This window comes from Paraburkholderia sp. Cy-641, from assembly GCF_011752945.1.
Lineage (GTDB): Bacteria > Pseudomonadota > Gammaproteobacteria > Burkholderiales > Burkholderiaceae > Paraburkholderia.
Genome location: NZ_VWWM01000056.1, coordinates 1 through 52815, shown reverse-complemented (window position 1 = coordinate 52815; position 52815 = coordinate 1). Strand labels below are relative to the sequence as shown.

General features: G+C 64.4%; 42 protein-coding genes, 1 other RNA gene and 1 pseudogene. 21 read left to right on the top strand and 23 right to left on the bottom strand.

The annotated features are described in order from the left end of the window. Positions 1-517: 517 nt before the first annotated feature. Positions 518-2299 (bottom strand): DEAD/DEAH box helicase family protein, encoded by a 1782-nt coding sequence (locus F3J20_RS25230; protein WP_167284888.1) that lies wholly within the window; start codon positions 2297-2299, stop codon positions 518-520. 941 nt (positions 2300-3240) lie between these two features. On the opposite strand from F3J20_RS25230, the gene F3J20_RS25225 reads away from it, so the two are divergent. From F3J20_RS25225 to F3J20_RS25210, 4 genes and pseudogenes are all read left to right on the top strand, one after another. After that, a complete protein-coding gene (locus F3J20_RS25225) occupies positions 3241-3567 on the top strand; it encodes a hypothetical protein (RefSeq protein ID WP_167284886.1) in 327 nt (108 codons plus the stop codon). 1054 nt (positions 3568-4621) lie between these two features. Beyond that, a pseudogene (locus F3J20_RS25220) lies at positions 4622-4825 on the top strand (Tn3 family transposase); the annotation flags it as partial. 316 nt (positions 4826-5141) lie between these two features. Beyond that, positions 5142-5774 carry a DUF47 domain-containing protein gene (locus tag F3J20_RS25215; RefSeq protein WP_167284885.1) on the top strand — a complete coding sequence of 211 codons (633 nt, stop codon included), beginning with the start codon at positions 5142-5144 and terminating at the stop codon, positions 5772-5774. Beyond that, positions 5774-6784, top strand: a complete 1011-nt coding sequence (locus F3J20_RS25210) for an inorganic phosphate transporter (protein ID WP_167038535.1) — start codon at positions 5774-5776, stop codon at positions 6782-6784. The genes F3J20_RS25215 and F3J20_RS25210 overlap by 1 nt, the downstream gene beginning before the upstream one ends. Before the next feature lie 220 nt (positions 6785-7004). On the opposite strand, the gene F3J20_RS25205 is transcribed toward F3J20_RS25210, so the two are convergent. The 12 genes from F3J20_RS25205 to F3J20_RS25150 form a co-directional block, all read right to left on the bottom strand. Continuing rightward, positions 7005-7811, bottom strand: coding sequence for an SDR family oxidoreductase (locus tag F3J20_RS25205; protein ID WP_167038533.1), 807 nt, complete (start codon positions 7809-7811; stop codon positions 7005-7007). Between the two features lie 209 nt (positions 7812-8020). After that, positions 8021-9268, bottom strand: a complete 1248-nt coding sequence (locus tag F3J20_RS25200) for a C40 family peptidase (protein ID WP_167284883.1) — start codon at positions 9266-9268, stop codon at positions 8021-8023. A gap of 218 nt (positions 9269-9486) precedes the next feature. Continuing rightward, positions 9487-11322, bottom strand: a complete 1836-nt coding sequence (locus F3J20_RS25195; RefSeq protein ID WP_167284881.1) for a PhoH family protein — start codon at positions 11320-11322, stop codon at positions 9487-9489. A gap of 355 nt (positions 11323-11677) precedes the next feature. After that, positions 11678-12139, bottom strand: coding sequence for a peroxiredoxin (locus F3J20_RS25190; RefSeq protein WP_167284880.1), 462 nt, complete (start codon positions 12137-12139; stop codon positions 11678-11680). Positions 12140-12277: 138 nt separating this feature from the next. Further along, the gene (locus F3J20_RS25185) at positions 12278-13171 is read right to left on the bottom strand and encodes a polysaccharide deacetylase family protein (RefSeq protein ID WP_167284878.1); all 894 of its coding nucleotides are present in this window, start codon (positions 13169-13171) and stop codon (positions 12278-12280) included. Between the two features lie 10 nt (positions 13172-13181). Next, the gene (locus F3J20_RS25180; protein ID WP_167284877.1) at positions 13182-14228 is read right to left on the bottom strand and encodes a bifunctional UDP-4-keto-pentose/UDP-xylose synthase; all 1047 of its coding nucleotides are present in this window, start codon (positions 14226-14228) and stop codon (positions 13182-13184) included. Further along, the gene (locus F3J20_RS25175) at positions 14225-15154 is read right to left on the bottom strand and encodes a formyltransferase (RefSeq protein WP_167038521.1); all 930 of its coding nucleotides are present in this window, start codon (positions 15152-15154) and stop codon (positions 14225-14227) included. Before F3J20_RS25175 ends, F3J20_RS25180 begins: the two co-directional genes overlap by 4 nt. Continuing rightward, complete coding sequence (locus F3J20_RS25170; RefSeq protein ID WP_167284875.1) at positions 15151-16194, bottom strand: glycosyltransferase; 1044 nt, start codon at positions 16192-16194, stop codon at positions 15151-15153. The genes F3J20_RS25175 and F3J20_RS25170 overlap by 4 nt, the downstream gene beginning before the upstream one ends. A 6-nt stretch (positions 16195-16200) precedes the next feature. Next, positions 16201-17352 carry a DegT/DnrJ/EryC1/StrS aminotransferase family protein gene (locus F3J20_RS25165; protein WP_167038517.1) on the bottom strand — a complete coding sequence of 384 codons (1152 nt, stop codon included), beginning with the start codon at positions 17350-17352 and terminating at the stop codon, positions 16201-16203. A gap of 265 nt (positions 17353-17617) precedes the next feature. Next, positions 17618-17989: an SMR family transporter gene (locus tag F3J20_RS25160; protein ID WP_167038515.1), complete on the bottom strand. Its 372-nt coding sequence runs from the start codon at positions 17987-17989 to the stop codon at positions 17618-17620. A gap of 25 nt (positions 17990-18014) precedes the next feature. Then, complete coding sequence (locus tag F3J20_RS25155) at positions 18015-19730, bottom strand: glycosyltransferase family 39 protein (RefSeq protein WP_167284873.1); 1716 nt, start codon at positions 19728-19730, stop codon at positions 18015-18017. A gap of 148 nt (positions 19731-19878) precedes the next feature. After that, the gene (locus tag F3J20_RS25150; protein ID WP_167038511.1) at positions 19879-20253 is read right to left on the bottom strand and encodes an Mth938-like domain-containing protein; all 375 of its coding nucleotides are present in this window, start codon (positions 20251-20253) and stop codon (positions 19879-19881) included. A 485-nt stretch (positions 20254-20738) separates the two neighbouring features. Here F3J20_RS25150 and F3J20_RS25145 point away from each other — a divergent pair, with 485 nt between their 5' ends. The 6 genes from F3J20_RS25145 (at position 20739) to F3J20_RS25120 (ending at position 27317) form a co-directional block, all read left to right on the top strand. Then, a complete protein-coding gene (locus F3J20_RS25145) occupies positions 20739-21986 on the top strand; it encodes a pyridoxal phosphate-dependent aminotransferase (protein ID WP_167038509.1) in 1248 nt (415 codons plus the stop codon). Positions 21987-22086: 100 nt separating this feature from the next. After that, complete coding sequence (locus F3J20_RS25140) at positions 22087-23418, top strand: homoserine dehydrogenase (RefSeq protein WP_167284872.1); 1332 nt, start codon at positions 22087-22089, stop codon at positions 23416-23418. An 8-nt stretch (positions 23419-23426) separates the two neighbouring features. Beyond that, on the top strand, positions 23427-24878 hold the full coding sequence (gene thrC / locus F3J20_RS25135) for a threonine synthase (RefSeq protein WP_167038505.1): 1452 nt from the start codon (positions 23427-23429) through the stop codon (positions 24876-24878). 253 nt (positions 24879-25131) lie between these two features. Further along, positions 25132-26421, top strand: a complete 1290-nt coding sequence (gene glp / locus F3J20_RS25130) for a gephyrin-like molybdotransferase Glp (RefSeq protein ID WP_167038503.1) — start codon at positions 25132-25134, stop codon at positions 26419-26421. Between the two features lie 44 nt (positions 26422-26465). Continuing rightward, a complete protein-coding gene (gene moaD / locus F3J20_RS25125) occupies positions 26466-26723 on the top strand; it encodes a molybdopterin converting factor subunit 1 (protein WP_167038501.1) in 258 nt (85 codons plus the stop codon). A 117-nt stretch (positions 26724-26840) separates the two neighbouring features. Beyond that, positions 26841-27317: a molybdenum cofactor biosynthesis protein MoaE gene (locus F3J20_RS25120; protein ID WP_167284870.1), complete on the top strand. Its 477-nt coding sequence runs from the start codon at positions 26841-26843 to the stop codon at positions 27315-27317. A gap of 83 nt (positions 27318-27400) precedes the next feature. Here F3J20_RS25120 and F3J20_RS25115 read toward each other — a convergent pair whose 3' ends face one another. Continuing rightward, positions 27401-27943, bottom strand: coding sequence for a group III truncated hemoglobin (locus tag F3J20_RS25115; protein ID WP_167038497.1), 543 nt, complete (start codon positions 27941-27943; stop codon positions 27401-27403). Between the two features lie 711 nt (positions 27944-28654). Here F3J20_RS25115 and clpB point away from each other — a divergent pair. Then, positions 28655-31252: an ATP-dependent chaperone ClpB gene (gene clpB, locus F3J20_RS25110; RefSeq protein WP_167284868.1), complete on the top strand. Its 2598-nt coding sequence runs from the start codon at positions 28655-28657 to the stop codon at positions 31250-31252. A gap of 169 nt (positions 31253-31421) precedes the next feature. Here the strand turns inward: clpB and F3J20_RS25105 are convergent, their stop codons facing one another. The 8 genes from F3J20_RS25105 to trxA form a co-directional block, all read right to left on the bottom strand. Next, a complete protein-coding gene (locus F3J20_RS25105) occupies positions 31422-31853 on the bottom strand; it encodes a YidB family protein (protein ID WP_167038493.1) in 432 nt (143 codons plus the stop codon). A gap of 272 nt (positions 31854-32125) precedes the next feature. Then, entirely contained in the window at positions 32126-32749 is a 624-nt protein-coding gene (locus F3J20_RS25100) for a helix-hairpin-helix domain-containing protein (protein WP_167284867.1), read from the bottom strand. A gap of 313 nt (positions 32750-33062) precedes the next feature. After that, positions 33063-34445, bottom strand: a complete 1383-nt coding sequence (locus F3J20_RS25095) for an MATE family efflux transporter (protein ID WP_167284865.1) — start codon at positions 34443-34445, stop codon at positions 33063-33065. Between the two features lie 2 nt (positions 34446-34447). Continuing rightward, positions 34448-36205 carry a glycosyltransferase family 39 protein gene (locus F3J20_RS25090; RefSeq protein ID WP_167038487.1) on the bottom strand — a complete coding sequence of 586 codons (1758 nt, stop codon included), beginning with the start codon at positions 36203-36205 and terminating at the stop codon, positions 34448-34450. Between the two features lie 383 nt (positions 36206-36588). Next, the gene (locus tag F3J20_RS25085; RefSeq protein ID WP_012400355.1) at positions 36589-36852 is read right to left on the bottom strand and encodes a type B 50S ribosomal protein L31; all 264 of its coding nucleotides are present in this window, start codon (positions 36850-36852) and stop codon (positions 36589-36591) included. Positions 36853-37052: 200 nt separating this feature from the next. Then, positions 37053-37886: a M90 family metallopeptidase gene (locus F3J20_RS25080; RefSeq protein ID WP_167284863.1), complete on the bottom strand. Its 834-nt coding sequence runs from the start codon at positions 37884-37886 to the stop codon at positions 37053-37055. 434 nt (positions 37887-38320) lie between these two features. Continuing rightward, on the bottom strand, positions 38321-39589 hold the full coding sequence (gene rho, locus F3J20_RS25075) for a transcription termination factor Rho (protein ID WP_167038483.1): 1269 nt from the start codon (positions 39587-39589) through the stop codon (positions 38321-38323). Positions 39590-39849: 260 nt separating this feature from the next. Then, positions 39850-40176: a thioredoxin TrxA gene (gene trxA, locus F3J20_RS25070; protein ID WP_006048864.1), complete on the bottom strand. Its 327-nt coding sequence runs from the start codon at positions 40174-40176 to the stop codon at positions 39850-39852. A gap of 533 nt (positions 40177-40709) precedes the next feature. Here trxA and ffs point away from each other — a divergent pair. The 8 genes from ffs (at position 40710) to F3J20_RS25030 (ending at position 49463) form a co-directional block, all read left to right on the top strand. Then, positions 40710-40808, top strand: an RNA gene (gene ffs / locus F3J20_RS25065) — signal recognition particle sRNA small type. A gap of 293 nt (positions 40809-41101) precedes the next feature. After that, positions 41102-43714 (top strand): DNA polymerase III subunit gamma/tau, encoded by a 2613-nt coding sequence (locus tag F3J20_RS25060; RefSeq protein ID WP_167284862.1) that lies wholly within the window; start codon positions 41102-41104, stop codon positions 43712-43714. Positions 43715-43797: 83 nt separating this feature from the next. Then, positions 43798-44124 (top strand): YbaB/EbfC family nucleoid-associated protein, encoded by a 327-nt coding sequence (locus tag F3J20_RS25055; protein WP_008923976.1) that lies wholly within the window; start codon positions 43798-43800, stop codon positions 44122-44124. Positions 44125-44383: 259 nt separating this feature from the next. Further along, positions 44384-44980 (top strand): recombination mediator RecR, encoded by a 597-nt coding sequence (gene recR, locus F3J20_RS25050; RefSeq protein ID WP_013089345.1) that lies wholly within the window; start codon positions 44384-44386, stop codon positions 44978-44980. Positions 44981-45182: 202 nt separating this feature from the next. Next, positions 45183-46439, top strand: coding sequence for a CaiB/BaiF CoA-transferase family protein (locus F3J20_RS25045; RefSeq protein ID WP_167284860.1), 1257 nt, complete (start codon positions 45183-45185; stop codon positions 46437-46439). A 134-nt stretch (positions 46440-46573) separates the two neighbouring features. Next, the gene (locus F3J20_RS25040) at positions 46574-47611 is read left to right on the top strand and encodes an ABC transporter substrate-binding protein (protein WP_167038477.1); all 1038 of its coding nucleotides are present in this window, start codon (positions 46574-46576) and stop codon (positions 47609-47611) included. A gap of 142 nt (positions 47612-47753) precedes the next feature. Beyond that, on the top strand, positions 47754-48566 hold the full coding sequence (locus F3J20_RS25035) for an ABC transporter ATP-binding protein (protein WP_167284859.1): 813 nt from the start codon (positions 47754-47756) through the stop codon (positions 48564-48566). A 72-nt stretch (positions 48567-48638) separates the two neighbouring features. Continuing rightward, positions 48639-49463: an ABC transporter permease gene (locus F3J20_RS25030; protein WP_167284857.1), complete on the top strand. Its 825-nt coding sequence runs from the start codon at positions 48639-48641 to the stop codon at positions 49461-49463. Positions 49464-49629: 166 nt separating this feature from the next. On the opposite strand, the gene F3J20_RS25025 is transcribed toward F3J20_RS25030, so the two are convergent. Further along, positions 49630-50604 carry an NADPH:quinone oxidoreductase family protein gene (locus F3J20_RS25025; protein WP_167284855.1) on the bottom strand — a complete coding sequence of 325 codons (975 nt, stop codon included), beginning with the start codon at positions 50602-50604 and terminating at the stop codon, positions 49630-49632. 167 nt (positions 50605-50771) lie between these two features. Between F3J20_RS25025 and surE the strand changes: the two genes are divergently transcribed. Both surE and F3J20_RS25015 read left to right on the top strand, forming a co-directional pair. Beyond that, complete coding sequence (surE, locus tag F3J20_RS25020; protein WP_167038468.1) at positions 50772-51530, top strand: 5'/3'-nucleotidase SurE; 759 nt, start codon at positions 50772-50774, stop codon at positions 51528-51530. After that, the coding region (locus F3J20_RS25015) for a protein-L-isoaspartate(D-aspartate) O-methyltransferase (protein ID WP_167284854.1) at positions 51527-52815 on the top strand (1289 nt) is incomplete at its 3' end. The genes surE and F3J20_RS25015, both read left to right, overlap by 4 nt.

The window sequence follows — 52815 nt, the reverse complement described above, 5'->3', positions numbered from 1 at the left end:
TTCGAGCATTACAACGAGAAGCATCCCCATAGCGCGCTGAAATACCGCTCGCCTCGCGAGTTTCGGCGCTCGATGGATTCAGCAACCTTAGTGTGAGGCTGTGTCCGGGATTGCAGGGTCAACTCCAAGGACAAAGGCTCTGAGCGCTACTGGCGCAAGCGTGAGCGCGACACAATCCGAAGAATTAAAGGGGCCATGATAGGCGAAGGAATTTTTCGCAATGACGGCAACGGTTCCGAAATTCTTGATGCATACATAGCGCCACATGTGGGATTCCTTGATCCCGTGTCCTGTGGCACACCAAATAGAGAATCGGGTATCCAGGCTCGATTCTGGGATAGCGAAGAAATGATTGCGATACCGGCTTATACGCGGTCAATGGAAGCTGCGTTGAGTCTCTGGCTTCCTGATCCTGGCCGGATAACACAAGCATTCGAGCGGCCCATTGAATGCTGTTTCTTCGGTCTGTGCGACTGTCTTGGCTTCGATCCTGAGAGGCTATCGGTCTACTGAACCCCTACGCGGCTTCGTCCAACACGTTGTCACGTCGCGCGATCAATTCATCTAGGGTTGCCTGCCATTTGTCGATATCGGCCTGAGCCTTCGCGCGGGCTTCGTCTGTAATGGCCTTCTTGAGAGAGGATCGCGCCTGACTTCTGCGAACCTGGGCGATATGGATTTCCTTGTTGATCGGCTTCGCAAGGTAGCGATGCTTCGCGTCAAGCCCGTCTTCAGCCTTTTCGATAGACACGGCGCGTGAGTGAGCCCAATAGGTGAAGGAACCAAGCTCTTTCATCGGCTTCGTATCGATGACCGGGTAATCTTGCATCCGCGCTTTGATCCGTTCGGCCAGACCGACAGTCGGGACGATGGCAATCATCGGGGTATCGACAGCGCGATTTCGAATGATGCCGCGTCCGATAGATTGAATCGCCTTGTCGGTGCAGTAGTCTTCATGACTGTCATAGCCGGACGATTCCAGAAGGATATTCAGCATCCGGGAAACGATAGGGTCGGGATTGACTGCGGCGTGAAACGCTACGGCGGTGCATTCCTGGAAGTCGTTTCGGCCTTCGACCATACCCAGACCCAGCGTATCGAACCCTGCAAGCTTTTCTTCTCGCTTCGCGTCTTCGTTCAGGATCAGCAATCCGCTTTCCGGCAGGCCGAGCGAGTTCCACCAGGTTTGCGCAACGTCTTCTGTTGCTTTGAGCAGCCATCCGATCAGATCGAGGTTGCAGCCCATTTCGTCCATCTGTTCCAGGAACTTCTGTTCCAACGGCTTCATAAGCGTATTGAAGGCGATAGGATCGCGCTTGAATGCCACAAGGTCACGAAGGCGCGCCGTGCCGATATGCGCCGCTTCCATGCGGTCCTTGAACTGCGTCAGGCAATCAACCGGGACAGCTACGCCAGATTGCGCCTGGTACTTCGAAGGCATCGATTTCGTATCGAGCAGGGGAACAAGCGTCAATGCGCTGTAACGGCGCTCGATGGCGACATTCGCGGCGGACGAACCACCAGGCAACCACGCATCCATAAAGGAAGCCGTCCGGTTCAGCGGGTCATATCCTTCATGTTTGAACAGGTGATACATTTGCGACGTGGTGAAGTCGGCGGACATAACGAAGACTTCCCGGAACCCGGTGAAGGGCTTCGACGGCAACGAAACGGTCACAAGCTGGGGCCGCGCACTGGTTCCGACCTGGACGCAATAGCATTTGACGCGTCCCTTAGTCGCCTTCTTGTGCAGCGCTTCAAGCTCTTTCACACGCACGCGGGCAGGTTTCGTAAGGTCCCGCGGAATCATTTGGCGGATCGAGTCGCTCACGGCCACGGTTTCAAACAAGTCTTCGAACGCTTCCTTACCGCCGTGCGCGAGGTCAACGCGCGTGGGCGGTTCAACCCATTTACGCGATTCGTCAAAGAAGACTGTCGTATCAGCAAACTTCGGGCTGTCGCGCAATTCCAGGAAGGCCGCGTGCGTGAGGAAGAGCACGCTTCCATGCAGGAACGGGCGCGCGAATTGATCGCTACCCGCAAGCATCCCATCAATCTTGTCCGCTACCGAGCGGGAAGACACGCCCCCGCTAACCGCCATGAAAAGCCGGTCTGGGCCGGGAAGCAGCTTCAGAAGGTTGGCGTAACTCTGACGCAGCAGGTCAACGGTTGGCGCGCAGTAGAAGATATATCCAACGTCTTCGTCATTCATGCCGCGCTTCACATGGTCCGCGATGTAGTTCAGTGCGGCGGTGGTCTTGCCAGTGCCAGGCGGCACAGATATATAGTTCAGGTTCATTTTTGAGTTTCCAGATTTCCGGTACGATCTATTTACGGGGCGTTTAGGAATTTTTGGAATCGCCCGCAAAATAAAATTGACGGAATCTTGGTAACTTAAAGAAAGAACCGACGCTTCTATAAGAGCACGATTTTTCAATTCCTAAACGCCGTGGCGGAAGGTCTGGAAAAACGCCGTGGCAATCTGGATTCGGCGTCTGGTGGTCGGACGGATTCCCGGATTTAAAAATTCCGTAGATTGCTCTATATAGAACGCTATTCCTAAAAGTCTGGAAAGTTGTACTTCTCTGTTTCGGTGACTGGAAATCTGAGAAACCATCTGGGAACCAGACGGGAAACTATCCCTACGGACAACCCCTGCTTTGGTTCGCGAAGCGCCGCAGGCGCGAGGGAACCAAGGGGTTACACGAAGTGAAACCCTAATAAGCCAGCAATCCGATACCCAGACGGATTCCTGGAAGGGTGTCATTGCCCGTAATTGAAAGCAGCACGCGCCTTGGTGCTTCGCACACTGCGGCGCGTAATGCTTTCGGCTTAAGCTCGCTTCGCTCGCTCTGAGCACTAAGGATAAGGAAAGAGAGCCGTCTGGGGCTGTGGTAGTCGTGTCGCTGCGCTCCACGCCTACGACTGCCCAGCCTTGCCTAGACTGTTCCGTGTACCTGCTACGCAGGAAACGGGAACGAAGCGCCCAGACGGTCTTAGGCTCGGTGCCCTGGGGGTTTGGGGGCGAAGCACCCACATATGAGAATGCATCGGGACGGCCACGGCGTTTTTGTTACCGGCGCACCAAAAAGAAAAAAGCCCCACTCAGGATTCGATTCCTGGCGGGGCTTTTTGTCGTTTGCACGTCCGGCAATGGCGGGCATCCGCGCTGCTTTTTTTGGTACTCGCTTGCGTTTGCTTCCTGCTATTATTTAGAATCGATCAATTAGATAATCTGAAATGGACATTAAAGACTTCCGATGGGTGTTTATGCCATACTGCCTGCAAAGGCTTTCGAACGGGCGATACATCATTCTGAATCGTGACTACAAACCCTTGGGCACTACCAGCCCTGATTGGGTGGAGTACGAAACGCACCCAAGCGCCGTACGCATGAGCATAACCGCCAAAACGGCGGCAAGTTTGTCCACGCACGGCAAGCCTGATACGGATCGAATCTTTCTGTATGACGATGGTAGTTCACCCGCCAACGGTGCGGAACAGATGCGCGCGTACATGGAAAAACTGTCCCGGTTGGCAATGTACACGGTCAAATACGAAGACTAACCGGGCGCGACACAATAGACAAAGCCCCGTCAGGAATCAAATCCTGAGCGGGGCTTTTTGAGGGTCGGCCGGGATTCGCAAAAAATCCGCCACATCTTGATCTAAACTGCTGATTGATATGAGAAATCAGCGGCCTGACTGAGCGGAGAAACGGAGGGGTGAATATCCGGGACCAATTCAGTATGGCTTACGCCTTGTCCCTTCTGGGTAAACGCGTTCAAATGCAACGCCTTGACTTGCCCATTGTGATTTGCTTAGTCCTACGCGATCTATCTGGACCTTCGAAAGATCGACGCCTCTGTGCTGCAACAATTGGAGGAGCTGGTTTGTGTGATCAGTGGTTGGTGAATAGTGACCGCTTTGATCCGTAATATATCTAAGTCGACCTGACGCAACTTCCATCACCCCGGCTGCTGCGACTGGGGCTCCCGCTAAAAAAGACGAGTGATGTTGTAGCACAGACTCATCGCCAGCATAGAGCTTTCCCTTGCCGTCCATTACAAACATGTAGCCCATGCCCTCGGTGTTCATGGGTTGCCAAGCGCCTGATTCACCTTTTTGGGAAAGAATGCCGTTTGCTATCGATACCTGGTACCGAGCGCGTTCAACTGCGCTCAAATAGGGTACGGGAACGGGACCGCTGGCCGCTAGGCGATCGGCGTCGTATCCCGATGTTTTCAACATGCCAATGGTTCTATAAGTGTCGCCTTCACGAAGAGAGGTTCTGCTAGGCGGGCGCGTCAATGCTGCTAGTTGGGGGGACGCCTCTCTACGAGGGGCAGCACGAGCCGAGGATGTTTGGCCAGGAGACTCATTGCGTACCGCATCTAACTGATAATCCTGCGCTTGCCGAACGTTCTGTGTCGAATTTACACGTCCCATGATAGTCGCTTCCTTCAAGTATGTCAGTTGATGAACGCTATGATTAGCGCACGTTTCCTCTGGAAAGGTCTTGGGTGCGAAGATAAATTCTGAAATGCGAAGCGACAGCTTGGGGCCGAAAATAACTTCGGGTCTCGCCGAACCGTGTCGACGCAAATGGTGCTAAGGGAGTCTGATCGAGCGGGATTACGCGGACATGATGCGCGTTGCCGTGTCGATCAAGGCGGGCCGGATGACGCCGTCAACGATCCTGCGCCGCCTCGGGTCCGAAAGCACTAAGAACAAGCTGTATTTTGCGTTTCGCGAGCTTGGACGTGTGATCCGCACGCTGTTCCTGCTCAAGTATCTGAACGATCCGGAACTGCGCCGCACGATTACTCAGCGTAGGCGCTTGCGTGTTCGCGGAATTCTGCGAATATCCCGCGCTAACGTGCCTTGCGGGTCGCGCCCAGCACGCAGCAGGACTTCGCCAGCGGGCACGGTTTGCCGAACTTCTCAAGCGCGGGTGACGGCGGTTTGATGACAATCCCGCGTCTGATAGATACCCGGTTCAAGTTGCACTGAGCCAGAAGGGGCGTATCTGGCACAATGACGCTTTTGTGACAGTGCGCCCGCAAAGGTCTGTGTAAGCGGGATTTCACGGTTTTTTCACGGTCACACCCACAAATAGGCCGAAAACCCTTACCCAGCTTATGTTTCGTATCCCAAGACTAACACCCACCGAGGGCAAGTTCTTTGAAATCTTCAATGCGCACGCAACGTGCATCGTCTCGGCAAGCCACGAGCTCGAGCTGCTGATCGACAATCTGCAGGACGCGGAAACCCACAAGCAGAACGTGCAACAGTCCGAGAAGGCTGCCGACAAACTCACGCACGAAGCCATCGACCTGCTGCACAAGACTTTCATCACGCCGCTCGACCGCGACGAGATCCACAAACTGATCACGACGATGGACGACATCCTCGACCTGATGGAGGACGTCGCCACCGCCATCTCGCTGTACGACGTGCAATCGGTCACGTCCGAGGCCAGCCAGCTTGCGCATATCTGCACGGCGACCTGCGAGCGCGTGCAGTTCGCCGTGAGCCTGCTCGCGGACATGAAGCAGGCGAGCCAGATCCTTAAGGCGTGCGAGGACATCGACCGGCTGGAATCGGAAGCCGACCGCGTGCTGCGCGCGGCCATGTCGAAACTGTTCCGCGAGGAAGACGACGTCAAGGTTCTGATCAAGCTCAAGGCGATCTACGAGCTGCTCGAAACGGTCACCGACAAGTGTGAGGATGTGGCGAACATCATCGAAGGCATCGTGCTGGAAAACGCATAATGCAATCGATACAACTCGCTATCTGGGTCGTTGCCGGCCTGGTTGCCGTCGCGCTGGTTTTCGACTTCATGAACGGCTTTCACGACGCGGCGAACTCGATCGCCACGGTCGTCTCGACCGGCGTGCTGAAGCCGCAGCAGGCCGTGGCATTCGCGGCCGCGTTCAACGTCGTTGCCTATTTCGTGTTCCACCTGAAAGTGGCCGCGACGGTCGGCAAGGGCACGATCGACCCCGACATCGTCGACCATTACGTGATCTTCGGCGCGCTGGCCGGCGCGATCGCCTGGAACATCATCACCTGGCATTACGGCATTCCGTCGAGTTCGTCGCACGCGCTGATCGGCGGGCTCGTGGGTGCCGCGCTCGCCAAGTCGGGTTGGGGCTCGCTGAACTGGGACGGCCTCATGAAGACGATCGCGTTCATCTTCATCTCGCCGCTGCTCGGCTTCGTACTCGGCTCGTTTTTCATGCTGCTGGTGTCGTGGCTCTATTTCCGCACGCCGCCGAGCAAGGTCGACCGGCGTTTCCGCCGCCTGCAACTGTTGTCGGCGGGACTGTACAGCCTCGGTCACGGCGGCAACGACGCGCAGAAAACCATCGGTATCATCTGGATGCTGCTGATCGCGACCGGCTTCGCGTCGTTGAACGCGGATGCGCCGCCGCTGTGGGTGATCGGCGGCTGCTATCTGTCGATGGGGCTCGGCACGCTCTTCGGCGGCTGGCGCATCGTGCGCACGATGGGGCAGAAGATCACGAAGCTGAAGCCGGTCGGCGGCTTCTGTGCGGAAGCGGGCGGGGCGATCACGCTGTTTACGGCGTCGTGGCTCGGCATTCCGGTTTCCACGACGCATACGATTACCGGCGCGATCGTCGGTGTCGGCGCGACGCAAAAGCTGAGCGCGGTGCGCTGGGGCGTGGCCGGCAACATCGTCTGGGCATGGATTCTGACGATTCCGGCTTCCGCGGTGCTGTCCGGTGCCGCATGGTGGCTCGGTCACCGCTTTCTGTGATTGCGTGTATCTCGCCTGAGATGGCCCGCGCTGTTTGATCGGCGCGGGTTGTTCGAGGGCTTCGGGAGTCCCGGCCTCGTTCGGTCAGCGCCTCTGCGCTGGCGCTGGCCTGCTGTCTTACCTCTGTTCTGACTGACCTGACTGCGCGATTCGTTAGCGATTGCCTCACGCTTTACGACTATCGCCGCGCGTCACCTATCCCCTCAACACGCTCTCCGGCTTAGATCAACGGCGCGCTCGCGCCATCCATCGGGATGATCGCGCCGGTCACATAGCTTGCGCGGCGGCTCGCGAGGAAAAGCGCGACATCGGCAATTTCCTCGGGTTTGGCATAGCGGCCGAGTGGCACCTTGGCCTGGCCGCGCGCGAGCGCTTCCTCGTTGCCGATGCCCTGGCCCTGTGCTTCGAGCCTGACCGCTTCCTCGACGCGCTCGGTCAGCGTCGAGCCCGGATTGATCGCGTTGATGCGGATGCCGTAGCGCGCGTAGTAGTGCGCGAGGCCGACGGTTGCCAGCATCAGCGCCGCATTCGCCGCGCCGCCGGCGATATGGATGTCGCTCGCCATCTTGCCGCCCATGCCGATGATGTTGACGATCGTGCCCGGCTCGCCGCCGTGGCCGGCCTTCGCACGCTCGGCCATGCGGCGCAGCACTTCCTGCTGCGGATAGATGTAGGGGAAATACTTCGCTTCCATGGTCGCGCGGAACGCGTCGGCGTCGAGCGTTTCCGGGTCGTAGCGGCGCGCCGCGCCGGCACTGTTGACGAGCACGTCGATCGGTCCTACCGCGGTGCTGACTTCCTCGACGATATCGGCGGCGCTGTGCGGCTCGTGCAGATCGGCGCGCGTGCGATGCACGTGCAGTCCCTCCTGCTTCAGCTGCTCGTAGGCACGCGCGAGGTTGGCGGGATCGCGCGACACGATCGCGACCTTCGCGCCCTCCTGCGCGAAGGCCCGCGCGCACGCGAAGCCGATGCCTTTGCTGCCGCCCGTAATCAACACCACCTTGTCTTTCAGACCGAGTTCCATCGTCATCACCCGCCGTCGGAAGAATATCCGGTGACGATAGCAGATTGGCGCGGGCGTCGTATCGCGCGGCGGTGTTTTTGTGCGGCGCGCGAAAAGGGGGCGTGTGTCAGCCGTCGCGCGTTCGGCGCGCATGACAACGGGCGCTGTCTTCCAGCTACCCACAGACGGCTACACCAGAGCAAAAGCCTCGGTCGCTGGATACGGGCGCGTCAATAACTGCCGTTCGCAAAGCGGGCGATCGGGTCGTCGCTGGTTTGCGTGGGAGCGGGGATGCCACGTGCCGCCGTCGACGCGCGCATGATCTGCACGCCGCCGCCAGCTTCAGCGCGTTGCGCCTGCTGAGCCTGGCGTTCGGCGAGCGCAGCGGACGGTGGTGGCTCGAAGGCATCGGCGGCGTCGTCGATGGCATCGGGGGCGTTCCGCGACACGGTGCGGGCGCTCGTCACAGGCTGTGCCGGTTGTTGCATTGACGAAGGCGCGACGGCCTCATAGGTGCTCGCCTGGGCGGTCGGTGCCGCGGTCGGCGCCACGGCACCGGCGGAGCGCGCCTGCAATTGCGCGGCGCTGAGACCTGCAGGCGGCGGCTCGAACGGGTCGGCCTGGGCGGCGGCGGTCGCGCCGTTGTTGCCGGCGGGCGCGGTCGAAACCACGACTGGCTGGGCGGGCGCGGCAGCCGAAGGCACTCTCGGCGCCGTTTCAAGGCGCGCAGCCTGCGAGGACGAACCGCCTGCGTAAACCGGTGCCTGAGGCGCGGGCCTCGTCAGCGGGGACGTGATGCCACCGGACGCGGCAGGTGCACCCGCATAGCCCGACGTAGACGGAACGGCCGCCGCAGTTGCCGCCGCCACCGCGGCGCCACGCTCCGGCTGCGGCGCCGCCGCCTGATAACTCGGCGTATCGAACGGCGCCGGCGTCGCGGCTGGTCCGGCCATGCGGCGGATTCCGTCGAAGCGCTTTGCCCAATAGGGATTGGTCAGATAGTCGAGCCGCACCGTGCCGCCCGTCGACGGCGCATTGACGAAGCGCAGCTTGCCTACGTAGATGCCGACGTGCGAATGCGCACGCCCGGTCGTGTTGAAAAAGATCAGATCGCCGGGCGCGATTTCGTCGGGTTCGATCGATTCGCCGCGGCTGCTCATCTCGGCCGTCGTGCGCGGCAGATTTACCGATGCGGCGCGCAGCACGACATAGCGCACGAGGCCGCTGCAATCGAAGCCGCTGTCTGGCGTGTTGCCGCCCCAGCGATAGGGCACGCCGACGAGGCTCATCGCCTGGATCGAGATTTCCTCGCGGCCGATGCTGTGGTCGACGAAATGGGGGAAGCCCGGCGGCGGTGCGTGATACGCGCCGTTCGCCACGACGATGCCACCGGCCGTCCCGCGCGACGTTTTCTGCGGCGCGCCGGCACAAGCGGCGAGCAACAGCACGATCAGCAGCGAAAACGCGAGTCGGAGCATGAAGACGGGGCGGGCGGGTAAACGCCCGTTTACTGACTGAATGTCGCGATGGTAGCCCGTCACACGCGGCTGCGGCAAGAATTGTTGATAAATTACTTGAAGTTTGTGCGCTAAGTGTTGCCGGCGCGGAACGCCAAGGCGATAAAAAAAGCCGCGTCCGGAACGATCCGGACGCGGCTTGCGATGCCAGGGAAAGCCGGGAAAAACCCGGCCGAAGCCTAGAGAATTTCCGACGCGTAATCGGCGAGGCGCGAGCGCTCGCCGCGCGCGAGCGTCACGTGTCCGCTATGCGCCCAGCCCTTGAAACGGTCGACCACGTAGGTCAGGCCCGAACTGCCTTCGGTCAGGTAAGGCGTGTCGATCTGCGCGATATTGCCGAGGCAGATGATCTTCGTGCCCGGACCCGCGCGCGTGACGAGCGTTTTCATCTGCTTCGGCGTCAGATTCTGCGCCTCGTCGATGATCAGATACTTGTCCACGAACGTGCGGCCGCGCATGAAGTTCATGCTCTTGATCTTCAGGCGCGAGCGGATCAGCTCCTGGGTTGCGGCGCGACCCCATTCGCCGGCGGCGTCGTCGGTTTTCTGCAGCACTTCGAGGTTGTCGTCGAAGGCCCCCATCCACGGCTGCATCTTTTCCTCTTCGGTGCCGGGCAGAAAGCCGATGTCTTCGCCGACCGGCACCGTCGCGCGCGTCACGATGATCTCGTTGTAGCGCTTGTCGTCGAGCACCTGCGCGAGGCCCGCCGCGAGCGCGACCAGCGTCTTGCCGGTGCCGGCCTGGCCGAGCAGCGTGACGAAGTCGATTTCCGGGTTCATCAGCAGATTCAGCGCGAAGTTCTGCTCGCGATTGCGCGCCGTGATGCCCCACACGTTGTTCTTGTGGTGGCCGTAGTCGCGCAGCGTTTGCAGCAGCGCCGTCTTGCCGTTGATTTCGCGCACGAGCGCATGGAACGCGGGCTCGCCGTTCTGCGGCTCGAGATAGACGAACTCGTTGACGAGCATCGACGCGCACAGCGGCCCCGTGACCCGGTAGTACGTCGTGCCGGTCTTGGTGTCCTGCCAGCTTTCCATGCCCTTCGCGTGCCGGGTCCAGAAATCCTGCGGCAGCGCGCGGATGCCCGTGTACAGCAGATCGCTGTCTTCGAGCACCTGGTCGTTGAAGTAGTCTTCGGCGGGCAGGCCGAGCGCGTGCGCCTTGATGCGCATGTTGATGTCTTTCGACACCAGCACGACCTGGCGGTCCGCGCGATCGCGCTGCAACGCGCGCACCACGCCGAGGATCTGGTTGTCGGCCTTGCCTTCGGGCAGGCCTTCGACCGGCTCGATCGCGGTGAGGCGGGTCTGGAAGAACAGGCGGCCCGACGCCTCGCGGCTGCCGAGGCGCGCGAGCGAGATGCCGTCGGCCATGTCGCCGGCATTGGCGACGAGCGCGTCGAGCGTGCGGCTCACCTGGCGCGCGTTACGCGCGACTTCCGACATGCCTTTCTTGTGGTTGTCGAGCTCTTCCAACGTCATCATTGGCAGATAGACGTCGTGTTCCTCGAAACGGAACAGGCAGCTCGGATCGTGCATCAGCACGTTCGTGTCGAGCACGAAGAGCTTCTGCGCCTCGACCGGCGTGGTGGTGGCCGTACCGCGTTTCTTGCGCGTGCCGCTTGCGGCGGGCGCAGGGGCGGTAGCGGTGTCGGCCTCGTGCTTGGCAGCCGGGGCGCGCGCCACGACCGGTTCGGCCTCGGCCGCGGCCGCGGCCGGCGCGACCGGAACCGGCTGCAACAGCGCGGCGGTCTGTTTCGATTTGCGGCTGCGCGCCGGGCCCGGTTGCGCGGCGGCGGGCGTCACCGCAGCCGGCACGGGCCGCAGTGTGGTGGCGGCGTTGGCGGCGTCCGCCATCGGGGTGGCGACGTTGGCGCGGCCGTAATCGGCCGACTCTGCGGATTCCCCTTCACGCGCCGGTTTTTTCGCGGCGGAACGCGCGGGCGTGACGGCTTTGGCCTTGTATTCGTCAGGCGACAAAAGATTGCCGAGCTTGCTGGGGGGAGTAGGCAAAGGCATGGTTTCCCTCGAAATAATCGGGTCACATATCGTGCGCCGCCCGTCGCATTCTGCCGGTGCCCTCATGGGACACACAGTTTGCGCGAGGAGGCGCGCATTCGGTCTAGAGATGCCGGTTCGCCTGGTCTTCGATAGGCTCCTTGACGGAAGCGCGCAACCGGATGAACGAACGGTTGCGCGCAATTAAAAAAGCCGCCGTCCCGGCATTCGGGACAGGCGGCTCGACGACGATGCTCGCGTTGCGCCTCACGAACCGAACGGTTCCGGTCGATCCGGTCAAGCGGCCGTCAGATCTGGCGCAGCGGAGAAAAATGTGGGGTGAACAGGCACTCATTGCGGCCCAATATAACGCGCATCAAAGCGCTTGTACAGCCTCCAGGATTTCGTCGACGTGGCCCGGCACTTTTACGCCGCGCCATTCCTGGCGCAGCACGCCGTTGGCGTCGATGAGGAACGTGGAGCGCTCGATTCCCCGTACTTCTTTGCCATACATTTTCTTCATTTTGATGACGGCGAAGAGCGCGCACAGCTTTTCTTCCTGATCCGAAATCAGCGGGAAGGGCAGTTCGAGCTTGGCCTTGAAGTTGTCATGGGAGCGCAGGCTGTCGCGCGACACGCCGATGATTTCCGCGCCCGCCTTCCTGAATTTGGGGTACAGATCGCGGAATTGCAGGCCTTCGGTCGTGCAGCCCGGCGTGTTGTCCTTCGGATAGAAATACAGCACCACCTTTTTGCCCCGCAGTTTGGACAGCGTGATCTCGCCACCGGTCGCGGGGGCGGTGAAGTCGGGGATGGGTTGGTCGACTGCGATGGACACGAGGTTCTCCGGTTGTGGTGGCCGGCGCCGGCTTGCTGCCGCGGCGTCGGCCGGTCTGTCGTCGAGACTTTTATTGGGGAGCGGGCGGTGCGCCGTGGTTGTGCGCGGCAGCCGGACACTCGGGCCCGGCCGCTTGGTTCAGGGCTGGACGATCAGCTCGCCGGAGCGCCCTGGAATTTCGCCCCATGTAACAGGGTACGATGGCAGCGTGCCGCGGTCTAGCGTCGCGTAATAATCGCCCATCGTCGCGAACGTGTGGCCCTGGGCGCGCCAGCCTTCGAGCAGCTGTTCGAACACCGGCGCGAGCTTCTGTCCTTCGAGTTCCGCGTGCAGCGTGAACACCTGGTCGTGCGGATTGTTTTCCGTGTGTCTGAGTATCGACGCGGCGACGTTGTGAATGTCGACACCGTCGATGCCGAGCACTTCGTCGAGCGTGGGCAGCGTGGTCGGCATCTGCACGTGCGCGAGCGTTTTGCCGTCGACCACCGGCAGATACGGCGAGCGGCCGCGGCCGTCGGACGCGTAGCGCATGCCCCACGCGTCGATCTGCGCGAACGCGTGGCCGTTCATCTGCCAGCCCGCCGCGCCGTGGGTGATGGGCGGCGCGCCGAATATCTCCGCGAAACGGTCGTGGCTCTGCTGCATCTGCGCGACGGTCCACGCGCGGTCTTTCGCGCGCACGTTGTCCTGCCAGTACACGTGGTCCCACGTATGAATGCCGCACTCGAAACCGGCCTCGTGGATCGCGCGCATCTCGGCGGCCGCCTTCGCGCCGATGTCGGGACCGGGTAGCAGCACGCCGTACAGCAGTTGCTTCACGCCGTAGTGCTCGACCACCGAGGTGCGCGACACTTTCTTCAGAAAGCCCGGCCGCAGCACGCGGCGCATCGCCCAGCCGGTGTGGTCGGGTCCGAGGCTGAACAGGAATGTGGCGCGGGCCTTGAAGCGGTCGAAGATGCGGGCGAGATTCGGCACGCCTTCGCGGGTGCCGCGCAGCGTGTCGATGTCGATCTTCAGGACGATGCGAGCCAAGGACGCGCCCTTATTGCTGTTCGACGAGCGCGCGGGCTTCGGCGACGTGGCCGCGATAGGCCTCGAAAATCTTGCGCAGCGCTTCGTCGAAGGTCGAGGTGGGCGCCCAGCCGAGTTCCTGCATCGTGTTGTCGATTTTCGGCACGCGGTTCTGCACGTCCTGGTAGCCGGTGCCGTAGTACGCGCCCGACGACGTCTCGACGAGCTGCACCTGGCGGGCCATTTCCGCGTATTCGGGGAATTCGGCCGCGAGCGCGAGCATCTTGTGCGCGAGCTCGCGCACCGAGAAATTATTGGTCGGGTTGCCGATGTTGTAGATCTTGCCGGTGGCCACGCCGTTTTTATTCTCGATGATCTTCATCAGCGCGCTGATGCCGTCGTCGATGTCGGTGAACGCGCGCTTCTGCGCGCCGCCGTCGACGAGGCTGATGTTCTCGCCGCGCACGATATGGCCGAGGAACTGCGTGACCACGCGCGAGCTGCCTTCCTTCGGCGTGTAGATCGAGTCGAGGCCCGGGCCGATCCAGTTGAACGGGCGGAACAGCGTGAAGTTCAGGCCCTCCATGCCGTAGCCCCAGATCACGCGGTCCATCAGCTGCTTCGAGCAGGCGTAGATCCAGCGCGGCTTGTTGATCGGGCCGTACGACAGCACCGACTCTTCCGGATCGAACTGCTCGTCCGTGCACATGCCGTAGACCTCGGAGGTCGACGGAAACACGAGGTGCTTGCCGTACTTGACGGCCGAACGCACGATCGGCAGGTTCGCCTCGAAGTCGAGCTCGAACACGCGCAGCGGCTGCTTCACGTAGGTGGCGGGCGTGGCGATCGCGACGAGCGGCAGGATCACATCGCACTTACGGATGTGATATTCGACCCATTCCTTGTTGATCGTGATGTCGCCTTCGAAGAAATGCATCCGCTCGTGATTGACGAGGTCGCCCAGACGTTCGGTCTGCATGTCCATCCCGAACACTTCCCAGTCGGTCGTCTCGAGAATGCGCTTGGACAGGTGGTGGCCGATGAAGCCGTTCACACCCAGAATCAGGACTTTTTTCATGAATGAGTTTGGAATAGCTGGGCGAATTCCGCCGGAGTGACGACAGTCTCGCTGCCGCCGTGCTGATGCCGCAATTCGTGGATGGCGATCGCTCGGCCATCGCCGCAGATCGCGAAAACGGCATTATCGCTTACGTGCAGGCCCGGCGGCAAATCCGAGCGAAGCGCGCCGGGCGCGGCCAGGCGGGCGCGCGCGACGATCAGGCGCCGGCCGTTCAGGTCGGTGAACGCGCCCGGATAGGGGGGCGCGACCGCCCGGATCAGGTTATAGACCTGTTGCGCCGACTGCTTCCAGTCGATGCGGCCGTCTTCGGGCTTGCGCCCGCCATAGTAGCTGCCGTGCGCGAGATCGTTCGGCAGATGCGGCGCCTCGCCCGCCAGCAGCGCCGGCAGCACGCGCCACAAGGTTTGCTCGGCCGCGACCGTGACCTTGTCGAACACCTGCGCGGCGGTGTCGTCGGGCAGGATCGGCACCGGCGTTTGCGCAACGATCGCGCCCGCGTCGGGTTTGGCAGCCATCTCGTGCAGCGTCGCGCCGGTTTCGGTCTCGCCGTTGAGCACTGCCCAGTTGGTCGGCACGCGGCCGCGATACTTCGGCAGCAGCGAGCCGTGCATGTTGTAGGCGCCCCGCGCGGCGATCGCGAGCAGGTCGACCGGCAGCATGTGGCGGTAGTAGAACGAGAAAATGAAGTCCGGCCGCGCGGCGCTCACCGCGGCGCGTAGCTCGGGGCTTTTCGGATCGGCCGGCGTGAGAACGGGAATGCCGTGCTCGGCCGCGACCGAAGCGACGCTGCCGAACCAGATGTTTTCGCTCGGGTTGTCCTCGTGCGTGACGACGAGCGCCACCTCGACGCCGCGCGCGAGCAGCACCTGCAGGCAGCGCACGCCGACGTTGTGATACGCGAATACGACGGCACGCGGCTTCATGGCTCACGCCCCTGATCGGCGAGCGGCGCCGGCTGCACGCCCTGCACGACGCTTTGACGCGGCGCTTCGGCGACGGCCGTGCCGTTGCGTTCCTCGAGTATGGTCTGCACGAGGTAGCGCGGCCGTGCGCGCACCTGCTGATAGATCCGGCCGATGTATTCGCCGAGCAGCCCGAGCGCGAAGATGATGACGCCGAGCAGGAAGAACGTGATGGCGAACAGCGTGAACACGCCTTGCACTTCCGCGCCGATGATGAAGCGGCGAATCAGCAGCAGCACGAACAGCGCCGCGGAGCCGAGCGACAGGATCACGCCGATGAACGACAGCCATTGCAGCGGCACCACCGAAAAGCCGGTGACGAGGTCGAAATTGAGGCGGATCAGCGAATAGAGCGAGTACTTCGACTCGCCGGCGAAGCGCTCCTCGTGCGCGACCTCGATCTCGACCGGGTTCTGCGCGAACGTGTACGCGAGCGCCGGAATGAACGTGTTGATCTCGCCGCAGCGGTTGATCGTATCGACGATGTGGCGGCTGTACGCGCGCAGCATGCAGCCCTGGTCGGTCATCTTGATGCGCGTGATGCGTTCGCGCAGATGGTTCATCGCGCGCGAGGCCTTGCGGCGCCACAGGCTGTCCTGGCGCTGCATGCGGATCGTGCCGACGTAGTCGTAGCCCTCGCGCATCTTCGCGACGAGCTTGGCGATTTCCTCGGGCGGATTCTGCAGGTCGGCGTCGAGCGTGATGACGATGTCGCCGCGCGATTGCTCGAAGCCCGCGAGAATCGCCATGTGCTGGCCGTAGTTGCCGTTCAGCAGGATCACGCGGGTCGCGTCGGGCCGCGCGCGGAACTGCTCGGCGAGCAGCGCGGGGGATTTGTCGCGGCTGCCGTCGTTGATGAAGATCACTTCATAACGGGTGCCGAGCGCGTCGAGCGCCGGATAGAGGCGCGCGAACAGCGCCGCCAGGCCGGCTTCCTCGTTGTACACCGGAATGATGATCGACACTTCCGGTGCGACGGCGCGATGTTCCGAATAAGTCATGTCCGCTTATTTTCCGTATTGTTCGCAAATTTCGTTGACCGCGCGGCACACGCGCTCGACGTCGCCTTCGTTCATCAGCGTGAAGAGCGGCAGCGTGACGGTGGCGGCGCCGAAGCGCTCCGCGTGCGGGAACATGCCTTCCCTGAAGCCGCGCGCGCGATACAGCGTGAACAGGTGGATCGCCGGGTAGTGCACGCCCGAGCCGATGCCGCGCTCCTTCAACTGGCCCATGAAGCCGGCGCGGTCGAGCGAGAGCCGCTCGAGCGGCAGCGTGATCTGGAACATGTGCCAGTTGCTGTTCTCGAAATCGGCGCACGGCAGGCCGACGCCGAGCCTGAGCGCCGCGCCGCCCTCGAAGCCCGCGAAGTACGCGCGCGCGAGCTTCCTGCGCTGCGCGAGGAAGCGCGCGAGATGCGGCAGCTGGCCGAGGCCGACGCGCGCCGCGACGTCCGTCAGATTGTACTTGCCGCCGAGTACGTCGCAGTCCATGCCGTCGAAGCCGGTGCGCGTGATGCCCTGCAAGCGGTACTTCTGCGCGAGCACCGCTTCTTCCTCGTTGTTGAGGACGAGCGCGCCGCCCTCGATCGAGGTGAGGTTCTTGTTTGCGTGGAAGCTGAACGAGACGATGTCGCCGAGCTTGCCGATGCGCTCGCCGTTCCAGCTGGAGCCGAACGCCTGCGCGGCGTCTTCGATCACGCGCAGCTGGTGCGCGCGGGCGATCGCGTAGAGGCGGTCCATGTCGACCGGCAGGCCGGACAGATAGACCGGCAGCAGCGCCTTGGTGCGCGGCGTGATCGCCTTTTCGAGCAGATCGAGGTCGATGTTGCGCGTGACCGGGTCGATGTCGACGAACACCGGCGTCGCGCCGGTTTCGATGATGACGTTGCTGGTCGAGACCCACGTTGCCGGCGTCGTGATGACTTCGTCGCCGGGGCCCACGCCCGCGATGCGCAGCCCGATTTCGAGCGTCGCGGTGCCGGAATTGAAGGTGCGCACCGGCCGGCCGCCGCAGAACTCGGAGAGCGCGGCCTCGAACTTCTGGTTCTGCGGGCCGGTGGTGATCCAGCCGGAACGCAGCACCTCGGCGACGCCCTCGATCGTTTCCTCATCGATCTCGGGTTTGACAAACGGCAAAAACGGGACGGTTGACTGGCTCATGAATGCATCGCTCGATTGAAAGGGGCGCAGCCCGAAGGGCGCGAAGTAAACCACAAACCACGCACAAACCCAAGTCCGCGGCGAGAAAAACGAAACCTCACAGCTTAACGCGCCGAACCTTACGTCTCGCTTAGGCGGCGCGCGCGCCGCTCGGGTTCCTGATGGCTTCCTGCAAGGTTGCCGGGCCCGGTGCGTGCCGCATGGCCGGCGCGGGCAATAAACGGTAATAGAACGTTCCCGGCAAGCCGCTGCCGGGACGTTGCGCCTAGCTGCGCGCGAGCACGACCACGCCGACGAGGATGATGCCGATGCCGACCAGCTTCTGCACCGACATCACTTCGCCGAACAGATACCACGCGGCGAGCGCGTTGACGACGTAGCCGAGCGAGAGCATCGGATAGGCGATCGATACGTCCACGCGCGAGAGCCCGACGATCCACACCGCCACGCTGACCACGTAGCAGGCGAGCCCGCCGATGATCGGCGGCTGGGTCGCGAGCTTGAAGCCGATGGGCAGGATGTTCGCACGGGTGAATTCGAAGTGTCCAACGGCATTCGTGCCGGCCTTGAGCAGCAGCTGCGCGCCGGCGTTCAGCGTGACGCCGGCGAGGATGCAGAAGAGGGAAATCGGGTTCATCGAGCGTGGGGGTCCAGAGTGGGGGTCAGGGTTGCGGTTTGGCTGGCGCGGCCGGGAGCGGCTTCATCACCACCACGCGGCGCGCATCGCGCGCGATCACCTGCATCGGCAGGCCCTGCTTGAGCAGCCGGTCGTAGGTCGGCGGCGGAATCAGCGCGAGTGCGTAACGGTCGGCCTTCCAGCGCTCGATCCACGCATCGACGGTCGGCACCCATTTCTGCGGCTCGACCGAGACGCCGAACGCGAGTTCGTCCGGATGTTCGACCATGATCATCGTGTGGCCGACATAGAACGGCAGCGTGTGGTCGAGCACGCCGACCGAGTAGAACGGCGTATCGGCCGGCAGCTTCGCGAGCTGCGCGCGGATCGGCGGCGCGAGCGGCGCGCCCGAGCTGAGGCGCCCGAACACGTCGTGGCCGGTGCCGGCGATCGTGGCGAGCAGCAGCCATGCGGCGCCGAAGGCGGCGAGCGCGCCGAGGCCGGCGTGCCGGCCGTTCGGGTCGCGGCGGTTCAGCCACAGCGCGAACAACGTGAACACGAACGCGACGGCCAGCGCGGCGAGCACCCACACGCGAAACGCCACGTACAGCTCGGTGGGATTGCGCGCCGTGCCGAAGCGCGGCAGGAACAGCGCCGCAAACGCACCGACCACGAAAAAGAGCGCATAGCCGGCCAGATGGCGGCGCAGCTGGTCGCGCGTGACGAGCGGCAGGTACATGCCGATCAGCATCGCGATGGGCGGGGCGATCGGCAGCGTGTAGGACAGCAGCTTCGAATGCGACGCGCTGAAGAACAGGAAGATGAAGACGATCCACGTGAGCATCAGCGTGACCGGCGCGAAGCCGTTCGGCTGGCGCGGCTGGCGCCACGCGTGGCGCACGCTCTGGAACGTCACCGACAGCCACGGCAGGAAGCCCACCAGCAGCACCGGCACGAAGTAGTAGAACGGGCCCGGCCGGTTCTGCTCGGGCGTCAGATAGCGCTCGAACTGCTGGACGATGAAGAAGAAGTTCAGGAACTCGGGATTGCGCTCCTGCACGAGCACGAACCACGGCGTCACGATCGCGAAAAAGACGATCAGGCCGCCCACCAGATGCAGGCGCTTCCAGAGCGCCCAGTCGCGCGCGATCAGCGTGTAGATCACGAGCACGGCGCCCGGCAGGATCAGGCCGACGAGGCCCTTGGAGAGCACCGCGAGCGCCATCGAGGCCCAGCACACCCACATCCAGCCGCGCACGCACGAGGTCGGCAGATTGGGCCGCTGGGCGAGCAGCAGCGCGCACAGCGTGAGCGTCATCCAGAACGACAGGCCCATGTCGAGCGTGTTGAAGTGGCCCATCAGGTTCCAGTATGGAGAGCAGGCCAGCACGAGCGCCGCGAACACGCCGCTCGCCGCGTTGAACACGCGCGCGCCGGTGAAGCCGAGCAGCAGCACGCCGGCGAAGCCCGTCAGCGCGGTGTAGAGCCGCGCCTGCCATTCGCCGATGCCGAACCAGGCGAAGGTGAGCGCGTTCGCCCAGGTTTGCAGCGGCGGCTTCTCGAAATACTTGTAGGCGTTGTAGCGCGGCGTGATCCAGTCGCCGGTCAGGAACATCTCGCGCGCCATTTCGGCGTAGCGGCCCTCGTCGCTCGGCAGCAGATGCCGCCAGCCGAGCGGCACGAACCAGATCACGGAGAGAGCCAGCACCAGCAAGAGGATCGCGGTGCGATTGAGCGGTAGCCTCGACGGCGTATCGTTCATGAATGTCAACCTTTTTGGCGGCGCCGCGCTGGACGGCGCGGCGTCGTTGTTCTTGAAATGGCGGCCGGTCGCGCCGGCGCGGTGAGTCGCGGCCCGCCGGGGACGGGCCGCGGTGACGGCGGGCGCGGCATTGCCGTGCCGCGCCGGGCTAGGCTTCGATCAGCAACGCGGCCGCGACCTTGCGGCCCTCGGCCATCAGAATGTTGTAGGTGCGGCAGGCGGCCTTGAAGTCCATCGTTTCGACGCCGATGCGCTGCGCGGTGAGCGCGGCGGTCAGGCGCGGATGCGGGAAGCGCAGCTTCTCGCCACTGCCGAATACGACCACTTCGGGCGCGGCGTCGCTCAGCATCGCGAAGTGCTCGGCGCTCAGTTGCTCGAAGGACGACACGGGCCAAGGAATGACCGGTCCGTTCGGCAGCACGAGAATGCTGCCCGTATGATGCACCAGATTGATTTCGACGTAGTCGGCGCCGTAGCCGGTGACGGTGTTCAGCGCGCCGCTGGAATCCTGATGTAATTTCAAATTGGTTTTCCGAAGTCGTCGTGAGACATCATGCCTGTGGGCGGCCTTGCCGGATGCGGCGCGGCCGGCGCGGTTCGATGCGCGTGATCGATGCGCATGAGGCACGGAAGCGGCCGAAAAGGCTTGCCGTTGCGGTTGGTGCATTGCGGAAGTCGGCCAAAATCCGCTAAATTATAACTTTTTAGCCGCCTTGCGGCGCCCCTTGCTCATGTGTCGCCACAAGCCGCGCCCGAGCGCGTCGGCGTGGCCCACCGGCTACCTGCGTTGGCGTCGCGTGCGTTCGCCGCGCGCTTTCGGCGGCTTTTCCCGTTGCTTGGTTCCTGCTCGCGCCGCCCGCGGTGGCCCGAAAGATCGACCAATCCGCGGCTGGCGGCCGTCGCCGGCGCTGCCGCGTCTGAATCCCGTAGCGGCGAATCTGCGCGGCCCGGCGGCGTCAGCCGGGCCCGTTTGCCCCAGGGTTTGCCCAAGCCATCAACCAGGATGAAGTGCCCGCCGTGAAACCGATTCTCAAATCCAACAAATTGCTGAATGTCTGCTACGACATTCGCGGGCCCGTCCTCGAACACGCGAAGCGGCTCGAAGAAGAGGGCCATCGCATCATCAAGCTGAACATCGGCAATCTGGCGCCGTTCGGCTTCGAGGCGCCGGACGAGATCATTCAGGACATGATCCTGAATCTGCCCGGTTCGTCCGGCTACTCCGATTCGAAGGGCGTGTTCTCGGCGCGCAAGGCGATCATGCACTACACGCAGCAAAAAGGCGTGCAGGGCGTCGAGCTCGACGACATCTACATCGGCAACGGCGCGTCCGAGCTGATCGTGATGGCGCTGCAGGGCCTCGTCAACGACGGCGACGAAGTGCTGCTGCCGGCACCCGACTACCCGCTGTGGACCGCCGGCGTGAGCCTCGCGGGCGGCACGCCGGTGCACTACATCTGCGACGAGTCGAACCGCTGGATGCCGGATCTCGACGACATCCGCGCGAAAATCACGCCGAACACGCGCGCGCTCGTCGTGATCAACCCGAACAACCCGACCGGCGCGCTGTATTCGGACGAACTGCTGCTCGGCCTCATCGAGATCGCGCGCCAGCACGGCCTCGTGATCTTCGCCGACGAGGTCTACGACAAGATCATCTACGACGGCAAGAGCCACACGGCACTGGCCTCGCTCTCCGAAGACGTGCTGACGGTCACCTTCAACAGCCTCTCGAAAAGCTACCGCTCGTGCGGCTATCGCGCCGGCTGGATGGCGATTTCGGGCCTGACCGGCGAGAACCGCCGGCTCGCGAAAGACTATCTCGAAGGGCTCGGCATTCTCGCGTCGATGCGCCTGTGCCCGAACGTGCCGGGCCAGTACGCGATCCAGACCGCGCTTGGCGGCTACCAGAGCATCAACGACCTGATCGTGCCGAGCGGGCGGCTCTACAAGCAGCGCGAACTCGCCTACGAGATGCTGACGGCAATTCCGGGCGTGAGCTGCGTGAAGCCCGAGGCGGCGCTGTACATGTTCCCGCGCCTCGACCCGAAGGTGTATCCGATCCAGAACGACCAGCAGTTCATCCTCGACCTGCTGCTCGAAGAGCGCGTGCTGCTCGTGCAGGGCACCGGCTTCAACTGGAAAACGCCGGATCACTTCCGCGTCGTGTTCCTGCCGAACGTCGACGACCTCGCGGATTCGATCAACCGGATCGCGCGCTTCCTCGACGGCTACCGCAAACGTCATACAGCCTGAACCGGCCGCGCGTACGATGTGGCGCATGATGTGACCGATGCGCGCGCCGCACGTACCACCCCGACACCCTTTTCAAACCTCTACTAGAAACACACGCTGCATGGAACCGATCAAAGTTGGACTGCTGGGCTTCGGCACGGTAGGCAGCGGCACCTTCACGGTACTGCGCCGCAATCAGGAAGAAATCAAACGTCGCGCGGGCCGCGGCATCGAGATTGTGCGCATTGCCGTGCGCAACCCGGCCAAGGCCACCGCGGCGCTCGGCGGCGCAGCCGGCAGCGTGGCGCTGAGCGACGACTTCAACGCGGTGGTCGACGATCCCTCGATCGACATCGTCGCGGAAATGATCGGCGGCACCGGCATTGCGCGCGAACTCGTGCTGCGCGCGATCAACAACGGCAAGCATGTGGTCACGGCCAACAAGGCGCTGCTCGCGGTGCACGGCACCGAGATTTTCGAGGCGGCGCGCGCGAACGGCGTGATGGTCGCGTTCGAGGCGGCGGTGGCGGGCGGCATTCCGATCATCAAGGCGCTGCGCGAAGGGCTGACGGCGAACCGCATCCAGTACATCGCCGGCATCATCAACGGGACGACCAACTACATCCTCTCGGAGATGCGCGACCGCGGGCTCGATTTCGCGACCGCGCTGAAGGCCGCGCAGGATCTCGGCTACGCGGAAGCGGACCCGACCTTCGACATCGAAGGCGTCGACGCCGCGCACAAGGCGACGATCATGAGCGCGATCGCGTTCGGCGTGCCGGTGCAGTTCGACAAGGCCTACGTCGAGGGCATCAGCAAGCTCGCCGCGATCGACATCAAATACGCCGAGGAACTCGGCTACCGCATCAAGCTGCTCGGCATCACGCGCCGCACCGATAAAGGCATCGAATTGCGTGTGCATCCCACGCTGATTCCGGAAAAGCGCCTGCTCGCCAACGTGGAAGGCGCGATGAACGCGGTGGTCGTGCACGGCGACGCGGTCGGCACGACGCTCTACTATGGCAAGGGCGCGGGCGCGGAGCCGACGGCGTCCGCCGTGGTCGCCGATCTGGTCGACGTGACGCGCCTGCACACGGCCGACCCCGAGCACCGCGTGCCGCATCTCGCGTTCCAGCCCGATAGTCTGTCGAACACGCCGATCCTGCCGATCGACGAGGTGACGAGCGGCTACTACCTGCGCCTGCGCGTCGCCGACGTAACGGGCGTGCTCGCCGACATCACGCGCATCCTGGCCGATACCGGCATTTCGATCGACGCGCTGCTGCAAAAGGAGTCGGAATTCGTCGACGCGAAGGGCAAGGGCGAAACCGACATCCTGCTGATCACGCACGAAACGGTCGAAAAGCAGGTCAACGCCGCGATCAGGTCGATCGAGGCGCTCAAGACCGTCGTCTCGCAAGTCACGAAGCTGCGCATGGAAGCGCTGAACTAGGCCGAACTATGAACTACCTTTCCACGCGCGGCGCCGGAGCCGGCGAGCGCCATACCTTCTCCGACATCCTGCTCGGTGGTCTCGCGAAAGACGGCGGCCTGTATCTGCCGGCCGAGTATCCGCGTGTCACGCAGGGCGAACTGACGCGCTGGCGCACGCTGCCGTACGCGGACCTCGCGTTCGAGATCCTCGCGAAGTTCTGCGACGACATTCCCGCGGAAGACCTGCGCGCGCTCACGCGCAAGACCTACACGGCCGCGACCTACTGCAACGTGCGCGACGACGAAAGCGCCGCGCAGATTACGCCGCTGAAGACGCTCGGCGTCGAGAACGGCGCGCCGCTGTCGCTGCTGGAGCTCTCGAACGGGCCGACGCTCGCGTTCAAGGACATGGCGATGCAGCTGATCGGCAACCTGTTCGAGTACGCGCTGGCGAAGCACGGCGAAACGCTGAACATTCTCGGCGCGACCTCGGGCGACACCGGCAGTGCCGCCGAATATGCGATGCGCGGTAAGCAGGGCATCCGCGTGTTCATGCTGTCGCCGCACAAGAAGATGAGCGCGTTCCAGACCGCGCAGATGTACAGCCTGCAAGACCCGAACATCTTCAACCTCGCGGTGGAAGGCGTGTTCGACGACGCGCAGGACATCGTCAAGGCAGTCTCGAACGATCACGCGTTCAAGGCGAAGTACAAGATCGGCACGGTCAACTCGATCAACTGGGCGCGGGTCGTCGCGCAGGTCGTCTACTACTTCAAGGGCTATTTCGCCGCGACGCAGAGCAACGACGAGCGCGTGTCGTTTACGGTGCCGTCGGGCAACTTCGGCAACGTGTGCGCGGGTCACATCGCGCGCATGATGGGGCTGCCGATCGAGAAGCTCGTGGTCGCGACCAACGAGAACGACGTGCTCGACGAGTTCTTCCGCACCGGCATCTACCGCGTGCGCAAGGCGGCCGAGACGTATCACACGAGCAGCCCGAGCATGGACATCTCGAAGGCGTCGAATTTCGAGCGCTTCGTGTTCGATCTGCTCGGCCGCGATCCGGCGCGCGTGCTGCAACTGTTCCGCGACGTCGAGGAGAAGGGCGGTTTCGACCTCGCGGCAAGCGGCGATTTCGCGCGCGTGAAGCAGTTCGGTTTCGTGTCTGGCCGCAGCAGCCACGACACGCGCGTCGAGACGATCCGCGACGTGTTCGAGCGCTATGACACGATGATCGATACGCACACGGCCGACGGCTTGAAGGTCGCGCGCGAGCATCTGCAAGCGGGCATTCCGATGATCGTGCTCGAGACCGCGCAGCCGATCAAGTTCGGCGAGACGATCCGCGAGGCGCTGCTGCGCGAACCGGAGCGGCCGGCGGCATTCTCGGGGCTCGAGTCGCTGCCGCAGCGCTTCGAGGTCGTGCCGGCGGATGCGCAGCGCGTGAAGGACTTTATCGTCGCGAATACCGGCGAATAAGGGGGGGCGGCGGCATCTCACGAGGCGCGCCGCTTCTCTTCTCTTCAGACTTCTCTCCAGGCTCCCCGCCAGGCGACGCGGCGCATGCGTCGCGAAAACACGCCGGCCGCGCACCCTCGCGGCCGGGCGTCGAGAAAGACAAAAAGCGCTGCGTCGCGCGAGACCGCCCGCGCCGATGGCGTCGGCCGCTACAATATTCTTTTAACCTGCGGCTTCGAACTCCGAGATGTCCACACCAACGCCCCGCGCTCCCATGCTCGCCACTGCCGATGCGCTGGCGATCCTGCTCGACGCAGCGCGCCCGATCGACGGTATCGAAACGCTGCCGACGCTCGACGCGCTGAACCGCGTGCTCGCCGCCGACGTCACGTCGCCGCTCGACGTCCCGCCGATGAACACGAGCGCGATGGACGGCTACGCGGTCCGCCTCGCCGATCTCGCGCACGGCAGCCGCCTGCCGGTTTCGCAACGCATCCCGGCCGGCCATGCGCCGGCGCCGCTTCAGTCCGGCACGGCGGCGCGCATCTTCACCGGCGCGACGGTGCCGCCCGGCGCGGACGCGGTCGTGATGCAGGAGCAGACCGAAGCGGCCGGCGACGAAGTCACGATCGTGCATCGTCCGCAGACGGGCGAATGGATCACGGCGCAGGGCGCCGACATTCGCCAGGGCGCGGTGATCCTGCCGGCCGGCACGCGGCTCACGCCGCAGGCGCTCGGGCTCGCGGCTTCGGTCGGTTGCGCGCGGCTCGCGGTGCGGCGGCGCGTGAAGGTCGCCGTGTTTTTCACCGGCGACGAACTGACGATGCCGGGCGAGCCGCTGAAGCCGGGCGCGATCTACAACTCGAATCGCTTCACGTTGCGCGGGCTGCTCGAAAAGCTCGGCTGCGAAGTCACCGACTACGGCATCGTCGCCGATCGGCTTGAGGCGACCCGCGCGACGCTGCGCGAAGCCGCGCGGGCGCATGACCTGATTCTCACGTGCGGCGGCGTGTCGGTCGGCGAGGAAGATCACGTGAAGCCGGCGGTCGAGGCGGAAGGGCGTCTGTCGATGTGGCAGATCGCGATGAAGCCGGGCAAGCCGCTCGCGTTCGGCGCGGTGCGCCGCGCGGCGGGAGCGGAGGGTGCGGCATCCGTGGGGGCTGAGGCCTCTTCATCGGCGGCGTCGGCGGCTTCGGCAGCGTCCGCGACTCCCACGGCGGCCGAAACGTTTTTCATCGGCCTGCCCGGCAATCCGGTGTCGAGCTTCGCGACGTTCCTGCTGTTCGTGCGGCCGTTCGTGCTGCGGCTGGCCGGCGTGCAGGCGGTCGTGCCGCGCGCGCTGTCGCTGCGCGCCGACTTCACGCAGGCCAAGGCCGATCGGCGCAACGAGTTTCTGCGCGCGCGCGTCAACGCGGCGGGCGGGCTCGATCTGTTTGCGAATCAAAGCTCGGCCGTGCTGACGTCGACCGTGTGGGGCGACGGCCTGATCGACAATCCGCCGAATCACGCGATCAGCGCCGGCGAAACCGTGCGCTTCATTCCGTTTTCCGAACTGCTGAACTGAGGCCGGGCCGCCGCCGCATCCGTGGCGGCGCCGGCGGCATTCCGATGAAGATTGAACTCCGATACTTTGCGAGCGTGCGTGAAGCGCTCAACCGGTCCGACGAAACCGTCGACGTGCCCGATGGCGTGGCGACCGTCGGCGACGTGCGCGCCTGGCTGCGCGTGCGCGGCGGCATCTGGGCCGAAACGCTCGCCGAGGGCCGCGCGCTGCGCATGGCCTGCAATCATGTGATGACCGATGCGAGCACCCGCATTACCGAGGGCTGCGAGGTCGCGTTCTTTCCGCCCGTCACGGGCGGCTAGGGCGTGCTTGCCGCCTGCTTTGCAACCACTTTGCAGCCACCTTCGACGCCGCGCGGTTCTAGGCCGCGTGCGCATCGATTCGCCGCGCACACGCGGTAAAAGCCCGAGGAGCCGCTCATGCCCGTTCGCGTCCAGACCGAAGACTTCGACCTCGGCGCCGAGGTGGCCGCGTTGCGCGCGCGCAATCCGAAGATCGGCGCGGTCGCGTGTTTCGTCGGCACTGTACGCGACCTGAACGAAGGCAGCGCGGTCGAGACGATGGAGCTCGAACACTATCCGGGCATGACGGAGAAGTCGCTGGAAGCGATCGTCGAGCGCGCGCGCGAGCGCTGGCCGGGCATCGAGGTGCTGATCGTGCATCGGGTCGGCCAGCTCTATCCGCTCGACCAGATCGTGCTCGTCGCGACGACGGCCGCGCATCGCGGCGACGCGTTTGCGTCGTGCGAGTTCGTGATGGACTATCTGAAGAGCGAGGCGCCGTTCTGGAAGAAAGAGAAAACCGACGCGGGCGAGCGCTGGGTCGATGCGCGCGTGACCGACGATGCGGCGCTGGCGCGCTGGGGTATCGAGTCGGGGAACCGGAAGGGCGCGTAGAGGCTCGTTGGTTGCGGACCGCTTTGCGACCTGCTTGACTGCGGGCTGCGCCCGCAATACCGCCACCGTCCGCGCAACCCATCTCACTCGTCGCGCGACCGGCCCACAATCGGCACCGGAAACGGCTCGCCGGCGGGCCGGACCGGATGATCGCCGTCATCGTCACGCGGACGGCGTTTCGGCGCGACGCGTTCGAGCAGCGCCTGCTGCTCCGCCGGAATCTTGTAGTCCCACCCAAAACGGCTCAACTGCAGACTTTGCGCGATGCGCAGCGCCGGTTCCATGAATCGGATCGCCGCGGCCGGCTGGTAGCGCGATTCGACGGTATCGAGAAACAGGTACAGCCAGCGGCTGAAATGCTGCGGCTCGATGCCTTCGAGAGGCTGGTGCGCCTGCTGCACATTGCCGCGATACTGCTTCGCGCCGAGCACGAGCGAGCCCCAGAACGTGCACATCTTCGGCAGGTGATCGTCCCAGCGGCCCGCGAGCTTCGCATCGAAGACGGGACCCAGCAGCGCATCGGCGCGCACGCGATCGTAAAAGCCGTAGACGAGCTCGCGGATATTCGCCTCGGTGGGTTCGGCCGCGCGCTCGACCGGCGGCGTGGCGGGAAAAGACGGATTCATGCAAATTCCAGAAAAATTCGGTTGCTGAGCAAGGCGGGGCGTTGCCGTGCCGCGAACGGCTGCCGACCGGCAGGCCCCGCAGTGGCGTTTTTTACGCCAGCCGCGACGAGGGCGCCGGGGGCGGTACGCCAGTGTTTCCGCAACGATCGGAAGCACGCTGCGAATACCTTGCTTGGCATACAAAAGATTAAAGCTTGCCGGACATGACACGAGGCTCGGCGCCGCCAGCCATGCATCTTAGGGCGCGGCGGTGATCCCCGGCAAGCCTGGGGCCGTTTGCCGCAGCCTTGCAACGATGACTTCGCCATGCCGCCCGCGCGCTGCGCGCGAAGCGGCGAGCCGGGCCTTCCTTGTCGCATCCAATCACTATACGATCGACGAAATCGCGCAACCGCAGGCGCCGCTTGCGGCTTTTCTTGGCCTTCGGGCCTTTTGCCGGTAACAGCGATCGCACGCGGTGGCAGCCCAGCATCCGCAGCCCGGCGTTCGCCGCAGCCAAACCAGCCGGACAAAAAAGCCAGCCGAACCGGGCGAGTTCGCGCCAGATCCAGCACCCAGGCGGGCCGACAACCCGTCCGCTTGCCGCAGTGGGGCGCGATCACGTTGGTTCTTTCGCTCAAATGTTAAATAGTTGCGCCCGAGGCCAAAAAAGCGCTTGAAACCCCAATAAAACGCCTCATTTTGGTGGTAATCGAAATTGGAGGTCTCTTGATGAGAATCGACAAACTCACCACTAAATTCCAGGAAGCCCTGGCGGATGCCCAGAGCCTGGCTGTAGGTCATGACAATCAGTACATCGAACCGGTCCACGTGCTGTCGGCGCTCGTCGCGCAGCAGGACGGTTCCGCGCGCTCGCTGCTTTCGCGCGCCGGCGTGCACGTGCAGCCGCTGCTCACCGCGTTGAACGACGCGATCACGCGGCTGCCGCAAGTGCGCGGCACCGACGGCAACGTGCAGATCGGCCGCGAACTGACCGGTCTGCTGAATCAGGCCGACAAGGAAGCGCAGAAGCTCAACGACACGTTCATCGCGAGCGAGATGTTCCTGCTCGCGGTCGCCGACGACAAGGGCGAGGCCGGCCGTCTCGCGCGCGAGCACGGCCTGTCGCGCAAGGCGCTCGAAACCGCGATCGCCGCGGTGCGCGGCGGCTCGCAGGTGCATAGCCAGGACGCCGAAAGCCAGCGCGAGGCGCTCAAGAAATACACGATCGACCTGACCGAGCGCGCCCGCGCCGGCAAGCTCGACCCTGTGATCGGCCGCGACGACGAAATCCGCCGCTCGATCCAGATCCTGCAGCGCCGCACCAAGAACAATCCGGTGCTGATCGGCGAGCCGGGCGTCGGCAAGACCGCGATCGTCGAAGGGCTCGCGCAGCGCATCGTCAACGGCGAAGTGCCGGAAACGCTGAAGAACAAGCGCGTGCTGTCGCTCGACATGGCCGCGCTGCTCGCGGGCGCCAAATATCGCGGCGAGTTCGAGGAGCGCCTGAAGGCCGTGCTCAACGACATCGCCAAGGACGAAGGGCAAACCATCGTCTTTATCGACGAGATTCACACGATGGTCGGCGCCGGCAAGGCCGAGGGCGCGATGGACGCGGGCAACATGCTGAAGCCGGCGCTCTCGCGCGGCGAGCTGCATTGCGTGGGCGCAACGACGCTCGACGAATACCGCAAGTACATCGAGAAGGATGCCGCGCTCGAACGCCGCTTCCAGAAGGTGCTGGTGGACGAGCCGTCGGTCGAGGCGACCATCGCGATCCTGCGCGGCTTGCAGGAGCGCTATGAGCTGCACCACGGCGTCGACATCACCGACCCGGCGATCGTCGCGGCGGCCGAGCTGTCGCATCGCTACATCACCGACCGCTTCCTGCCGGACAAGGCGATCGATCTGATCGACGAAGCCGCCTCGAAGATCAAGATGGAAATCGACTCGAAACCGGAAGAGATGGACCGGCTCGACCGTCGCCTGATCCAGCTGAAGATCGAACGCGAAGCGGTGAAGAAGGAAAAGGACGAAGCCTCGCAGAAGCGTCTGCAACTGATCGAAGAGGAAATCGAGCGCCTGAACCGCGAATATTCGGACCTCGACGAAATCTGGACCGCGGAAAAAGCCACGGTGCAGGGCAGCGCGCAACTGAAGGAAGAGATCGAGAAGACGCGCGCGGAAATCACGCGTCTGCAACGCGAGGGCAAGCTCGAAAAGGTCGCCGAATTGCAGTACGGCAAGCTGCCGGGGCTCGAAGCGCAACTGAAGGAAGTGACGCGCGCCGAAGCCGAAGAGCAGAACAGTCCGAAGCGTCCGCGTCTGCTGCGCACGCAGGTGGGGGCGGAAGAAATTGCCGAGGTCGTCTCGCGTGCCACCGGCATTCCGGTGTCGCGCATGATGCAGGGCGAGCGCGAGAAGCTGTTGCAGATCGAGTCGAAGCTGCATGAGCGCGTGGTCGGCCAGGACGAGGCGATCAACGCGGTGGCCGATGCGATCCGCCGCTCGCGCGCGGGTCTGTCGGACCCGAACCGTCCGTATGGCTCGTTCCTGTTCCTTGGGCCGACCGGCGTCGGCAAGACAGAGCTGTGCAAGGCGCTGGCGTCGTTCCTGTTCGATTCGGAAGAGCACCTCATTCGTATCGACATGAGCGAGTTCATGGAGAAGCACAGCGTCGCGCGTCTGATCGGCGCGCCGCCGGGCTACGTCGGCTACGAGGAAGGCGGCTATCTGACCGAGGCCGTGCGCCGCAAGCCGTATAGCGTGATCCTGCTCGACGAGATCGAGAAGGCGCATCCGGACGTGTTCAACGTGCTCCTGCAGGTGCTCGACGACGGCCGCATGACCGACGGCCAGGGCCGCACCGTCGACTTCAAGAACACGGTGATCGTGATGACCTCCAACCTCGGTTCGCAGGTGATCCAGTCGATGGTCGGCGAGTCGCAGGAAGCGGTGAAGGACGCCGTGTGGGAAGAGGTGAAGCTGCACTTCAGGCCCGAGTTCCTGAACCGGATCGACGACGTCGTCGTGTTCCATGCGCTCGATCGCTCGAACATCCAGTCGATCGCGCGGATTCAGTTGCAGCGACTGCACGAGCGGCTTGCCAAGCTCGACATGCAACTGGTGGTATCGGACGCGGCGCTCGAACACATCGGCAAGGTCGGCTACGACCCGCTGTTCGGCGCGCGGCCGTTGAAGCGCGCGATCCAGCAGGAGATCGAGAACCCGATCGCGAAGCTGATTCTGGCCGGCAAGTTCGGTCCGAAGGATGTGATTCCGGTCGAAATGGAAGACGGCAAACTGGTGTTCGACCGCGTCGTGCATTGAGCGCGGTGTGCTCTTGTCACGCCGGGTAGCAGGGTTGGCGGGGCGTTGATCGAGCGGCTCCCGCCGCCGCAATGAAAAAGCGGCAACGAAGGAAACTTCGTTGCCGCTTTTTTTGCCCGCGGGCTTGGGCGCGCGCCGCGGGTTCCGGGTTGCGAGCGAATCGCCGCGCTTAAGCGTTGCCCTTGTTGCCGAGCAGCGATGCGATGCCGCCGAGTGCGCCGAGCACCGAGGTCGTGTTCAACTGGCCGCTGGCCGGCACTTCGCCTTCCGGCGTGGCCGCGTTGACGACGTGCGGCAGGATCTGCGAGAGCAGGCCCGTCACCTGATCGGGCTGGATGCCGGCCTTCGCGGCGAGGCTGGTCACGGCTTCCGAGCCGAGCACGCCATGCAGCGCATCGGCGGCGATCGGCTGGTTCTCGCCGTTGCCGACCCACGAGGACACGACGTCGCCGAGGCCCTTTTCCTGGAAGCGCTGGACCAGGCCGTTCAGGCCGCCCGGCTGGTTGTTGACGAATTCGAGCGCGGCTGCGATCAGCGCTTGCTGGCCGCCGCCTTCGGGCGACTTGCCAATCAGGGAACCGATAGTGTCGAGTAGGCTCATGACGGTCTCTCTTGAATGCCGGCGCGCGCATGGCGGCCTGGCGGGTGAAAGCGCCGCGCGGTTGCGCGGCACGTTGAAACGGAAGAACGGTGGCGGGCGGCTTGGCCACGCACGTTACGCGTGAATCGTCTGCATTCGTTCGCGTGTTGCGCGGGCCTGACGCACGGCCTTGCAGCATGGATTCGCGATGCCGCCGGCCACGTCCTGGCGTGTTGCTGCTCGTGCTGCTCGATGCGTTGCTGCGGTAGGGCTTCGGTACGTCTGCGGCAGCGTTATGCGCCGGAAGCCGCGGCGGCCGATGCCGCCTTGCTCTTCTTCGCCTTCTTCTTCGAGGCCTTGGTGCCGGATGCGGCAGCCGGCGCGCTCGCAGCGGCTACCGGTGCCGATGCGGCCGCTGCCTCGGCTGCGGCGGCTTTGCTCTTCTTCTTCGACTTCGACGGTTTCGCCGCGGACGCTTGCGTGGGCGCGGCCGGTGCGGTCGTGGCAGCCGGTGCCGATGCTGCGGTCGTAGCCGCGGGTGCGGCGGTGGTCGGCGCGGGAGCCGCCGTGGTCGCAGCCGGAGCCGCTGCCGGTGCGGCCTTCGTGCTGGCCGATTTCGTGGATGCCTTCGCGCCGGTCGGCGGCGCGGACGAGCCGTTGATCGTCAGGCCGGCCGCTTCGAGATTCTGGACCGATTTGGTGCCGATGCCCTTCACCCGCGCGGCGAGATCATCGGCATCCTTGAACGGGCCGTTTTTGGTCCGCTCGTCGATGATCGCTTTCGCATGCACGGGGCCGATGCCCTTGACCGATTCAAGCCCCGCCTGATCGGCGGAATTCACTTCAACGGCTGCGGCAAAACCGGCCGACAGCGACAAAGCCACAGCAACGCAAAGCATTAAAAGCTTCTTCAGCATGGCAAGCACTCCATTGAGGGCAAAAAAAGTTAGCCGGGAACGGACGACGCATTCTGTCGAGCGGCGCTGCGCTTAAGCATAGAACAAATCGCCGGCCCTTATTTGCGAACGCGGACGATTTATACCGATCGTTTCGAGACAAGTAAATCGCGGCGGACAATATTTAAACTTTTTGCCAGCCGGATAGCATGGTCTGCATAGTCTCCTTGAAGCCGTCGTTGCGAGAATTCGCCGTTGCCGTTTGAATCTTCCGATTCAAACCCCGCTTTCTCCCGATCCTACCCGCAACCACACGCAGCTACCCACAGCCGCTTTATCGCGCAGCCGAATCCACCTTCATTCCTACAGCTTCGCGCATATGTCGCCGGCTCACGAAGCGCCAGTACACGAACAGGCCGATTCCGGCCAGCGCGAGACTCGCCGTATTCGCGACCCAGAAGCCGCGCGCGCCGGTCAGCCACGGTGGCGTGACGCCGGTCGTATCGAAGCCGAGCAGGTAGCCGCCGCCGAGCCCGACGCCCCACAGCGCAACCGCATAGATCACGGTCGGCACGACCGCCACCTTGTAGGCGCGCAACACGAACGCGGTCGAGATCTGCAACGCGTCGAACAGGTGATAGCAGACGACGATCAGCACGAGCGGCAACGCCTTCGCCGCGACCTGCGCGTCGGTCGTATAACCGTCGACGATATACGGCCGCAGCAGAAGCACGAGCGCGCCATAGCAGCAGGCGATCGCCACCGCCATCGCGATGCCGTGACGCGACAGCGTGCGCGCCGCGTCCGGCTTATGCGCACCGAGCGCCTGGGCGACGAGCGTCGACGATGCGATGCCGATCGACAGCGGCGTCATGTAGAGCACCGCGCCGATGTTGCCGGCGATCTGATGCCCCGCGAGCGTCGTTGTGCCGAAGCGCGCGATAAAGAGCGCCATGAACGTGTACGACGTGACTTCGATCAGGTACGACAGCCCCATCGGAATGCCGAGCCGCAACTGTGCTGCCTGGCGCTTCCAGACCGGCCAGCAGAAGTGCGTGAAGATGCCGAGCGGCCTGAACACGTCGACGCGCACGAGCAGCAGCATGCCGAGCACGGCGAGCCCCCAGTTGATCGTGGTGCTCGCGAGCGCGCAGCCGGGACCGCCGAGCGCTGGCACACCGAGGCCGCCGAAAATGAGCCACGTATTGAGCGGAATCTTGAGCAGCAGCGCGCCGATCTGCAGGAACATCACGAGCCGCGGCTTGCCGAGCGCATTGGCGACCGAACTGTAGACGCGAAACGCGAGGCCGGCGGGCAGGCCGAACGCGAGAATCCGCAGATACGCGAGCGTGCGTTCGTGCAGCGCCTCGGGCACGCGGGAGAGTGCCAGCAGCGGCCCCGGAAAGAACAGGATCAGAAAGCCGATCACGGTCAGCGCGGCGGCGAGCCAGAACGACTGGCGCACTTCCTCGCCGATCTCGCCATGGCGGCGCGCGCCGTAGAGCTGCGCGGCAATCGGCTGCAATGCGGTGAGGATGCCGGTCAGGCTGATATAGACCGACACGTAGATCGACGAACCGAGACCGAGCGCGGCCAGATCGACGGCCGAGTAGCGGCCGACCATCGCCGTATCGATCACGCCAAAGGCGATGATCGCCAGTTGGCCGATCAATACGGGCCACGCGAGCGCGGCGATTTTCCGTATGTCGGCGAACATCGTCAGTCGAGCCTCTTGCGCCAGCCGCGCCGCTTGCCGGGCGGCGGCTTCGGACGGTCGATGCGCACGTACAGGCGGAAGCGTTCGTCGCGGTCGGCGGCGCGGCGGCCTTCCCAGACGAGCTTCCAGATGTAGTCGGGCATCGCGCTCGGATCGCCGTACTCCTGCGTGTCCTGGCGCAGGATCACGTCGCAGTCCTGGTCGAACGCGAAGTGCATGTCGCCGAAATAGGCGAAGGTCGCGATCTGCGCATTGCCGAGCCGCACGGGCGAGATGCAGGTGTAGTCCTCGGGCAGATGGCTCGCGATCTGTTGCGCGACGTCGCGGTAGGTCCGGCTGTAGTTGACGACCGGCAGCCAGAGGGTCATCAGCAGCACCCACATCAGCGTGGTGCCGGCGCTCGAGAGCACGACGCTGCGCCACAGCACCTTCGGATGACGCGCGAGACGCCAGCGCACGAGCACGAACCAGCACACCGTCACGGCCACTGCGCACACGAACGAGAGAATCTTGAACTGCGGCACGAAGCCCGGCGCGAGCCGAGCCAGATTGCGCGCGAGCGGATGCGGAAAACCGGTGAGGCTGGCCACGTACACGAGCCACACGAAGCTGCCGAGAATCGTGAAGCTCAACAGTGCGAACCAGTCGATCGCGTTGATCGCGCCGCGCTTGAGCGTCGGCAGCGCGAAGGTCGCCAGCACCGCGAGCGGCGGCAGCAACAGCATGTAGAGCCGGTTCGACTGATGGCTTTGCAGCACGACGAGCACGAAGAGCGGGCCGATTACCGAGAGCGGAATCGCCACGTGCGGCGCGCGGCGCAGTCCCTTCCAGCTGAACCACGACCACAGCGCGAGCGGCCATGCGGGCCAGGTGAAGAGCGGCAGGTTTTTCAGCGCATAGGCGGCGACCGAGCCGGGCGGCCCCGCGAACGAAATCAGGCTGACGTGGACCCACTGGTTCAGATACCAGACGGCGTCGTCGGGGAAGGCGGCGATGGCGATGAGCGGCCACGATATCGCGAGCACGAGCGCGACCGGCAGACCCGCGAGCAGCAGCCAGCGCGAGCGCGTTTCGCGCACGATCAGCGTCATCGCGAGCGTGCCGAGCAGCAGCGCGCCGACCAGCACGGGACTGCTCGCGAGCGTGACGAGGCCGATCGCGAGACCCCAGATCAGCGCGCCCTGGATCGGCTTGTCGATCATGCGCACGAGGCCGTACACGAGCATTGCGATGCAGACGAACTGCGCGAGTTGCGGCGTGGTTTCGTGACCGCGCTCGGCGAGGCCGAAGCATGCGAGCAGGATCAGCAGCGCGCCGTCGCCGAGCGTGCGGCCGTAGTCGCGCGGTTCCGGCTCGCCGCCGAACGCATATTTGAACGGCTGGACCTCGGCGCGCCGGCCGAGCAGGTAAGCGGCATACCAGACGAACGCGCAGCCCGCGCAGAACAGCAGGCCCGTGAATACGCGCGAGGCGTTGCTCGCATCGACCCACGGCGCGAGCACGCGGATCGCACTGGCGCCGAGCCAGTAGCCGAGCGGGCCGTCCTCGGTCATATATTTGCCGACGAGGTTCGGCAGCAGCCAGTCGTGGGCGCCGCCGTTCGCCATGGTCCACATGACACCGAAGCCGGCTGCGTCCTCGTTCTTCCACGGGTCGCGACCGAACAGGCCGAACGATGCGTAGACGATACAGATGGTCAGCAGCAGCCAGCGCGGCAAGGCACTGGTTGCTGAGGCAGTGAGGCGAACGACAGGTCTCATGCGGTGTGTCGGTATTGGATAGGCGATGCAGCCGGAGCGGGCCGGCGGGTCAGGGCGGAAGGGCCCGTCTCGAGCATCCGGCATTGTAGACGTGCCGTGCGATGCGCGTCACGGGCGGTAACGGCCGGCAACGTCCTTATGCGTGCTGTAACAGTGGCGATAGCGGTGGCGCAAACGGAGCCACGCGCGGGAACGCAAGGGAGCGTGCGGCAGTGAGCAGGGCGGTGAGCGGAAGCGGCTACAAACGCGGACACAAAATCGGACACAGAATCGGACACAAACGCGTGCCCAAACGCAGGCGAAAGTGGGCGATACGAAAAAGGGCAGCTCGCGCTGCCCTTTTTTTGCTTCGCTGCCGGCCCGAGGCCAGCGACGATGCGGTATTACTTTGCTGCCTTGCCCGAAGCGCGTGCGCCGAACTTCTTGTTGAACTTCTCGACGCGGCCTGCCGTGTCCATGATCTTTTGCTGGCCGGTGTAGAACGGATGCGATTCCGACGACACTTCGATCTTTGCGAGCGGGTAGGTCTTGCCGTTGAATTCGGCGGTTTCACGCGTCTGGATGGTCGAGCGCGTCACGAACTTGAAGTCGTTCGACATGTCGATGAACAGGACTTCGCGGTAATCCGGGTGAATGCCTTCTTTCATGGTCTTTCCTTTAATCTGGCGGTAGCCAACCCGCGTGCAGCCTCGATAATCGGACTGCCTTCAGGCGCGAGCCACTTGCCTACGGTCGAAAAACCGCGATTATGCCAGAAAATCAGTTGCTTGGCGAATTTTCTGCCAGCGGTTTCTGCTGGCCTTGCCTCGGCTCATTGAATGGCGCCGGCGGCCCCCCGGCGCTGCCATCAAACCGGCGCGAAGCTCAGCCTCACGCGCGCCGGGTCCTGCCGGTAGTAGCGCGCGAGCAGCCGGTACAGTTCCGGATACTCGGCCTCGAACGCTTGCGGCCGCACGAACAGCGCCTCGCTGCACACGGCAAAAAATTCCGATGGATGATCGGCCGCATACGGATCGATCAGCGAGTCGCGCTCGAAACGCGCCCAGCGGTGTTCCGGCACCGCGTCGACCTTCGCGCAGAACTGGTCGTACGCGTGGTCGAACACGTCGGCCCATGCCCCGCTATCGAGCGGCGCGTGCCAGCGGCGCAGCAGCGGCGGGTGGCCGTCCGCTTCGCCGTTCAGCATGTCGATCTTGTGCGCGAACTCGTGGATCACGACGTTGTACGCGTCGGTGCCGTCCGTCATCTGCGCGTCTTCCCACGACAGCACCACCGGCCCGCCTTCCCACGCCTCGCCGCTCGCATCGTGCTCGATCTCGTGGACCACGCCGTCTTCGTCCTCGACGGTCTTGCGAATCACGAACTCACCCGGATAGACGATCACGCCGACCCAGCCGCGGTACAGATCGAGGCCCAGGTTCAGCACGGGCAGGCAGGCTTGCGCGGCGATGCCGACCGTCATTGCGTCGGTCAGCTCCAGTTCGTGCGCGGTGGAGAACTCCTTTTGCGCGATGAACAGGCTCGTCAGCTCGCGCAGCCGCGCGAGATCGGGCGCATCGAGATGCGCGAGAAACGGCAAGCCGTCGAGCGTGGCCTGCCACAGCGGCTCGTCGATTGCGTAATCGCGCAGCGCGCGCTCGCGGCGGCGTGTGCCGAGCCAGTCGGTGAGTTTCGAGAGCATGGCGTGAGCCTACCTCTAGTCGATCTGTTTTTGCTGCACGGTGAACAGGGCGCCGCGTAGCGCGACGCCGATCAGCGGATTAAAACCGTTGGGCGAAGCCGGAAAGCTTGTCTGCCGCGCGAGCATCCGCGCTGGTCGTGCGACTCGCGAGCGTGTTCCGGTACACCGGATTGTACGGACTCGCGGCTTCCGCGAGGCGACTCCGATGCAGCGTGAACCGATGCCGGTCCGACGCTGATCCCAGCGGCGCGCCGGTGCCGAGCGTGTCGACACTTGAACGGATAGACGGGCATGTTTGATGACGCTGACGATGCGCGGAGCAAGCGGCATAGGCGAAAAAAAACCGCTCGCGGATCGCGAACGGTTTTGCCTTCGATGATGCAGTCGCCAGCCTTTACATACTGCCAGCATGCGTCGTCATGCGTCGTCATGCGTTAGCTGCCGCCACCGCGACGCATCATGTCGAAGAACTCGGAGTTGCTCTTCGTCTGACGGATCTTGTCGAGCAGGAATTCCATCGACTCGACTTCGTCCATGTCGTGGATGAACTTGCGCAGCACCCAGATTTTCTGCAGCACTTCGGGCTTGATCAGCAACTCTTCGCGGCGCGTGCCCGATTTGTTCAGGTTGATCGACGGGTAGACGCGCTTCTCGGCGAGGCGTCGCTCGAGGTGCACTTCCATGTTGCCGGTGCCCTTGAACTCTTCGTAGATCACGTCGTCCATACGGCTGCCGGTTTCGATCAGCGCCGTGCCGATGATGGTCAGCGAGCCGCCTTCCTCGATATTGCGCGCCGCGCCGAAGAAGCGCTTCGGGCGCTGCAGCGCGTTCGCGTCGACACCGCCGGTGAGCACCTTGCCTGAGGCCGGCACGACGGTGTTGTAGGCGCGCGCGAGCCGCGTGATCGAGTCGAGCAGGATCACCACGTCGTTCTTCATTTCGACGAGACGCTTGGCCTTTTCGATCACCATTTCGGCGACCTGCACGTGACGCGCGGCCGGTTCGTCGAACGTGGAAGCGATCACTTCGCCCGCCACCGAACGCTGCATTTCCGTCACTTCTTCCGGACGTTCGTCGATCAGCAGCACGAACAGCTTGACGTCGGGATGGTTCTGTTTGATCGCATGCGCGATGTGCTGAAGCATGACGGTCTTGCCCGACTTCGGCGAGGCGACGAGCAGGCCGCGCTGGCCTTTGCCGATCGGCGCGATCATGTCGATGATGCGGCCCGTCACGTTTTCTTCGCCGCGCATTTCACGTTCGAGCAGCAGCACCTTGTTCGGGTGCAGCGGCGTCAGGTTTTCGAACATGATCTTGTGCTTCGAGGCCTCCGGCGGCTGGCCGTTGACCTTGTCCACCTTCACCAGCGCGAAATAGCGTTCGCCGTCTTTCGGCGTGCGCACTTCGCCTTCGATCGTGTCGCCCGTATGCAGGTTGAAGCGGCGGATTTGCGACGGGCTGATGTAAATATCATCCGTGCTGGCGAGGTAGGACGTTTCCGGCGAACGCAGGAAACCGAAACCGTCCGGCAGCACTTCGAGCGTGCCGTCGCCGAAGATCGTGTCGCCCGCTTTGGCTCGTTTTTTTAGAATGGCGAACATCAATTCCTGCTTGCGCAGGCGGTTCGCGCTTTCGATCTCGAGGCCATTGGCCATCTCGATCAATTGGGACACGTGCAGAGTCTTAAGCTCGGATAAATGCATACGGAGAACCCGCAGGAGAAGGTGCGACGAAATGAAATCTGGGAGGAGGGTGAGCGGAACGCTCAAAGACTTACACGTCTTTTCGACGTTGTGCGGATTCTAGCATAGCACACGCCAATTTCCGCCAGTGCGGCGGCGTGGCCTCTTTCTCGCGGGGCGTGTTGCCGGCTGACAACACGCCCGGTGGGTACGCACGGGTCAGGCGTTCTGGCGGAAGCGCTTGCTGAGTGCCGCGAGTCCGCCTGCGCCGCGGCGTTGCTTTACAGGTTGCCGTCGAGGAACGCGGTGAGTTGCGACTTCGACAATGCGCCGACTTTCTGAGCGGCGACTGCGCCGTTCTTGAACAGGATCAGCGTGGGGATGCCGCGCACGCCGAACTTGACCGGCGTGGACTGATGCTCGTCCACATTGATCTTCGCGATTTGCAGGCGATCTGCGTAATCCTTCGCGACTTCGTCGAGGATCGGCGCGATCATCTTGCACGGACCGCACCATTCGGCCCAGAAATCGAGCAGCACGGGTTTGTCGGATTTCACTACGTCCTGTTCGAACGATGCGTCGCTGATATGTTTGATTTGTTCGCTCATTTATGAATACCTCTATCGGTTCGAGGCCCGCCTGAATTGCTCGCCACGATACGTCAAAAACCGGGAAAACTTCCGTTCGTTTTGCCGCGCCCTGAGTCTTGCCGCGCATGCCTGCGAAAACCCGAAAACAGTCTGAAAAGACACCGGATTTTCACGGAATGAGCGGAAAGACTCGCGTTTGCGGGTCTTTCTACTGGCAGTGTAGCTTAATTCGCTATGCGTTGCCGGGGGCGATAGTACTCACAAAGGCAGTGGGGCCAACGACTGCCGGTGAAGCGCCATCGGGTTCCCTTGATTCCCGTTACTGTGACTGATTGATGTACGGTCATCGCGACGCAACGTAGATGGAGGCGGGCGTGCCGAACTCAAGTGCGGTGCGTGGACGCGATTTCGGCATGTGCTCATCTATATATAGAGAGGCGACGAAGGCAACGAGAGGGCGGGTGTCGCGAAGTGTCTGATCCCATGCGCCGAACTCGCTTTGCTCGTATTAACAGTCGCGCGATGCGCCAAGCAATGATAGAATCTTTCGTGACGGGCCTCCTCGCATGGAGGGATGGTCAACCTGGTCAGGTCGGGAACGAAGCAGCCACAGCCGTTTTCCACCAGTGCCGAGGGTCGGGCTCGTCACCTTCCTCTTCTGTTTTTCCCCGTAGCGGTTTTCTTTCGCGGTTTCTCCGCAGCCATTTCCGGTTTTCGTTTTCATTGCCTGCCGCGTTCGCCTAGAGCATCGTCGTGGTCAATGCGCGCGTCCATCGTGATCGCTCATCGCCGCTTCTTTTTCCGGCGGCCGTCGCGGATGCGGCCGCGAATGTCACCGGCTTTCCACGATGCTTCGTCAGCCTGTCCGAGGGGCGCGGCAACGCGCGCTCGCGCTCGTGTCCGATTCGGTTTTTCGCCGCATCGTTACTGATACAATTTCCGGATGACCTATCAAGTTCTCGCACGCAAATGGCGGCCGAAGGATTTCGCTTCGCTCGTCGGACAGGAGCACGTGGTGCGCGCGCTCACCCATGCGCTCGACGGTGGCCGTCTGCACCACGCCTATCTGTTTACCGGCACGCGCGGCGTCGGCAAGACCACGCTGTCGCGCATCTTCGCCAAAGCGCTGAACTGCGAGACCGGCGTGACCTCGACACCGTGCGGCGTGTGCCGCGCGTGTCGCGAGATCGATGAGGGGCGTTTCGTCGATTACGTCGAGATGGACGCGGCGAGCAATCGCGGCGTCGACGAAATGGCCGCGCTGCTCGAGCGCGCGGTGTACGCGCCCGTCGATGCGCGCTTCAAGGTCTATATGATCGACGAAGTGCACATGCTGACGAACCACGCCTTCAACGCGATGCTGAAGACGCTCGAAGAACCGCCGCCGCACGTCAAATTCATTCTCGCGACCACCGACCCGCAGAAGATTCCGGTCACGGTGCTGTCGCGCTGTCTGCAGTTTAATCTGAAGCAGATGCCGGCTGGTCATATCGTGTCGCATCTCGAACGCATTCTCGGCGAAGAGCAGGTGCCGTACGACGCGCAGGCGCTGCGTCTGCTCGCGCGCGCGGCCGACGGCTCGATGCGCGACGCGCTTTCGCTGACCGATCAGGCGATCGCCTATTCGGCGAACCAGGTCAGCGAGGACGCGGTGCGCGGCATGCTCGGCGCGCTCGACCAGAGCTATCTGATCCGTCTGCTCGACGCGCTCGCGCAGGGCGACGGCGCGGCGGTGCTCGCGGTTGCCGACGAAATGGCGCTGCGCAGCCTGTCGTTTTCGACGGCGCTGCAGGATCTCGCGAGCTTGCTGCATCGGATCGCATGGGCGCAGTTCGCGCCGTCGTCGGTGCTCGACGAATGGCCGGAGGCGGCCGATCTGCGCCGCTTCGCCGAGGCGATGAGTCCCGAGCAGGTGCAACTGTTCTATCAGATCGCGACGATCGGCCGAAGCGAACTGGGGCTCGCACCCGACGAGTACGCCGGTTTCACGATGACGCTGCTGCGCATGCTCGCGTTCGAGCCGGCGCCTGACGGCGGTGGCGGCGGTGGAACGGCAGGCGCGGGTTCGCAGGCAGGCGGCGCGGGCGCGGCGGGTGCGAAGCGCTCGGGCGCGCCGACGGTTGCCGCGTTGCGTGCGCCGTCGGGATCGTCTGCTGCGGTGGCTCCGTCGGTGCCGGCCGCGGGCACGCGCGATGCGATGCCGGCAGCCGCGGCGGTTCGCGGGCCGCAGGCTGGCGGCGATGTCAGCGGAGATCAACGCGAGGCGGTGAAATCCGCCGCGCCGGTTGTGCAACCGGCTGTGGTCACGCAAACGGCGGCGGCACCGCAATCGTCCGATGCCGAAGTCGTCGGTGAAGGCGAGCCGGTTGCGGCTGAGGGCAAGGCGACGTCTGCCGGCATCGGCGATGCGTCGCCAGCCGCCGCGGAGCGTCCAGTGGCGCCTTGGGAAGACATGCCCACGGGCGAAAACGCCGCCAGCGCTGACTCGACCGAATCGACTTCGCCAGTGCTGACCGATGACGCCGCGCCGGCATCCGCGCCGGCCGCGTCCGCAACAGCCGCGCATGCCGGCACCGGGCAAGCCGCATCGCAGAGGCAAGAGCAAGAAGAGACACAAGAACAGGAACAGGCACAGCCCACCTCGACAACCGCGCAAGCCGCAGCCGATTCCACTGCGCGTCGTGCCGGCGGCGCGAGCGCCGCACTCGACGTGCTGCGTAACGCCGGCCTCAAGGTATCTTCGGACCGCGGCCGCGCGACTTCGGGCACGGCGCCTGCCGCACCCGCGACACCGAAGCCGGCCACACCGCGCGTAGTCGTCCCGGTGCCGACACCGGGCGCGCCGCGCCGTGCGCCACAAGAGGCGACGGGAACGGCCAGCGCCGCCGCGCAAGCATCGTCGCCACGCAGCAGCAGCGCGGAGCCGGACGGCTCGTCAGTCCCGCCGTGGGACGACATGCCGCCCGACGACTACATGCCGGTCTCGGCTGCGGAAGACGCCTATTTCGTCCCGCCGGACGATAACTACGTACCCGTATTCGATCGCGGCCCCGACGACGTCCGCATGGACCGCGCACCCGCGAAACCGGCTCCCGCGCCGGTCGTCGACACGCGCCCGCTGCCGCCCGCCGTGCCGCTCGATCCGCTCGGCTTCACGGGCGACTGGCCCGCGCTCGCGGTCGATCTGCCGTTGAAGGGCATTTCGTACCAGCTCGCGTTCAACAGCGAACTGATGGCGCTCGACGGCAACACGCTCAGGCTCAACGTACCGGTGCCGCAATACGCGGAAGCGTCGCAGGTCGCTAAACTGAAGGTGGCGCTCGCCGAGCGGCTCGGCCAGAGCGTCGACGTGCAGGTCGAGGTCGGCCCGGCGCGCCGCACGGCCGCCGCGCACGACGCCGCGCAGCGCGCCCAGCGCCAGCAGGAAGCCGAGCGCGAGATTCGCGCCGATCCGTTCGTGCAGTCGCTGATTCGCGAATTCGGCGCGAGCATCGTCGACGGCTCGATCCGCCCGCTTACCCCGGACGCCGCCAACGGCGCGTCGCCGGCCCACTGATCCAACCTGATCCACCCTTTGCGGCGTCGTCGGAGCACGGCGCCGGAACCCCGGATTTCACGCTATCCAGAAGGAGCATGTCCATGATGAAAGGCCAACTCGCCGGGCTGATGAAGCAAGCCCAGCAGATGCAGGAAAACATGAAGAAGATGCAGGAGCAACTCGCGCAGATCGAAGTCGAGGGGCAGTCGGGCGCCGGTCTCGTCAAGGTGACGATGACCTGCAAGAACGACGTGCGCCGCGTGTCGATCGATCCGAGCTTGCTCGCCGACGACAAGGACATGCTGGAAGACCTCGTCGCCGCCGCGTTCAACGACGCCGTGCGCAAGGCCGAGGCGACCGCCCAGGAAAAGATGGGCGGCATGACCGCGGGCCTGCCGCTGCCGCCGGGCTTCAAGCTGCCGTTCTGAATCTGCTGTCACGAGGGCGAATGCCGCGGCGCCCGTCGCCGTGGCGTGCGCGCAGGCGCTGAGACGGCGCGCGACGTGTGCGGGCTGCGGGGACTGAAAGCATCCGCAGGCATCCGCCGCGCGAAAGGCGAGGCCGAACGTGCCGCCGCCGCGGACGTTGCGAACTTCAACGTCACCGTCGCGCCGAAGCACGCTTCGCGCGGCGCGCCCGCACCTCGATTCGCCCACCAGAGCCTCATCCACTTCGACGCCGATCCGCATGAAACAACCTTCCGCCCTGTCGGCGCTCGTCGAAGCGCTGCGTGTGCTGCCCGGTGTCGGGCCCAAGTCCGCGCAACGCATGGCGTATCACCTGATGCAGCACGATCGCGAAGGCGCCGAAAAACTCGGCCGCTCGCTGCTGTTCGCCACCGAGCATCTGCGCCACTGCGAAAAGTGCAACACGTTTACCGAAGCGCAGATCTGCGAGGTCTGCCTCGATGAAGAGCGCGATCCGTCGCTGCTGTGCGTCGTCGAAACGCCGGCCGACCAGATCATGCTCGAACAGACGATGACCTATCGCGGCCTTTACTTCGTGCTGATGGGGCGGCTCAGTCCGCTCGACGGCATCGGCCCGAAGGAGATTCATTTCGACCGGCTCGTGAAGCGCGCCTCGGATGGTGTCGTCAAGGAAGTCGTGCTCGCGACCAATTTCACCAACGAAGGCGAAGCCACCGCGCACTACCTCGGGCAGACGCTCAAGGCGCGCGGGCTTGCGGTCACGCGTCTCGCGCGCGGCGTGCCGGTTGGCGGCGAACTCGAATATGTCGACGCCGGCACGATCGCGCGCGCGATGCTCGATCGCCGTTCGATGTAGCGCGGCGCGGTTGTGCGGTTGTGCGATTGCCGTGGCGAAGCGCACTGCTTTTTGCCGTGATTCGCGTTGCCGCCAGCATGAGCAGTGCGAGCGTGAAGAGCGGGAGCAAGCCACGCCGCGGCGGCAACGAAAAGCGCGCGGCCCGACCGCGCACCGCGCGTTCGTCGCCGCGGTTTGACGCAGAGAGAAGATAAGGAGCCCCATGAGCGCCACCCCCGAAGCAGGCACGAGCGACTCGGCTGGACGCGAAGGCCAGACTCAAACCCAAGGTCCGCTCGCCGGCGTCAAGGTGCTCGAACTCGGCACGCTGATCGCCGGTCCGTTCGCCGCACGTTTTCTCGGCGAATTCGGCGCCGAGGTCATCAAGATCGAAGACCCGAAAGGCGGCGATCCGCTGCGCAAATGGCGCAAGCTGTATCCCGAAGTCGGCGGTACATCGCTGTGGTGGGCCGTGCAGGCGCGCAACAAGAAGTCCGTCACGATCAATCTGAAAGCCGAAGAGGGCAAGGAGATCGTGCGGCGGCTCGCGAAAGAGGCCGATATCGTCGTCGAGAATTTCCGCCCCGGGCTGCTCGAAAAGCTCGGGCTCGGTTATGACGTGCTCTCGGCCGAGAACCCCGGCCTCGTGATGGTGCGGCTGTCCGGTTACGGTCAGACCGGCCCGTATCGCGACCGGCCAGGCTTCGGCGCGATTGCGGAGTCGATGGGCGGGCTGCGCCATATCACCGGCTATCCGGATCTGCCGCCGCCGCGCATCGGCATTTCGATCGGCGATTCGATCGCAGCGCTGCATGGCGTGATCGGCGCGCTGATGGCGCTGCATCACAAGCAGGTGAACGGCGGCAAGGGGCAGGTCGTCGACGTCGCGCTGTACGAGGCCGTCTTCAACATGATGGAAAGCGTGGTGCCCGAGTACGGTGTGTACGGCATGGTGCGCGAGCGCACCGGCGCGTCGCTGCCAGGCATCGTGCCGTCGAACACGTATCCGTGCCGCGACGGCAGCATCGTGATCGGCGGCAATAGCGATCCGATCTTCAAGCGCCTGATGAGCGCGATCGAACGCGACGATCTCGCGAACGACCCGGCGCTCGCGCATAACGACGGCCGCGTGCCGCGCACCCAGGAGATCGACGCGGCGATTGCCGCGTGGCTCTCCACGCGCACGATCGACGAGGCGCTCGCGGTGCTCAACGCGGCCGACGTGCCGGTCGGGCGCATCTACAGCGTGGCCGATATGTTCGCCGATCCGCAGTTCATCGCGCGGCAGATGATCCAGAGTTTCAAGTGGCAGGACGGCCGCGAAATCACGCTGCCGGCGGTCACGCCGAAGCTCTCGGCGACGCCCGGCGAGACGCGCTGGCTTGGTCCCGCACTGGGTGAACATACCGATGAAGTCCTGCAATCGCTAGGTTATGATGCTGACGACATTGCAAGGCTGCATACGCAACAGATCGTTTGACGCAGATCGTTTGAGGCGAACGCAACAGGCGATCCGGGAAGCGGCACGACAGGTGATACGACAGGCGGCGCAAAGAACGCCGCCACGACCGACGCCGGGAAAACCGGACAACAAAAATCTGGAGACAACAGACCATGCAACGCAGAACCTTCCTTGCCGGCGGCGTCGCGCTCGCGGGCGCCACGCTCGCCACCACGCCGCTTGCCTTTGCGCAGGGCAAGCCTGAAACCACGAAGGTGGCGATCGCGGTCGGCGGCAAGAATCTGTTCTACTACCTGCCGCTCACGATCGCCGAGCGCCGCAATTACTTCAAGGACGAAGGGCTCGAGGTCGAGATTTCCGATTTCGCCGGCGGTTCGCAGGCGCTGAAGGCGGCGGTCGGCGGCAGCGCGGACGTGGTCTCCGGCGCGTTCGAACACACGCTGCTGCTGCAGGCGCAAAAGCAGTTTTTCCGCGAATTCGTGCTGCAAGGGCGCGCGCCGCAAATCGTGCTCGCGGTGTCGAAGAAGACGATGCCGAACTACAAGTCGATCGCCGATCTGAAGGGCAAGAAGATCGGCGTGACCGCACCGGGTTCGTCGACGTCGATCATGGCGAGCTTCGTGCTCGCGAAAGCGGGGCTCAGTGCGAAGGACGTCGCGTTCATCGGCGTCGGCGCGGGTGCCGGCGCGATCGCCGCGATGCAGTCCGGGCAGATCGACGCGATCGCCAATCTCGATCCGGTCGTGACGCGCCTCGAGCGCGCGGGCGACGTGCGCGTCGTCTCGGATACGCGCACGCTTGCCGATACGCACAGCGTGTTCGGCGGCGATATGCCCGCTGGTTGTCTGTATGCGTCGCAGGCCTTCATCACGAAGAACCCGAACACGACCCAAGCGCTGACCAACGCGATGGTGCGCGCGCTCAAGTGGCTGCAGAACGCGAGCGGCAGCGAACTCATCAACACGGTGCCGGAGAGCTATCTGCTCGGCGACCGCGCGCTCTATCTCGACGCATGGCAGCACGTGCGCGAAGCGATGTCGCCCGACGGCCTGATGCCCGTCGACGGTCCCGCGACCTCGCTGAAGACGCTGAAGGCCTTCGATCCGGTCGTGCAGAACGCACAGATCGATCTGTCGAAGACCTGGACCAACGACTTCGTGAAGAAGGCGCTGGCGACCGTCAAGGCATAAACAGGGCGGCGTGCGAGCGCCTCGGGAGCGATCCGGATGGCATGGCGGGTTCTGTCCATGCCACTCCCGGAGCCTTCGCCGCCGCGGCACTCCGCCCGAACCTGGAACCCGACCGATTCCGATCCCCGAAGCGAGCCGAACGATGACCGTTGCCGCCCTGGCGCTGGAAAACATCACCTGCACGTTTGCCGCGCGCGATAACCGCGCGCAGCGCTACACGGCGGTCAAGGACACCACGCTGCGCATCGAGCCGGGCGAGTTCGTCTCGGTGGTCGGGCCGACCGGCTGCGGCAAGTCCACGCTGCTGAACGTCGGCGCGGGTCTGCTGCAGCCGTCGGCGGGTGAAGTCAGCGTGTTCGGCGAAAAGCTCGATGGCCTGAACCGGCGCGCCGGCTACATGTTCCAGGCCGACGCGCTGATGCCGTGGCGCTCGGCGATCGACAACGTGATGGCCGGCCTGTCGTTTCGCGGCGAACCGGCGGCCGACGCGCGCGCGAAAGCCGACGAATGGTTAAAGCGCGTCGGTCTCGGCGGTTTCGGCGACCGCTATCCGCACCAGCTCTCGGGCGGCATGCGCAAGCGCGTCGCGATGGCGCAGACGCTGATACTCGATCCCGACATCATCCTGATGGACGAGCCGTTTTCCGCGCTCGACATTCAAACGCGCCAGCTCATGGAAAACGAGCTGCTCGATCTGTGGGCCGCGAAGCGCAAGGCGGTGCTCTTCATCACGCACGATCTCGACGAGGCGATCGCGATGTCGGACCGCGTCGTCGTGCTCTCGGCGGGACCGGGCACGCATCCGATCGGCGAATTCAGGATCGACCTGCCGCGTCCGCGCGACGTCGCCGAGATTCGCTCGCATCCGCGTTTCGTCGAACTGCATGCACAGATCTGGAGCGTGCTGCGCGACGAGGTGCTGAAGGGGTATCAGCAGCAACTGACCGCCGTATAAGCCTGCCGGGCAGGCGGCCATGCACATCGAAAAAGAAGACGCGTTCAACCATCGTCGAAGGCAAACCAAGTCATGTGGAAGACGTTGCGCCCGAGCCGGGCGAATCTGGTGATCTGGCAATGGCTGCTGCTCGTACTGTGCTTCGTGCTCTGGTACGTGCTGACGAGCCCGACGCTCCTGCCGCCGTTCTATTTCGACGATCCGAACAAGGCCGCGTTCTTCTTCGGCGAGCCGCAGAAAGTGCTGCAACGGATCTGGGAGTGGTTCACGGGCGGCGAAATCTATCTGCATCTGTGGATCACGCTCGTCGAGACCGTGCTCGCGTTCGTGCTCGGCACCGCGCTCGGGCTCGGCGTCGGCCTGTGGCTCGCGCTCGCGCCGGTGGCGAGCGCGCTGTTCGATCCGTACGTGAAGGCCGCGAACTCGATGCCGCGCGTGATTCTCGCGCCGATCTTCGGCGTGTGGTTCGGCCTCGGCATCTGGTCGAAGGTCGCGCTCGGCGTCACGCTGGTGTTCTTTATCGTGTTCTTCAACGTCTATCAGGGCGTGAAGGAAGTGAGCCCGGTCGTGCTCGCGAACGCGCGCATGCTCGGCGCGAACCGCAAGCAGTTGCTGCGCTTCGTCTATCTGCCGAGCGCGATGAGCTGGGTGTTTTCGAGCCTGCATACGTCGGTCGGGCTCGCCTTCGTGGGGTCGGTGGTGGGCGAGTATCTCGGCTCGGCGCGCGGCGTCGGCTATCTGATCCTGCAGGCCGAGGGCACCTTCGACATCAACACCGTGTTCGCGGGGATTCTCGTATTGACCGCGTTTGCGCTGATTCTCGATGGGGTCGTCGGACTCGGCGAGCGGCGCCTGATGAAGTGGCAGCCGCGCACGGGGGATACCGAAAAACTGTGAGGGCAGGGCGGGTGTGAGAGGAGTGGGGCACCGCACCGCGCGCAAAAAAACGCACCCGGCCAACACGCGCAAGGGCCGCCGAAAAAACAAACGGCGCGGAGTCTGACAACGTTGTTCAGTCTGCGCGCCGTTTTTCATGCTGCGTCACGGTGTAGCCAAGGCGTAGTTACGGCGTAATCACCACCTTGCCGATCACGCGACGCTCGGCCATGTCGCGCAACGCGCGGCCGGTGTCGTCGAGCGCATAGCGGGCCGACACATAGGGCTTCAACTTGCCTTCGCGAATCCAGCCGGTCATCTGCTCGAACGCCGCCTGATTGCGCTGCGGCTCACGCTTCGCGAAATCGCCCCAGAATACGCCGACCACGCTCGCGCCCTTGAGCAGCATCAGATTGAGCGGCAGCTTCGGAATCTCGCCGTTCGCGAAACCGACCACGAGATAGCGTCCGCGCCATCCGATGCTGCGAAACGCGGGCTCCGCATACATGCCGCCGACCGGGTCGTAGATCACGTCGGGACCCTTGCCGTCGGTGAGCGCCTTGATGCGCTCGCGCAGGTCTTCGCTCGTGTAGTTGATGGTCGCGTCCGCGCCGTGCTTCACGCAGGTCGCGAGCTTCTCGTCGCTCGACGCCGCCGCGATCACGCGCGCGCCGAGCGCCTTGCCGATCTCGACCGCCGCGAGCCCGACGCCGCCGGCCGCGCCGAGCACGAGCAGGGTCTCGTCCGCCTGCAACGCGCCGCGATCGACCACCGCGTGATGCGACGTGCCGTACGCGAGCGTGAAAGCCGCCGCGAGTTCGAACGGCACATCGTCCTCGAGCGGCATGCAGGCCGTGGCCGGCGCGAGCGCCTGTTCGGCGAAGCCGCCCGAGCCCGTGAACGCGGCCACGCGCGAGCCCGGCCTGAATTGCGTGACACCTTCCCCCACCGCGCGCACCACGCCCGCCGCTTCCGAGCCTGGCGTGAACGGCAGCGGCGGCTTGAACTGGTATTTGTTCTCGATGATCAGCACGTCGGGGAAGTTGACGGCGGCGGCTTTGACGTCGATCACGACGTGACCGGGCGGCGCTTCGAGGTCCGGCAGGTTGTCGACGACCAGGCTCTCGGGCGGCCCGTATTGCTTGCAGCGAATCGCGCGCATCGTGTCTCCATCTCGGTTAGGGTTCGCAACGATTTTGAGTGTAAAACAATTCGCACGACCGTGCGATTTATTGCCGGGCAGTGCGCAAGGCCGGCGCGTTTCGCTTGCCACGCAAGCGCGCCGGTCATGTCGCTCGCGTGCCATCTTTCCTCGGTTACAATCGCCGCATGCGAATCCTACTCAGCAACGACGACGGTTATCTGGCGCCGGGCCTGGCCGCGCTCTACGAAGCGCTCAAGCCGATCGCGGACGTCACCGTCATGGCTCCCGAACAGAACTGCAGCGCCGCGTCGAATTCCCTGACGCTGTGGCGGCCGCTGTCGGTTCTGCGCTCCGCCAACGGTTTCTACTACGTGAACGGTACGCCGACCGACTCGGTGCACATCGCGCTGACGGGCATGCTCGACCACAAGCCGGACCTCGTCGTATCGGGCATCAACAACGGCCAGAACATGGGTGACGACACACTGTACTCGGGCACCGTCGCGGCGGCCACCGAGGGCATCATGTTCGGCGTGCCGGCCATCGCGTTTTCGCTCGTCGACAAAGACTGGGCGCATCTCGACGATGCGGCCCGCGTCGCCGCCGAAATCGTCGCGCATTATCTCGAGCGGCCGTTGCCGGGGCATCCGCTGCTGAACGTCAACATTCCTAACTTGCCGTACGAAGAACTGCGTGGCTGGCAGATCACGCGGCTCGGCAAGCGGCATCCGTCGCAGCCGGTGATCCGCGAGACCAACCCGCGCGGCGAGCCGATCTACTGGATCGGCCCATCGGGCAGCGCGCGCGACGCGAGCGAAGGCACCGATTTTCACGCGGTCGCCAACGGCGCCGTGTCGATCACGCCGCTGCAGCTCGATCTGACCTACACGCAAATGCTGTCCACGGCGCGCGACTGGCTGCGCGACGGCAGCGGCGCTTCATGACCAGCGAGCGCGCGAGGCGTTTTCCGCTCGGCCTCGAGGACCTGGTGCGCGAGCCGCGCCGTCCCGAAGGACGTCCCGGTGAAATGCGCGCGGCGGCGATCGCCGCCAGCGCGGCGCTGAACACGCGGCAGCAGTCGGCGAAACCGGCGCAGGGCGGCTCGGCGGCACGCGCGCAGGCGAGGGCGGCGACGGTTACGCAGACAGCGTCGCCGGCGCGGCCTCAGGTGATTCCCCAGGCGAAGACGCAAGGCGTTGCGTCGGGCGCGTCCGTGGCGGGAAATGGTGCAATAGGTGCGATGGGTGCGACGCCGCCGAAACCGCAGGCCGCGCCGCTCGCGAGAACCACGGCGAACCCGTTGACGAATGCGTCGGCCGGTGCGCAAGCAAGGCCGTCGCCCAAACAGGCTGTAAAGCAGGCTGTGAAGCCGCGGGGCGTGCAGGCGGCGCAGGCCGTGCCGGTCAAGACGTCGCTGCAGGCGCCTGGCCACGGTGCGCGTGCGACGCCAGCGCCTCTTCAGCCGCAGCAGCAAGCCGCGAAACCGGCGCCGCGCGCGAGCGAGCGCGGCAACGTGCCGAACGCCGCGCCGGGCAGCGCCATGAGCGGAACATTCGGCGGCGCGTTCGGCGGTGCAAGCAGCGGTGCGCAGAACAACGCATTGGCGTTGACCTCGGAACGGGTTCGCGAGCGCATGGTCGAACGCCTGCGTGCCAACGGCGTGACCGATCAGCGCGTACTGAATGCGATGGCGGCAGTGCCGCGCCACCTGTTCGTCGATCCGGGTCTCGCGGCCCAGGCCTACGAAGATGCTGCGTTACCGATCGGCCATCACCAGACCATTTCGAAGCCCTCGGTGGTCGCGCGCATGATCGAACTGGCTGCGGCCGGGCGCGCGCTGAACACCGTGCTCGAAATCGGCACCGGTTGCGGCTATCAGGCGGCCGTGCTGAGCCAGGTCGCGCGCGAGGTTTACTCGATCGAACGCATCAAGCCGTTGTCCGAACGCGCGAAGACGAATCTGCGTCCGCTGCGCATTCCGAATATCCGGCTGCATTACGGCGACGGGCGGCTCGGGTTGCCGTCGGCGGCGCCGTTCGACGCGATCGTGATCGCGGCGGCAGGGCTCGATGTGCCGCAGGCGCTGCTCGAACAGCTTGCAATCGGCGGGCGCCTGGTGGCGCCGGTCGGTTCGCAGGAAGGGCAAAGCCAGGTGCTGACGCTGGTCGAGCGCCTCGGGCCCGCGCAATGGCGCGAGTCGCGGCTTGATCGCGTTTTCTTTGTACCCTA

Excerpts from the sequence above, each read along its gene's own strand:
- F3J20_RS25230 (WP_167284888.1), bottom strand. The coding sequence starts at position 2,299 with ATGAACCTGAACTATATATCTGTGCCGCCTGGCACTGGCAAGACCACC.
- F3J20_RS25225 (WP_167284886.1), top strand. The coding sequence starts at position 3,241 with ATGGACATTAAAGACTTCCGATGGGTGTTTATGCCATACTGCCTGCAA.
- F3J20_RS25215 (WP_167284885.1), top strand. The coding sequence starts at position 5,142 with ATGTTTCGTATCCCAAGACTAACACCCACCGAGGGCAAGTTCTTTGAA.
- F3J20_RS25210 (WP_167038535.1), top strand. The coding sequence starts at position 5,774 with ATGCAATCGATACAACTCGCTATCTGGGTCGTTGCCGGCCTGGTTGCC.
- F3J20_RS25205 (WP_167038533.1), bottom strand. The coding sequence starts at position 7,811 with ATGGAACTCGGTCTGAAAGACAAGGTGGTGTTGATTACGGGCGGCAGC.
- F3J20_RS25200 (WP_167284883.1), bottom strand. The coding sequence starts at position 9,268 with ATGCTCCGACTCGCGTTTTCGCTGCTGATCGTGCTGTTGCTCGCCGCT.
- F3J20_RS25195 (WP_167284881.1), bottom strand. The coding sequence starts at position 11,322 with ATGCCTTTGCCTACTCCCCCCAGCAAGCTCGGCAATCTTTTGTCGCCT.
- F3J20_RS25180 (WP_167284877.1), bottom strand. The coding sequence starts at position 14,228 with ATGAAAAAAGTCCTGATTCTGGGTGTGAACGGCTTCATCGGCCACCAC.
- F3J20_RS25175 (WP_167038521.1), bottom strand. The coding sequence starts at position 15,154 with ATGAAGCCGCGTGCCGTCGTATTCGCGTATCACAACGTCGGCGTGCGC.
- F3J20_RS25170 (WP_167284875.1), bottom strand. The coding sequence starts at position 16,194 with ATGACTTATTCGGAACATCGCGCCGTCGCACCGGAAGTGTCGATCATC.
- F3J20_RS25165 (WP_167038517.1), bottom strand. The coding sequence starts at position 17,352 with ATGAGCCAGTCAACCGTCCCGTTTTTGCCGTTTGTCAAACCCGAGATC.
- F3J20_RS25160 (WP_167038515.1), bottom strand. The coding sequence starts at position 17,989 with ATGAACCCGATTTCCCTCTTCTGCATCCTCGCCGGCGTCACGCTGAAC.
- F3J20_RS25155 (WP_167284873.1), bottom strand. The coding sequence starts at position 19,730 with ATGAACGATACGCCGTCGAGGCTACCGCTCAATCGCACCGCGATCCTC.
- F3J20_RS25140 (WP_167284872.1), top strand. The coding sequence starts at position 22,087 with ATGGAACCGATCAAAGTTGGACTGCTGGGCTTCGGCACGGTAGGCAGC.
- thrC (WP_167038505.1), top strand. The coding sequence starts at position 23,427 with ATGAACTACCTTTCCACGCGCGGCGCCGGAGCCGGCGAGCGCCATACC.
- glp (WP_167038503.1), top strand. The coding sequence starts at position 25,132 with ATGCTCGCCACTGCCGATGCGCTGGCGATCCTGCTCGACGCAGCGCGC.
- moaD (WP_167038501.1), top strand. The coding sequence starts at position 26,466 with ATGAAGATTGAACTCCGATACTTTGCGAGCGTGCGTGAAGCGCTCAAC.
- F3J20_RS25120 (WP_167284870.1), top strand. The coding sequence starts at position 26,841 with ATGCCCGTTCGCGTCCAGACCGAAGACTTCGACCTCGGCGCCGAGGTG.
- F3J20_RS25115 (WP_167038497.1), bottom strand. The coding sequence starts at position 27,943 with ATGAATCCGTCTTTTCCCGCCACGCCGCCGGTCGAGCGCGCGGCCGAA.
- clpB (WP_167284868.1), top strand. The coding sequence starts at position 28,655 with ATGAGAATCGACAAACTCACCACTAAATTCCAGGAAGCCCTGGCGGAT.
- F3J20_RS25105 (WP_167038493.1), bottom strand. The coding sequence starts at position 31,853 with ATGAGCCTACTCGACACTATCGGTTCCCTGATTGGCAAGTCGCCCGAA.
- F3J20_RS25100 (WP_167284867.1), bottom strand. The coding sequence starts at position 32,749 with ATGCTGAAGAAGCTTTTAATGCTTTGCGTTGCTGTGGCTTTGTCGCTG.
- F3J20_RS25095 (WP_167284865.1), bottom strand. The coding sequence starts at position 34,445 with ATGTTCGCCGACATACGGAAAATCGCCGCGCTCGCGTGGCCCGTATTG.
- F3J20_RS25090 (WP_167038487.1), bottom strand. The coding sequence starts at position 36,205 with ATGAGACCTGTCGTTCGCCTCACTGCCTCAGCAACCAGTGCCTTGCCG.
- F3J20_RS25085 (WP_012400355.1), bottom strand. The coding sequence starts at position 36,852 with ATGAAAGAAGGCATTCACCCGGATTACCGCGAAGTCCTGTTCATCGAC.
- F3J20_RS25080 (WP_167284863.1), bottom strand. The coding sequence starts at position 37,886 with ATGCTCTCGAAACTCACCGACTGGCTCGGCACACGCCGCCGCGAGCGC.
- rho (WP_167038483.1), bottom strand. The coding sequence starts at position 39,589 with ATGCATTTATCCGAGCTTAAGACTCTGCACGTGTCCCAATTGATCGAG.
- trxA (WP_006048864.1), bottom strand. The coding sequence starts at position 40,176 with ATGAGCGAACAAATCAAACATATCAGCGACGCATCGTTCGAACAGGAC.
- F3J20_RS25060 (WP_167284862.1), top strand. The coding sequence starts at position 41,102 with ATGACCTATCAAGTTCTCGCACGCAAATGGCGGCCGAAGGATTTCGCT.
- F3J20_RS25055 (WP_008923976.1), top strand. The coding sequence starts at position 43,798 with ATGATGAAAGGCCAACTCGCCGGGCTGATGAAGCAAGCCCAGCAGATG.
- recR (WP_013089345.1), top strand. The coding sequence starts at position 44,384 with ATGAAACAACCTTCCGCCCTGTCGGCGCTCGTCGAAGCGCTGCGTGTG.
- F3J20_RS25045 (WP_167284860.1), top strand. The coding sequence starts at position 45,183 with ATGAGCGCCACCCCCGAAGCAGGCACGAGCGACTCGGCTGGACGCGAA.
- F3J20_RS25040 (WP_167038477.1), top strand. The coding sequence starts at position 46,574 with ATGCAACGCAGAACCTTCCTTGCCGGCGGCGTCGCGCTCGCGGGCGCC.
- F3J20_RS25035 (WP_167284859.1), top strand. The coding sequence starts at position 47,754 with ATGACCGTTGCCGCCCTGGCGCTGGAAAACATCACCTGCACGTTTGCC.
- F3J20_RS25030 (WP_167284857.1), top strand. The coding sequence starts at position 48,639 with ATGTGGAAGACGTTGCGCCCGAGCCGGGCGAATCTGGTGATCTGGCAA.
- F3J20_RS25025 (WP_167284855.1), bottom strand. The coding sequence starts at position 50,604 with ATGCGCGCGATTCGCTGCAAGCAATACGGGCCGCCCGAGAGCCTGGTC.
- surE (WP_167038468.1), top strand. The coding sequence starts at position 50,772 with ATGCGAATCCTACTCAGCAACGACGACGGTTATCTGGCGCCGGGCCTG.